Raw genomic sequence first — 57,671 nt, forward strand, 5'->3', positions numbered from 1 at the left:
ACTTTTACTTTTATAACTATCTTTTTAATGTAGCCTGGCTCTTTAGCGCAATAAACAGGCGCGTGCGCATCCTCGGGGTAAAAAACGGCGAATATATCGTTGCCGATAATTACCTCTCCCTGCGGATCGATCATATCATAAAATGTGGCATCCTTAACCTCGTTATATTCGGTATGCGGGGTAAGGCGCTTAACGTTCGACCATGGAATACGCTCCTCATTTTTGATGCAATACTGTACATCAATTACATGGCGATGCGCCTCGTAGCCAAAGTGGTTTTTTATCTGCGTTTCGTACTCCATTACCACTGCCTTCGCATTATCGGTAATCGGGTATTCGCCTAACGGGATCTCAGGGTCGGCATTCTTGATAAACAGCAAGCCCTGATAAATATCTTCATTTATCGATTTATAGAACTCAATATTGGTGAGTGAATCAATAATCATTTACTATCAAATTAAATTTTGCCATTGCTGGCATATACATTAAGATACAGGGGGCCTTTACCCTCCTCGGCGGTGAAGCTACCACCGGCGGCTTTTAGTATCGCCAGGCCCGCGGCAACATCCCACAGGGCAATATTATTTTCGGTATAAGCTTCGGCACTGCCTTTGGCCACATGCACCAGTGACATAGCCGCCGAACCGAACAACCGCACCTTTTTAAATTCCTGAACGTTGGTGATAAAGGCGTTCATGTTACTTTGGTCGAGCGTTGAGTAAACAGGGAAGCCGGTAGTAAGTATGCTATCCTTTTTCTGTTCAACCGCGCTTACGGTAATTGGTTTATCATTAATAAAAGCACCTGTGCCAACCAAGCCTTTGTACATGCGCTCGTGCAAAAAATCGTACACAACGCCAAGTACCGGCTCATTATTTTTCCATAGGCCGATAGATACACAGTAGATATCAATATCGCGCGAGTAGTTCAAACTACCATCCAGCGGATCAACTATCCAGCGGTAGCCTTCGGCATCAGCATTTTTTACAAAGCCCGATTCCTCGCTTAAAATATCAAAGTCAGATTCCTCGCTAAGTATCTTAACAATAAGCTGTTCTGATTCAACATCGGCGGCAAGCTTTATATCTTTACCAATGCTGCTATTTATTACAACCTCGGCGTCCTCGGTTTTTAGCAGCAATTTACCAGCCTCAATAGCCGCTTTAACGGCCAGCTCAAGCTGTGGTAATAAATTGGTTTCGCTCATGTAATTTGTTAGGGTTATAATGGCTATAAGTATAGCTATATTTTATGAAACCAACCGGGACGGCTTTGGGACAATCCCGGTTGGTAATGTATTAATTAGCCAGGGCTAAAAATTCATCGTCTTTTGACAGGTAATTTACAATGATGTGGTTCAATATCATGTGCACATCCTCTATAGGGCCGTAATCACCTTTAGGGTTTGGCGTGTATAATGGCACGGTTGATATCTCGTTAAGTTTACCACCCAGAAAACCTACGAACGCGATGGTTTTACCACCCAGCTCATTAGCATATTCGGCAGCTTTTACCAGGTTTGGCGAGTTACCGCTTGCCGAGATTGCGATCAATACGTCGCCTGCAACAAACTGACCGCGCATTTGCTCAACAAATACATCGTCAAAGTTATTATCGTTACCTACCGCGGTGATCATAGGCACGTTATCGGTAAGGGCTACAATCTTCGGGCGGAATTTTGAGAAATAGCGCACAAAGAAACGGAAATCAGCCTGCATGTGCGATGCTGTAGCCGCGCTGCCGCCGTTACCTACAACATAAATAGTGTTACCGCTTTTAAAAGCTTCGATAAAAGTTGTAACTACTTCGCCTAATTGCTTAGGATCAATTTTGTTAAGGATGTCGGTTAAACGGCCAACGTAATCTTGTAGATAATCTTTCAGCAGATCCGTTCTGTCTACTTTCAGTAAGTCAATCTTTTCCATTTAATTATAGTATTTTGTAGTGAGTGTGTACTTTGCTTAAAAATCCTTTTGCTCGTAAACTTTATCAATAATGGTCATCAGTTTCAGCGCGTCATCAGAGTTACCGTAAACTATAGGTTGGTTATTGTCGATAGCATCAAAAAAGTGATCCATCTCGTAACGCCAGCTGTTGTTGTTAACATATTTGGTAACTACCTCATCCTTCCAGGTAGCGGCAGGCGCGGTTGAACGGTTTTTAGCTACCGACAGGGTTTCTTCGCCGTATGACATGGATGAGGTGATCAAACCATTTAATACCATATAACCTTTTTCAAGGAATATCTCTAACGAGAACAAGTGCCTCCACTGCGACATGGTTGAGTGCAATGATGCTACCTTACCTGTTTTTGAATCTTTCAGGATAACGAAGGCATTATCTTCTACATCCATATGCCAGTACAGGTTTGATACTTCGGCCTTAACTACATCATAATCACCCGAAAGGAACAGGAACAGATCGAGCATGTGTATACCCTGGTCCATCAGGATACCACCACCTGAAAGTTCTTTTTTAGCACGCCACTGGTTAAAGTAATCCTTAGTAACACTTTTACCATAACGACCGCGTAACCAAAGTACTTTACCGTACTCACCACTGTCTATCAGGCGTTTCATGTGCAATACGCTATCGTGGTGGCGGTGGTTAAAGCCGTACATCAGCGTTTTGCCGCTGCGTTGCTCCACCTCTTTTATCTCCAATATATCGGCAGCGGTAAATGCAGGTGGCTTTTCGCAGAATACGTGTTTGCCGGCATTAAGCGCGCGTATGGTAAGTTCCTTATTTAAAAAATTGGGAGTACAAACAATAACCACATCCAGGTCGGGGTGATTGATGATCTCGTCGTGGCTTACATTTGGTATACCATCAACCTCGGCCCCCACATTGGGCTCTGATATGGCAAGGACAGTGCCTTTCTTGATCTCCTCAATAGCTGTACGGCGGGTTTTACCCATAACACCGTAACCTATTATACCAATTTTATAACTCATAAAGTAGTTTAGTTTAAATAGTTTTTAATTGTATTGATAATGTTTAGTTCAAATATCTCGTTGTTTTAGTACCTGAGCTGTATGCCCACCTACTGTTGTATTCGCAGGCACATCCTTAACCACTAAGCTACCCGCGCCTATGGCGTTATCGCCTAATATTTATGATAACGATGCGATCAGGTTATTAACCGCGTCGATCTCCATCAATAACTTACCTTCTTCGGCGTATGAGCCGATGTGCGGAGTAAGCACCACATTATCTAACTCCGTTAACGGACCGGTATATGGCTCCTGCACAAACACATCAATAGCTGCCGAACCTAATTTACCTATGGTTAATGCTGTGTATAGCGCATCCTCGTCAACAATACCACCGCGTGATATATTGATCAGCATGGCAGTCGGTTTAACCAGCTCTAACTGTGCCGCGCCTATAACCGGCGATTTATCGGCATTACCCGGTACGTGCAGTGTTATTATGTCGGCTGTTTTTAATACGGTATCAAAATCAGCAAGTTGCACATTATTCGCGGCGGCCCATTCAGCATCGGCATACGGATCAAAACCAATAACCGGGTTACCAATACCTCTGAATAACTGCGATACCAGCTTACCAATACGTCCTAAACCTATAACACCTATCTTTTTATCGAGGATGAGATTACCGGTCTGCTTTTTCCAAACTTTGTTTTTTAATGAGGCATCGGCTTGTGGAATACGGCGCAGTAACGATAAGGTCATGCCCAGGGTAAGCTCGGCCACCGCACGGGTTGGGCCATCGGGTGTATTTTTAACAATGATGCCTTTTTTGGCGGCATATTCCAGATCAACACTATCCATGCCGATACCTACCCGGCTGATTACTTTCAGATCAGGCAGATTATCCATAACCCTGGCGGTAAGCGGTTCAACACCGGCAACTATCCCCACGCAATCCTTAGCTAATTCAATTACTTCATCCTCGGTAAGCTTACGCCCGTATGGATTATTTATAACGGCGTATCCGTTTTGTTCAAGTAAACTGAAGGGTTCGTTGCCAACCTGGCCAAAAGATGATGGAGATGTTAATACCTTTTTCATATTATATTTTTACAATGTTATACGGCACTTAGTATACCATAAAATCGAGTACACGAATTACACAAATTTATTTCTCACAATTGCGCAAATATTACACGTTACACAAACTCACAGTTATTACTTTTTAACGCATGAGCATTGAACCAATAAACTTAGATTTTTAAAGAGTTGACAAATTTTTGGAAAATTTGTCAACGAATCGAGGTTTAATTTTTCAAATTGAGCATAAAAATATCACTTTTTTTAAAGATTTTATAAATTATTTGAAATAAAAGTAAAAATTAAATAAAAAGCAAACACTGCGATAATATTCGAAAAAGGAATACAGCCAAACAAGTACAATGTTTTAACATTGAGTAAAAAATGTGAAATGTTTATACAGTGGATTTTTGAGAATAATTGACTTCTAACTCAATCGAAACTTGCGTAAAAACTTACGTGAATGAGCCAGCAAACTACATGTAAAGAATGTTAGGAACTGGATAGGATTATCAGCGACTATTTTAGTGTAATAGTAACGGTATTTGATATATGTTGATGACCTGAAATCCCAAAAGAAGGGCTTGATATCCTTAAATGTATACTTGGTTTTGATATCAATGCCATGTGTTTTATCAGGCATATCATATATCAGCGGTTTGAATGATACGATCAGTTTAAAACCTGCCTTTTTTGCACGCAATGGCAACTCAGTATCGCCACGATGTTTAAAATGCTTGGCATCAAATATACCTATTTGCTTAAATACTTTAACAGGGATCAAAATACCACGACCAATTAGATCGAAAGGATAGATAGGCTCATCAGGGTTGATCTCACTTATCTTTTTACCTTTGTGGATAAAGGTATTATAGGCAAACCACTTATGAGTATACTTACCGGCATAAGTTATAGTTTCCTTATCCCGATAATCTACAGCGGCTGAACCTACCAATGAATCAGGATTTTCTACGCCTACTGATATTAGTTTTTCCAACCAATCATCAGCAATAATAACATCATCATTTTGCAGTACTATGTAATCGAACTCTGAATGATTATCAAGCACGTGCTGTATACCCAAATTTACCGCGCCTGTCCACCACAAATTACCATCACCTTTCAGTTCAGTAACTTCTGGGTGTTGAGCAAGCAGTTGTGAAGTATTATCAGTTGAACCATCATTAACAACTACCAACAGGTCGGGTTTACGGGTCTGCTTACTCATGGCCTCAACAAACTCAATAAGCAATTTGCTGCGATTAAATGTGGGGACTACTAATGCTACTTTCATAAATATGTTTGATAATTTTTTTAGGTTATAATCAATGCGCCATACTTAACTGGGGCTTTTTTATATGCACCACATTTTTCTGTTTAGTAAGGATGTATAGAAACGCTATACTTATAAAAAAAGGCAATGAATAGTAAACTTCTGAAAAGCTGATCAACATGTACACTAAGTAAATTAGCATAATTCTTTTTTTCAAATAAACTTTACCTAATTGTTTAAAGGAATATAATATCAAAAATGAATAATATGCAAAATATATTATCCCCATACTTGCAAGGCAAGTAGTTACTCCATTGGTTGCTATACCCTCTGTAATAGCCTTACCATAATCAGTATTACTATTTCGCCCATATCCAATAATTGGCCTCTCAAAAAAGTAAGACAAATCGCGAACTGCAGCACCAAACCTTGATTTATCGTCTTCTCGCTTAGATTCATAAGCAATTTTATTACTCAAGAACTCTAATCCAAAAAAAGAGAAATAGATCATGATGATAAACATTGGCACAATAACAACACGATATTTAATAAATTCTTTATGAAGTAATATTGGTAAACATGCAAAAAAGGCAATATATCCGGTAGTACTAAACGTTGTTATTATTGCTATTACAAAAACTGCACCTTTTCGATTTTTAATCGTCCCTTCATTTAGATATAGAAAAAAAAGTGCGAATATCAAGAATCCAATAAAAGCGCCCGGCTCCCAAAACGGCCCGCAATTACGTATCATGGCTCGTTCTTCGTGCAATTGTTTAGTGTAATAATACCCGTGAAAATTATAAATTATAACATGGAAATTTTGTGGGTTTTCTGTATCGGGTTTAAAGATAAAACTGCCGAATGGTGCCGAAATTGTTTGAAATAATGCTTCAGAGTTAGGTACAATAGCCATTGCGGCAAAAAAGAACAAGCTTACACGAGCGAAGAAATACAGTATCTTTACATATGTTTTAATAAATATCGCCTTGGTAGTTTTTATAGCCAGATAAGCCCACAGCATCCTTATTGCAAAACCAAAATACGTTGGCCAATAGAGCTGCCCATCATATAATCCCTGAAATATTTGAATAACTATAGCTGCCGCAATAAACGCCAAAGCCTTACCATCAAGCTTACGATCAGTATAAAGCAGAAAACTTACTACTGATATCATAAAGCCAACAAGCACCCATGGCAATTGCCACATAAAAAAGGGTATGCCTGATACTGCTATCAGCAAAAAAACAGAAATTGAGTTAAGTACCCGCTTTAATATCATCCTTTATATCTCTATTCGCTCCCGTTATTGTAATAAATCAGGTTATGTTGCTTGTTTACGTAAAAACGATGGCGATACTATGCCTACCATCACCTTTATAAATCTTTTTATTGAATCGGCATTTGCTATTGCAGGGTTAAAAAGCCTGAATGAATAGGTAAATGCCTTTGATCGCTTATTGGTTAATACCAGATCGCAAGCATAAAAGTAGTAAGTTCTGCGAAGAAATTTCTTTTCAAACTCACTTATATCAACTTTACCTTTCCATTTTGCGACTATCTGGCTTAAACCTTTCAATCGTTTTTCAATTGATTTTGAGGTACGCAAACCATAGTGCTGTCTGAATTTCACTAACGATTGAGGCACATGCGCAAAGCTTGATAGCTCAGCTATACGGAACCACATATCCCAATCCTGAAACGAAACCAAATCTTCGTCAAACAAGCCACACGCTTTAATTGCTGATGCCGTAACACTTACCGAGGTTGACGTTATGGGGCAAAAATCCCCCTTGCGCATAGCCTCCTTTAAATTTTGAGGCAACGGACGCTTGGCTTCTTTTTCATTGGCTTTTTCACTATCAAAAAATATGATGCAATCTGAATATACCAAGCCTATGGCCGTATCGACTGCATGAGCTTTGGCATGAGCCTCTAACTTATTGGGCAGCCACAGATCGTCATCATCCAAAAAAGCGATCAATTCGCCCGTTGCCTGTTTTATACCATTATTACGGGCGGCATTTCCGCCTAACGATTTGGGGTGATGTATTACTGTAACCTTTTCAAAACCTGCTACTATCTCATTAACAATATCTTCATCCGGCTTATAGTCATTCACCACAATTACTTCGTAATCGGTGTAGGTTTGCGCAGCAACACTGTTTAGCGCTTCCCTTAAAAAGTCAGGTCGGTTATATGTTGGTATAATTACGGAGAACTTCATTATTTACGATCTGCTGGCTTTTTTTCCTGTTAGTACTTTATAACGTTCGGACGACCGTACTGCTTTCAAATAATATCGCACATAAAACACATCCCATTTTTGGCGTAACGATAATTTTTTGCCTTTCCTGAATATGTATCTGATATCTCCACCTGTAGGGCGAACCTCTTTAATGAACTGAATGATATATCCCAGCTTACTGGTTTTAGTATCAGTAAGAAAACCCGCTTGTCCGCCACCCACACGACGTGCCTTATCGGCAATTTCTTTCAGATCGTGTCTGGCAGGGTGTTTTATAATGAGTTCAGGCACATAATCAATACCGAAACCGGCTTTCAAAGCCCTCACTCCCCACTCATAATCTCCGCCCGAAAGCAGTTCATCATTAAAATCACCTATGCTATCAAATATATCGCGACGGGAGAACATGTTAGCCGTAATACTGGTACCCTCAACCTTAACATATTGTTCCTGGTTGAATGCGAAAACACTCTCGTAAAGTTCGGCCGCTGTAAGTTTTGCCGATTGGTAAAACAACTCCACCCTGCCACCTATACGGTAACATTGCTGGTGGGTAATAAAATATTCTACTGCTGTGCTTATCCAGTTAACATAAGGAATACAATCAGAATCTGTAAAACCTAAAATCTCACCCTTCGCTATCTTTAATGCAGCATTGCGTGCCGCATACGATCCTGATTTACCTTCGCTGATCACTGTACAATTCGTAGGTAAGGTGTAGCCATCCGGTACATTATCGTTAGGATCATTATTAGCTACTATTATCTCGAATCTATCAGCCGGATATGTTTGATCGGCTAACGCTCCCAAACACAAAGCCAGCCTATCCCAATCCTTAAAGGTGGGGATAATGATGGTTACGTAAGGGGTAGATGTTAGCATGGGTTAGTTGGCTTGCAGGTATTTCTTTTTGTTGTTTTGGCGACTTTGTATGATCTCAGCCTTTTTACTTTTCAGAAATTTATATAGCTCCGAATGGTAGGCGTACTCTTTGCTTTTACCTTTTAATTTTGTTTTTATTAAATTATAAAGATGCCTTGATACCAGCTTGCTGTAAGCCTTTTCAAAGGTATCATCATTTATGTCAGCCAGTTTTACCAGATATATGCGTATCCTTTCCTTCACTCCCAAAAAAGCTTCGGTAACGCCTTTACGCTCCTCCCTGTCATGCACCACGGTCAAGCCCGGGCAAACGCCTATTCTTAACTTATGAAATAACAAACGCTGGCAGTAGTTACGATCCTCTCCGTAATGAAAAAATACCTTATCAAACAACCCAACCGTTTGTAAACATTCCTTTGATATCAGCCACGCCGCGGCATTTACAAAATCGCATTCGTAAACATCACGTAGTTTATTGAAATACAGATCAGAGTACAGATCAGGACAGTGACGAGGCACTATATAGCTCGAAAAATTATGATCAATAGCCGTATGCGATGCATTTACATGCACAGGGCTCAATATGCCATAGCCAGTATTTTGCTGATGTATAGTTATTAAGTTTTCTATTGTATCCGCCTCAACCCAAGCATCCTGATTTAATAACAAAACATAATCAGCATCCCTATCCAGCGCGGCCAGCATTCCTTTATTATTGGCTTGGCCAAAGCCTAAATTGTCAGGCGATAGGTTTAGCTCAACCTGTGGATACTCCTGCTGAATTATGCTAACTGTATTGTCAGTTGAACCATTATCAACAACATAAATATGCGGCAATAAACTACTGTTCACTAATGATGACAAGCATTTTCGAATCCATTGCTCACCATTGTAAGTTACAATTACGCAATATACTGTTGCCTTAGTCATTACTTAAAACTTCCTTTGTTGCTTCTAAATAACCACGTCCCCATTTACGGCATGGCTCAAGGTGATTACCCTCGGCCCATTCATTCCACGCGTTTATGAATACCAGGTTCTCGTCTTTACTGTAAGGCTTAAACCTATCCAGTATCTTTTTAAACCAGTATTTATATATTGATGGCGATGAATTATGAAAAACGATATAATTTTTTTGCTTACGTGCCGAATTATCCCACATGGGGGTAATACCCGGAAATATCTTATAATCTTTTTTTGGTTGACCTAAGCTATATTCAACGTACTCTTTATAATCGATCACTGTTCCGTAATCATGGGCATTCCGAACCAAATGCGATAGCTTAGGAAACTCCTTTACTAACTTCATTCGCACTCGTCTTCTGAATTTTGCTAATGAGGTTTCCTTTTTCAACAAGGTTTCAAAGGTACGGCGGGCCTTACCCATAGGCTGAAACTCGACAGCCGCATCAAAACCACCATTCTTGATCAGGTCGCTCCCCTCCTCTCCAAAGCTTTCAAAACGACATATATAAAGCTCCATACCTTTTTTAGCAGCTTCTTCTCGCCATATATCGGTTGTGGTTTTCGGGTCAGGGATCATTGTTGATCGATAGATAGCTACTACCGGTTTGCCATCCACCCGTATGTAGCGCGGATCTTCAAATAGGGTTATCAGATACTGAATATGCTCCCGGTCATCCTCGGGCGAATAATCCTGCTTCAATAAAACATCCTTATCGCTACCATTCCAAACGCGTGTCCAATTTTCATTCGCCCAGCATACCATGAATGGAAAATCAGGCTCGCCTGATGCCAATATTTCTTGCAGAGGACGCTCTAATACCCTACGACCATTAAACCAATAATGATAGTAGCAAAAGCCATAAATACCATATTCCTTGGCCAGCTTAGCTTGCTCAGCCCTTGCATCAGCTAAACGTAGATCATAAAAACCCATATCAGCAGGTAAATGCGGCTGATAATGATCCTTAAAAAGTGGCTGAGCCTTTGAAACATTGGTCCATTCGGTGAAACCTTTTCCCCACCATTCATCATTTTCTTTGATGGGATGAAATTGTGGCAAGTGGATGGCAATAGTTCTAACCTTCATAATTTACGCTATTGTTATACAGCATCGGCAAGTATTTGCCTTATACTTTGTTTATACGAAAAACCCGATTCACCAAAATGACGAATCAATATTTGCTCTATTTTTTCAATCTGTTTATCTCCTGATACACTATTTACCTTTTTCAACAACCCTTCCCCATCGCTAAAAATATCATCCAAACCACCATAATCCACAAACACTTCATCTTTGAAACGGAAACAAGGCTTGTGCTTTAGCATCACGGTGAAGTAAACGGTTGTGTTGTGACATATACAAAAGTCTGAACTGTTGATCAGCATTGATATATGGGCTGAACCTTTTAGTGCTTCGGCCAAACCTGTACATTGGTCGAAACTATAATCCTCGGGCTTGTTTGATGGGTGCATCAGCACTTTATATTTAAAGCCCTTCTTATTGGCTACTTCCTCGGCAATGGCCAGCATTTTCATGTTTGACATGCGCAGCGTTTGCCCGCTAAAAAACACACTGAAACAGCCATGATCTGCCTTCACATCGTTTTCCTGCTGGTAGAACTTGTCAATGCTGTAAGTAGCATCAGATGTTCCTGACAATAAAACCTGCTGCCTCGGGTTGGCAACATTATCCTGATATACAGGCAGCACGCTTTCACCCCAGCCCAGCACGTAATCAGCTTGCGAATTAAGGTAGTTGATAACCGAGTGCGAAAACTCATTATCCTTACGCTTAAGGTAGATGGCATGTTGTAGCGTAGCCGTCTTGATGTTAAGCTTTCGGGCGGCTTGTACCATCATACTGCCACACTCCTTCATGTCAGCAAATACTATCAGCAGTTTTGCATCTACCAATAATTTATTTTGCTCAACATATGTTAAAATATCATGGTAATGCAAACACTTAGTGAGCACAAACAGGTTCTTTTTCCGGGTATCATGCTCAAAAGCATTTGAAAGCTTTACCGCACGCGCTATGTTTAACAGCAGTCTGCACTTTGACAGGAACGATGCTACGTTGAACTGTTTCGCTCCTTTACCGAATTTATTTACTGTGTAAACTTTAACACGATAATCACTCAACTGATCAAGCACAAAGCGACATTGCCTTTTATAATCATCCCTGCCATCGTCCTCCATTAAAAAGTGTATGGTTTGGGTATTCTGTGCATCAGCATTAATCAGCTCGTTATCAAAGTGATTTTTAGTTTGTTTGAATAATAAAGCGATCAAAAAATCCTTTATACCGTGTTTCAGATATTTACTACGTAAATGGCTTACAGATTTTTCATCGTAATGATAAAGTCCGGCAAGCTCATTAGCCATTATGTTACCATAATTGTAACCATGCAAAGTAACCTTAAGCCACTGTCGCCAGTTGCTCAAAAACTTTTGCTTATATGGTTTGCCAATTATCATAAATCAAATTATGGGCTGTATATATCGGTCCTGATCAGCTCAGGCTTTCATTTTCTGTTTATAAGCAGCAATGGTTTGCTGTTTCATTTGCTGCAAGTTTGGCGATGTTGTTTTCTCTGCCAGATTTTGCTGCATTTTGGTAATAAGTTCTTCGTAAAAAGGTTTGTCGACCGTAACGGCGTTATCACTCAAACCCATGCTTTGGTACAAGCCAGAAACACGGTCGAGCGCGCCTAAACCTATACTGGGTATATCCATAGCTATACTGCAAACATTTGCATGGAAACGCATACCTAACACCAATTCGCTATTGCGGTAAGCCGAAAATATTTGGTTACAGCCGGCATTACCTTGTGCATATGGGGTAATAGCTATACGTGTACGTATATAAAAATCATTAACACCCTTCAGCAAATTATCAATGGCCTTGTAATCACTATATATGTGCGGAGCGAAAACTATATCGTAATCGGTTTCGGCAATTATGTAGTTGATAACCTTACCCATTTCAGTAATATAACCTTCTTCACTTACCTCGCCAATGTTACGGTTCTTCATGTGCACCTGGTCTGATGTGGTATTGATCAGGATGTATTTTTTAGGTGTTGGCTTGTAGAATGATCCATCGTTCTCGTAAAAGAAGCCATGATCAAGCACTTCTGGTATGGCATCATGATATTTTTGGCCTATTATATCACGCAATACCTGTTTTGACCCATCGTTTCTAACCGCTAAAAAGTTCTTTTCGGCACTTAAAAACGCATCTAAGAATGCGCGGTATTTATCAATATTCCCTTCGGGGATATCGTTACGCGGGTTTGAGCCAATGCTCGAAATTATTATGGGCGACTTGATCAGGTCAAGTACCTCGGGCGACAAAGCTATGGTTGTACCCGTAACGCTGCCTTTAATGTCAAAGTCCAGAAAACCACCGCCACCAATAAACAGGTAATCGTATTTGTTGGCTAAGGCTGCCAAATCGGCATCAAAGCGCTGCTTATCGGGCAGACTGTAATTATTGTAAAACTTGCGTATCTCTAGCTGATCAACAGCTACATCCCCATCCACAACCTGCGCAAGTATATTATCAAAGCCTATGTGGCTCGCGTTATCGCCAATATTGCCATCAAAGGATGCTATGTGTAATATTTTCATTAGGGTAGATGTTATTATCAGATCAGGATGACCATTTATCCTGAGTTAATTTTTCGGCCATTGGTTTGGCGCAATAACCATTGTCAAACAACCATTCAACATACTCGCGTACCGCGCCATCGCCACCGCGTGTTTCAAGGTGTAAAATACCGGGTATCGCCTTAACCTTACGTGTAGCATTAGCCGGGCAGGCTTTTATTCCGGCTGCCGATAGCAGATCGACACAGTTAATGTCATCGCCAATATAGGCCAGCTCCTGTAACGATATATTTTCGGCCTTACATATCTCACGGGCTATTTCCAGCTTTGAGCCGAAGCCCTTACCCTGATGGATATGATCGAGCTTAAGCTTGCTCGCCCTACGGGCTACCATCTGTGTATTTTCGGTAGTGATGATGGCTGTTTTTATACCCGCCTCGCGCAATAGCTGGAATGCCATACCATCGTGCGTGTTGAATTTCTTGATCTCATCGCCGCTTTCGGTATAATACATACCGGCATCGGTCATTACGCCATCAACGTCAGATATAAATAGCTTTATCGGCGTTACCTGTTGCTCATCGCTTGTGCCAATGTATTTTTGGAAGAGTTTTTCCATGATCATCCAATCATCCGGCTCATCAATCTCAAAAGCTGTGAACTCCGGCATCTCATACACCGTTATTTTACCTGATAAGCGATTTTGATCGGCCAGCACATTACCAACGGTTGATATGTAAAAGGCGCCATTTTCCATCAAGTCACCTTTAAAATCCTGCCTGCGTGGGCGGGCTTTATAGTCGTAATTGGTGGGTTTGCCGTCCTCTGTCCAAAAAAACCGTTTATAACGCACACAGGTTAATAAGGAGTCGGCATTCTCGTCAGCAAGTTGCTTAAAGGCGTCGTCAATATCCTGGCGGGTTATAAACGGATTGGTAGCCTGCACCAACACAAAATGCTCATGGGCAGGCAGCGATGTTTTATTTAAATATTCGAGCATAACCGCCTCTGTTGATGAGGTGTCAGCAGCATTTGCCGCGTCGCGGTCATATACTTCAAGCTTTGAAAAACCGAAGCTCTGTACAGTTTGCCTTATATCGTCAGAGTCTGTCGCGATAATGATACTATCAATGGCATCACTCTCCTGCAAAGCTTTTGCAGCCCAGTAAACCAATGGCTTACCACAAAACAATTTGATGTTTTTTAAAGGGATAGATTTACTCCCCCCTCTGACAGGTATAAAGGCAACAGACATATTTTTGGCAGATTAGGCTTTACGATATTTCAGTTTATCACGTTGTACACGCTCAATATCAAGTATCTCAGTATTTTTGAACTGCAGCGCGTCATGTGCGTTGTGCAAGTCGCGAACCAGTTTTTGCATACCTGACACCTCTAATGAAGCGGCATGATCAGTACCTTTCCAGGTGCGGTTCTTGGTAAAGTGTCTTTCGATCCAGTGCGCGCCCAAGGTATAAGCAGCAATATCAGCCATAATACCCAGGTGATGACCAGAGAAACCTATGGCTTTAACACGGCTTTCGTAACGATCGTACAGGTTGTTGATCTCCAGCAAGCACAGATCATTAAATGGTACCGGGTAACCTGAAGTACAGCTGTAAATAACCAAACGATCTTTAGCCTGGCCATTTTCTTCAAAGAATTTTACAGCTTCTTCAATTTCATCCTTAGTGGTCATACCGGTTGACAGGTGTATCTCACCTTTATAGCTATCGCGAAGTAGCGTAAGCATTTCGGTATGGTTGTTACAGGCCGAAGGTACTTTTATCAAAACCGGATCAAGCTCAATGATCTCGCGGGCTGAGGTAGCATCCCATACAGAGGTAGCGTAACCTAAACCTATCGACTCAGCATATTTTTTCAGTTCAGCATGCTGATCCTGAGAAAACTCTAAATACTCGCGGTGAGCACCATAGGTATCACCATATGAGTTGTATGGATTTGGATGCGGAGCGTTGTATTGCTCAGGAGTTAGTAACTCCTTGTTGGTTCTTTTTTGAAACTTACCAAAATCAGCACCACATGTTTTTGACAGGGACAGCAATTCCTTAGCTATCTCAAAATCACCCATGTGATTACAACCAATCTCAGAGATTACTTTTGGTTTTTGATAATTGAAATTGAACATCGCTTTTTATTCTTTTAAAATTTATAATTTGTTTTCAGATCAAACTTCCTGTAGCTCAACCATGCGCTTAAACCTTTCTGAGCTTTCAACCATTTCACTAAATGTGCCGGTAGCCGCCACCTTACCTTTTTCGAGCAGGTAAATGGCATCAGCATTTTTAATGGTTGATAAGCGGTGCGCTATGATCAACATGGTATAACTGCCATGCAGCTTTTCAATATTTTCCTGTATAACACGCTCAGTTTCGGTATCGAGTGCGGATGTAGCCTCGTCCAGTATCAATATCTCGGCATCCTTATAAAGCTCACGCGCTATAGATATACGCTGTTTTTGTCCGCCGGATACCAGGGTACCGCCATCGCCAAGTTCTGTCTGCTCTTTATCAGGCAGTGTATCAATAAACTTGGTAAGTGATGCCAGTTCAATAGCTTTATTGAATTTGGCAATATTTTCGGGAGTGCGCTCGGCCCAAAAAGTTACGTTGTTAAAAATGGTGTCGTTAAACACCACAGCCTCCTGCGATATGTAGCCTATCTTATCCCTAAAGCTATTTATGTTGAAATCTTTTAGCTTGCGGCCATCAACCTCAAGTGCGCCGCTATCCGGGTAAAGCAGCCCTACCAAAATATTGGCAAGCGTTGTTTTGCCCGATCCGCTTTCGCCCACAAAGGCAACCGTTTTGTTTTTAGGGATAACGATGTTCACCTCATCCAATATAGGCGTAACACCATTGTATGAGAATGAGCTGTTATTAATGGTAATATTTTGCCCGAATGTTTTGAAGCTCTCGCCTTCGCCATCTTCCTGCATCTGGCTCATTTCGGTATATAAGGTGGCTATTGAATCCATACCACCACTATTTTGCATGAAGCTTTGCCAATAGTTTTGTACCAATACCAACGCGTTAAGGGCACGATAAAACAGCAGCAAGCTTACAAATATGTTACCCAGGCTGGCGTTCAATACATTTACCTGGAAATATATCACACCGGTAACGATCAAAATTATCATGGGCTCCTTAGCGGCACCTGTAACAGCCCCGTTAAAGCCCATACGTTTGTTATGCTCTTCGGATTCGGTGATCACGTTCTTGATATGATCAGAGAATATATGGAAGTAGTTGGTTGACTTAAGGTACTTGAAGTAATGTATCGACTGGTTGATCAGCTTATTAAAAAAGTTACCCTTTGCCGATACGCTTAACGAGGCACTTTTGGTTGACTTATAAATACGACGATAGATCAAGTTTGATGCCATCGCGCCTACCGATACTATAAGTGCGAATTGCGGATTGGCTAAAAATGCCAGTGCCACATAGGTAAGCAACATTACCATGGCCTGTATAGCGTTCGAATAAAACTTTACCGTTTGATTAAGCCTGCTCACCTCAACAGTCAGCGTGTTTTGTATACGGCCGGTATCAAGCTTTAAAAAGCCGCGGTAGTTCATGTTCTGTAGCTTGGCCAGCATCTCAAAACGTATGCGGCGCATAAACAGGTGCCATAAGTTTACCTGCGAATTCATCTGGATAAACTTCATCGCTCCCTTAAACACAAATACAATAATCAGCACTACCAGTACACTGTTCAGGTTCACCTCAAAGCCCAAAACAGTTATAGCATCTGTTAAAAAGCTAAGTTTACCCATTGACTCTTGTGAAGCCGTATCACTACCACCCACCGATGTTAATAGGGGCATGAACATGGCCAAGCCCATACCATCTAAAAAGCTAACCAATATACCTAATGAGGTTATGTAAATAAGCTTATTACCCAATACATTGTAGTAGAATTTAAAATAGCCTATAAAATTATTTTTGAAATCTAATCTCATTTGTAAGGGTATGTGATGTTTAAAAGCTATTCAAATATTTTGTGTTTACTTTTCCCAGATCAACAAGGCCTGGTTACTGGTAATATATACTTTCGCCTCCTCCTCGGTCATGATAAGCAGCCTGATCTTTCGTTTTATAACCTTTTCAGCCTTCTCAACCAAATTGGCTACGTAAGCTCGGTTTAAAGCTCCTCCAACTAATAGCAAGTCGATAACCTGACTATCGCTGCCACGGGCAAAATCACCGGTAATGTAGGCCGAATGCAGATCACCTATTTTGCGTAAAACCTTTTCAATGATTTCGTCGATGCCAACAAACTTGAACAGGATGTTGTTAAGCTCACCAAAAAACGGGTGAGTGCGATTTGCCTGGTAAAGCTTTTTGTTACCTGCTGCTGATGACACCAGTAAACCGGCATCCTCAAAACGGTTTAACTCTAGGCGTATGGCATTACTCGATTCGCCAAACTCCGATTCAAGGCTGCGTAAATAAGCCTTGGTATCGCTGTTCAGAAAAAACTTCAACAGCAGTTTGATACGGGTTTTTGATGTTATAAGCGTTTCGAGCATATTAGTTTTTCAGGACAAGATACGCAGATGTATAATGCGCTCCAATCAATACCTTAAAACGAGTAGTATTATTACTCGTTTTTTATATTAGCACAAATTACGAGAAAAAAAATGAGTAAATGCAATAAAAAGTGTGAAATTTTTGCATTTACTCATTATAAGGTGAGTTTTATTAAGAAATTATTTAATTACTGATAACCAGCAGTTAAAACATCAGGTTTTAAAACCGACTAAAGAATTTACTTATTTTTTTACGGAACGACATATTTGTACGGCTGGCATCATCCGAGTAATAACCGTACCCATAGCCGTAACCGTACCCATAACCGTAACCATAGCCATAACCATAGCTACCTGATGATTGGATGGCATTCATTACTATACCCAGCTTTGGCAGTTTACGATCCTGATAAAGCTGATCAAGTATTTGCAGCTGGTTTTTTTGCGTATAGCCATGCCTTACTATGTATAAACTTAAATCGGCAAGGCGGCTTAGTATCAATGTATCAGTAACCAAACCAACAGGTGGCGAGTCAATAATTATTTCATCGTAGTTTTCGCGCAGGTAAGTTATCAGGTCATCCATCAATTGCTGCTCAAGTAATTCGGCCGGATTTGGTGGCACAGGCCCTGAGCTGATGATGTACAGGTTAGGATGAACATTACTTTGCTTAACAATTTCTTCTTTTGTTGCCTTACCAATCAGGTAATTACTTAAACCAAAAGAGTTATCGATACCTAAACTACTTGATATTTTAGGTTTACGTAAATCAAGCTCTAAAACAACTGTTTTACGGTTTGAGATCGCAAAAGCGGCACCCAGATTCAGCGCCACAAAGCTCTTACCCTCTCCCGACATGCTTGATGTGAACAGGGTAACATGCGAATTTTGCTTGGCGCCAAAAACAAATTGCAGGTTTGTACGGAAGGCCCTAAACTGTTCGGCAATGGCCTGCCTGCTTTTAGGCTTAACCACAATAGGCTCAAAACCATCATTAAACATAATTTGTCCCAGTATTGGCGCTTTGGTTTTATCCATTACATCCTGCTGGCTGGCTATCTTGTTGTTTAGCTGATCTTTTACGTAAACGTAGAAGGTTGATAAACCTAAACCTGCAAACAGCGCGAACGCGTAAATAACAGGTATTTTAGGTTTAATTGGCGAATCGTTTACATAGGGCTCATCAATTACACGGCTATCGGCAATTGTTGAGGCGTACGATAGTGCGGCTTCTTCCCTTTTTTGCAACAAGTAGGTTACCAGGTTATCCTTAATGGTCTGCTGGCGTTGCAGATCTATAAACTGGCGTTCCTGCTTAGGTATCTGGCGTATAGCACCCTCCATTTTACTGGTAGTTGATGAAAGATCACGCTTGGTAAGCACCATCGCGTTCTTCATCACCTGTATACTTTCGCTTATAGCACGTCTGGCCGACTCTATTTGCGCTTGCAAAGGCGGCAATAACGGGTTGCTTGCCGTACCATTGGTTAACAAACTGGTTTTCTTGGCTTCCAAATCGGTAAGGGTTGCTATCAGGCTTAACAAAACCGGATCATTTAAGCCGAGCGTTGTTGGCACACTGGTAGCCTGATCCGGATTGGCAACATATTTTTCAATACCTTGTATAACACTTAGCTGAATGTTTACCTCATTCAATTTAGCATCCACCGTTTGGATATTCCTCAACACCATATCGGCTTCTGACGATATATTGGTCAGGCCTTTGCTGCTTTTAAATTCTTCTACCCTTTTTTCAGCAATATTAAGTTCGCTTCCTAATGAATCCAGACGATCCTGAACAAACTTCAGTGTACTTTCGGTAACCAGGTTCTTATCTTCAATAGCAGCCTTGTTGTATTCAAATATCAACCGGTTCAGAACATCAGTACCGCGTTTTGGAATAACATCTTCCAGGCTAATTTGCAATACAGTAACGTTTTTACTTGGCAAGGTTATCAGTAAACTCCCTAATAAAGAATTAGCCGTTATATACGGGCGCAATATTTTTATCTTGATATCCTGACCCTTGAATGCTTTAAGATTCTCTGTATTATCTATCTTCCACGATCCAAAGAACTTGTTATAGATCTTGCCGAATTCACCTGTAAACTTTTCGCCTTCCTTATTTTGAACAACATATTTGTTGCCTCCCTGGTAGGTGAACAAAAACTCATAAGCCTTAGCATTCGGGTTAAATTCAATGGCATACATATTTATAGGCCCGTTTTTATACAGCGGCCTGTCAATAATATCCTTAGTCGAAAAGTATTCAATGTTAAGGTTAAGGTTGGTTACAACCTTTTCCATCAGCGCTTTTGATTTTAATATCTCGATCTCATTTTCAACAACCTTACTGTTCGAGAAAAGGTCGATCTCGCTTAATGCCATTTGCGCGCTTGAGCCCGACTTTGAATCGTTCTTGATCAATAACGAGGTTTGCATTTGGTACACAGGCGGCGTATACCTGATATAAATAAAAGCGCCAAGCATGGCAACAAGGCCGGCCACTAAATACAACGGCCAATGATAAAGGTATCTGAATAAAATTAACTTAAAATCTACCGTTTCCTCTTCTGTACTTTGCACGTTTTGGGCGGTTATTGGTCCGTCTTGCATAATTTAGATGATGTGGCTTAATTACCTAAACCGGTAAATTAATAATGAAATTGTGGTTAACACAGTTAAAATTATCGTGGTGTTTTGATATAAGTTTTCGTTACGTTCCAAACGCTTGATATTTGGTTCAACATATACTACATCGTTATTATTCAAATAAAAATAAGGTGATTCAAATACCTTTTTTGAGCGAAGATCTAACCGTGCAAATTGCATTTCATCACCATGCTGGCGTATAACCAAAACATTTTCGCGGCGCGCGGTTACACGCAAGTCGCCTGCTAAAGCTATAGCCTCAAGTATGCTTATCTTTTCATTACTAACCGGGAAGGTTCCGGCACGTGCAACATCACCGGTAACAGATACCTTAAAGCTTAAAATACGTATGGTAACCGTTGGATTTTTAACATACTGCGATGCCAGCGTTGCTAAAGTATCTTTAATTTGAGCAGTTGTAAGCCCCAATACTTTGATCTTTCCCAGGGTTGGGAGTGTAATATCGCCGGTTTCACTAACCAGGAAACCGCCATACTGCATGGCATTGGTGTTATTATTATTATTATTATTTCCTCCGCCGCCGCTCACGCGCGACTCCGTCATGTTATCGCCAAACAGCACATTACTTTCTGTACTTAATGATGTTATCTTGATACTCAATACATCATTGGGCTGAACTATCTGCGGCTGAACCTGAGCAAGCGCTATTTTTACTTGTGCTGAATCAAGATCCTGAAAATAAGGGACATTTTTATATGACACACAGGATGAGAAACAATAGCCCATCAACATAAATGCAAACAGGAATTTGCATCTGCTAAAAATTTTATACATAAAGTTAATGTTCGGGTGCAATACTAACACTTTTTTATTATAGCGAATTTACTACATGTTAATCAGCTAAGTAAAAAAATGCTCGCAGTAAATATAAAGAGCCTGAAAACAAGCTCTTTATATTTTGTTCATTTATACGTAAAACGAATAAAAAAGTTACTCAATTTCATCTGCTAATAATGAAATTACAACTCTAATATTCATGGTAAATATCAATTATTTACCTATAGTGTAAACTTTGAAACCTATCTCGGTTAACGAGGCAGAATCAATTATACTACGGCCATCAAATACAAAGGCCGGCTTTTTCATGTTATCGAAAATACGCTTCCAGTCGTAAGCCTTAAACTCATCCCACTCGGTAAGTATGGCAATGGCGTGCGCATCTTTACAAGCTTCGTAAGGGTCGGTAAATACAGTAACCTGGGTTTTATTTTTATCAGCATCACGGCTACCCAAATAGTTCAAGTCAAAATATACTTGTGATTCCGGAACTTTTGGATCGTATACTGCGATACCAGCTTCCTCGTTCAGTAAAGCATCAGCTACATAAATAGCGGCCGACTCGCGGGTATCATTGGTATCCTTTTTAAAGGCCCAACCCAAAAAGGCGATCTTTTTGCCAGATACGGTATTGTAAAGGGTTTTAACAATATTATTGGCAAAACGGCTTTTTTGGTGATCGTTCATGATGATAACCTGCTCCCAGTAATCGGCAACTTCCTGCAAACCGTATGAGCGGGCAATGTAAACCAGGTTCAATATATCTTTTTGGAAACATGAACCACCAAAGCCAACTGATGCTTTCAGGAATTTTGAGCCTATGCGGCTATCCGTACCAATTGAACGTGCAACCTCAGTTACATCGGCACCGGTACGCTCACAAAGTTCAGACAAAGCGTTGATAGATGATACACGCTGTGCCAGAAACGCGTTAGCGGTAAGTTTGGATAACTCTGATGACCATAAGTTGGTAGTCAGGATGCGCTCGCGCGGAACCCAGTTGTTATATACCTCAACCAATGAAGCCAAAGCTGATTGACCTTCAGGAGTGGTATCACCACCGATCAATACACGGTCAGGCGCATGCAAATCCTCAACGGCTGTGCCTTCGGCCAAGAACTCAGGGTTTGAAAGTATTTGGTAATTAACGCCGTTACCGGTGTTTTGCAATATATTTTTCACAGCCTCGGCAGTACGTACCGGCAGTGTTGATTTTTCAACTACAATTTTATCATCCTTAGCAACACGGGCTATCTGGCGGGCACATAGCTCAATGTATTTAAGATCGGCAGCCATACCTTTACCGCTACCATAAGTTTTGGTAGGTGTATTTACCGATATGAAAATCATTTCGGCCTCATCAATGGCTTTATCAACTTCTGTCGAAAAAAACAGGTTACGGCCACGGGCTTCGGCTACTACTGCCGATAGACCTGGTTCATAAACCGGGATATTTTCTGTATCAGGATCATTCCAGGCGGCAATACGTGCCTCGTTCAAATCCACAACAGTAACTTTTATGTGCGGGCATTTTTGTGCTATAACAGCCATTGTCGGGCCCCCAACATATCCGGCACCGATACAGCAAATTTTAGTGATTTTCTTGTTCATATATAGATTGAAGTGATTTATAAAGCTTAAGGTATATAACTGTTTAAAAATTAATTATTATCAATTTATTAAGCAATGTAAAAAGCATGGTACGCCTTTGCTAAGATAGATAATAAATTAAATTTTATTACTGAAATATAAAAAAAACCAAAAAATATTTATTTATTACTGCGATTTATTGTCAAAATTGTAAATCTTAATTCCAAAATCTGTTTCAATAATACAACTTATTGGTTGATTTACTATCGGTGCGAAGGTTTTTGTATAACATTACACACCAAACAACTCACGGTTACGAAACTCGTAATTCTTCACCTGGTCGTAAACATCCTTCCATAACCGGGCATCCTGAAAACCTTTTAAGTGCTTATCGTGATGAAAATCGGTACCGGCAAGTGAGTATACGCCATCCTTTAGCAACCGCAGCGCAGTGTGTTTTACTTCACGGCCATAATAACCGGTAACTGATAGCAGGTTGAGTTGCAGCAGGCAGCCCATATCTTTAAAACGGTGAATTTTCTCAGGCTTACCGTGGTAAAAATTGTAGCGCTCGGGGTGGGCAAGTATTGGTTTATAGCCTTGAACATTCAGTTCAAAAACATAATTTTCGATATCAGGAGTTTCAGACAGGTATGACATTTCTATCAGTACATATTTGCCCGGCATCTCCATCAGGCCTCCCTCCTCTTTGGTTAACGGACCGAAATCACTGTCAACCATATACTCAGCCGCGGCCGATACGTTTACGCCTAACTTCTTTATCGTATCGGCAGCAAGTACTTTATTAAGCGCGGTGGTTATGGTATCACGGTTATTGGGATGCACATCCATAAAGATATGGGGCGTGCAAATGAATTTATTAAAGCCAAGGTTATGCAGCGAGGTTATGTATGATATGCTTGATTCCAGATCGGGCGATCCATCATCTATACCCGGCAGCAGATGCGAATGTATATCTGTACCTAACCAATCAAACCGCACATCAGGCAACGATTTTTTAAAAAAACTGAACATAGTATAGATTAATGAACGTAAAATGCAAGATTAGGTTTTGTAGATCGCCTAAAAATAACAAAGCCTTCCGTATAAACGGAAGGCTTTGAAAAATATTTGCGCTTTGAAGCTTTTTATGCTTCTACGTCTTCAGTTTTTGAAGCCATCAGGCGGTCAAACTCCTCCTGAGAACCTACGCGGATATTTTCGTACTCGCGTAAACCGGTACCTGAAGGGATCAGGTGACCTACAATAACGTTCTCTTTCAGGCCTAACATCTTATCGCGTTTACCTGCTATAGCAGCCTCGTTCAGTACCTTGGTAGTTTCCTGGAACGATGCAGCCGAGATGAACGACTTAGTACCTAATGATGCACGGGTGATACCTTGCAGTATCGGGCTTGAAGTTGCCGCGATGGCATCTCTAACCTCAACCAGTTTCAAGTCACGACGTTTAAGGGCCGAGTTCTCGTCGCGCAGTTTACGCATCGAGATGATCTGACCTGCTTTAAGCGTGGTTGAATCGCCCGGCTCAACAACAACTTTCTTGTCGAATATGTCGTCGTTCTCCAGCATGAAGTCCCAGCTGTCAACAGCTTCTCTCTCCAGGAAGCGGGTATCACCTGCATCCTCGATAGATACTTTCTGCATCATCTGGTGTACGATAACCTCAAAGTGTTTATCGTTGATCTTCACACCTTGTAAACGGTAAACCTCTTGTATACCATTCACCAGGTACTCTTGCACTGCCGCAGGGCCTTTAATAGCCAGGATATCGGCAGGAGAGATTGAACCGTCAGACAGTGGCATACCGGCTTTTATAAAGTCATTATCCTGTACAAGGATGTGCTTAGAAAGTGGTACCAGGTATTTTTTAACCTGACCGTCTTTTGATTCGATGCTGATTTCGCGGTTACCACGTTTAACACCACCTAAAGTTACCACACCGTCAATTTCAGTAACAACGGCCGGGTTTGATGGGTTACGAGCCTCAAATAACTCCGTTACACGTGGTAAACCACCGGTAATATCTCGGGTTTTACCTGTTGAACGAGGTATTTTAGCAATAACCTGTCCGGTTTTAAGTTTATCACCTTCGTCAACAGCAATGTGCGCGCCTACCGGGATGTTGTATCCTTTAATGATCTCGCCTTTGTTGTCAGCCACCTGGATAACCGGGTTCTTGGTTTTATCCCTGGTGTCGATGATAACTTTTTCGCGGTGACCGGTTTGCTCGTCAGACTCCTCGCGGAAGGTGATACCTTCTAATACCGCCTCAAACCTTGCAGTACCTGCAAACTCAGAGATGATAACCGCGTTATATGGATCCCATGAACAGATACGGTCGCCTTTGGTGATCTTGCTGCCATCCTTAATATACAGGTATGAACCGTATGGGATGTTGTTAGTCATGATCACTTTATTGCTGCCGGCTTCAATGATACGGAACTCGCCTGAACGGCCTAATACCACATCAACCGAACCTTCTTCTGTTTCGTACTCTACTGTACGTACGTTCTCAAATTCAATGATACCATCAAACTTAGCGTTGATCTGTGATTCAGCCGCGATGTTTGACGCGGTACCACCCACGTGGAAGGTACGAAGTGTAAGCTGTGTACCCGGCTCACCGATTGATTGCGCCGCGATAACACCCACAGCCTCGCCTTTTTGCACGCGTTTACCGCTTGCAAGGTTACGGCCATAGCAAAGGGCACATACACCACGTTTGCTTTCGCAGGTTAATACCGAACGTATTTCGATACCCTCCAGCGGAGAGTTCTCTATATTTTTACCGATCTCCTCGGTAATGTCCTGACCTGCTGATACCAAAAGTTCATTGGTAATAGGGTCGTGAACATCATGTAGTGAGGTACGGCCTAAAATACGATCGTACAATGGCTCAACAATATCCTCATTGTCTTTAAGCGCAGTAGTATAAATACCTCTTAAGGTACCGCAATCCACTTCACCTACAATCATATCCTGTGCAACGTCATGTAAACGACGGGTTAGGTAACCAGCATCCGCTGTTTTCAACGCCGTATCCGCCAAACCTTTACGGGCACCGTGGGTAGAGATAAAGTACTCTAATACCGAAAGGCCTTCTTTAAAGTTTGAAAGGATCGGGTTTTCGATGATCTCGCCACCTGAACCTGATTTTTGAGGCTTAGCCATCAAACCACGCATACCTGCAAGCTGACGGATCTGCTCTTTAGAACCACGTGCACCTGAATCAAGCATCATGTATACTGAGTTGAAGCCTTGATTGTCGGTAGACAGGATGTTCATTACATTCGCAGTTAAGCGATTGTTGATACGTGTCCAGATATCAATGATCTGGTTGTAACGCTCGTTATTGGTAATGAAACCCATGTTGTAGTTACCCATAACCTCTTCCACTTCTTTTGAAGCTTGAGCGATCAGCGTAACCTTTTCTTCAGGGATGTTGATATCTTTCAGGTTGAACGACAAGCCACCCTGGAATGCCATTTTGAAACCTAACTCCTTAATATCATCAAGGAATTGAGCCGCGCGGGCCATACCAGTATTTTTAACAACATCACCAATAATATCACGTAATGATTTTTTGGTAAGCAACTCGTTGATGTAACCTACTTCTTCAGGTACGTGCTGGTTAAACAGTACGCGGCCTACAGTAGTTTCAATCAATTTATTCACGATGCTGCCATCGCGCTCTTTAACGTTAGCTTTAACTTTAATAAAGGCGTGCAGGTCAATTTTCTTCTCGTTGTAGGCGATAATTACCTCCTCGGCAGAGTAGAAAGATAAGCCTTGACCTTTTACCACACGTGTTTCATCAGTTTTACGGCCTTTGGTTATGTAGTACAAACCAAGCACCATGTCCTGAGATGGTACGGTGATAGGCGTACCGTTTGCAGGGTTCAGGATGTTGTGTGATGCAAGCATCAATACCTGAGCCTCCAAAATAGCCGCATTACCCAGTGGTACGTGAACCGCCATCTGGTCACCGTCAAAGTCGGCGTTGAACGCGGTACAGGTTAATGGGTGCAACTGGATAGCTTTACCCTCAACCAAACGTGGCTGGAACGCCTGTATACCCAGCCTGTGCAGCGTAGGCGCACGGTTTAGTAACACAGGGTGACCTTTAAGTACGTTCTCTAATATATCCCAAACTAATGGGTCTTTACGGTCAACTATCTTTTTGGCTGATTTTACTGTTTTAACCACACCACGCTCAATCATCTTGCGAATGATGAATGGTTTAAACAGCTCGGCTGCCATATCTTTAGGTAAACCACACTCGTGTAATTTAAGGTTAGGACCTACAACAATTACCGAACGTGCAGAGTAATCGACACGTTTACCTAATAAGTTTTGACGGAAACGGCCTTGTTTACCTTTCAGAATGTCTGAAAGTGATTTAAGGGCACGGTTACCTTCAGTTTTTACAGCGTTAACTTTACGTGAGTTATCAAATAACGAATCCACAGCTTCCTGTAGCATACGTTTTTCGTTACGTAAAATTACTTCCGGTGCTTTAATCTCGATCAAACGTTTTAAACGGTTGTTACGGATGATAACACGACGGTAAAGGTCATTCAAGTCAGATGTAGCGAAACGGCCACCCTCTAACGGCACCAACGGACGTAACTCAGGCGGGATAACCGGAACGATCTTAACGATCATCCACTCAGGGTTATTCTCGATACGGTTTTTAGCATCACGGAAAGCCTCAACAACCTGTAAGCGTTTTAACGCCTCGTTTTTACGTTGTTGTGAAGTTTCGTTAGCTGCCTGGTGGCGCAGGTTGTATGAAAGTGAATCCAGATCAAGGCGTTTCAGTAATTCTTCAAGCGCCTCGGCACCCATCTTGGCCACAAATTTCTGTGGGTCCTTATCGTCAAGGTACTGGTTCTCTTTTGGTAAAGTATCTAATACATCAAGGTATTCTTCTTCAGTAAGGAAATCCATTTTCTGGATGCCATCACCTTCTTTAATACCCGGCTGTATAACTACATATCTTTCGTAGTAAATAATAAGGTCGAGCTTTTTGGTTGGTAAACCTAAAAGGTAACCTATTTTGTTTGGTAATGAACGGAAGTACCAGATGTGCGCAACCGGAACCACTAAGTTAATGTGGCCCATACGTTCACGGCGTACTTTCTTTTCAGTTACTTCAACACCACAACGGTCACACACGATGCCTTTGTAACGTATACGTTTGTATTTACCGCAATGGCACTCATAATCTTTAACCGGACCGAAGATACGTTCGCAAAACAAACCATCGCGCTCAGGCTTGTAAGTCCTGTAGTTGATGGTTTCCGGCTTCAAAACTTCACCGCTTGAACGCTCAAGTATAGACTCCGGAGAGGCCAGACTGATTGTAATGCTGGTGAAATTACTTTTGATTTTATTATCCTTTTTGTAAGACATAGTCCCCTTTGATTTTAATTATTGAAGGATTTAATTATTGAACTATTGAATATTTTTAAAGGACTGAATTAAATAAACAATTCAGTCCTTCAATAACTCTATAATTATTCCAGCGTGATATCTAAACCTAAGCCGCGAAGCTCATGAACCAATACGTTGAATGATTCAGGAACTGATGGTGTAGGCAGGTTTTCACCTTTAACAATGGCTTCGTAAGTTTTGGCACGGCCGATAACATCATCCGATTTAACGGTAAGTATCTCCTGCAGGATGTTAGCTGCACCAAATGCTTCCAGTGCCCAAACCTCCATCTCACCAAAACGCTGACCACCAAATTGTGCCTTACCACCCAATGGCTGTTGTGTGATAAGCGAGTACGGACCGATTGAACGGGCGTGCATCTTATCATCAACCATGTGGCCCAGTTTAAGCATATAGATGATACCTACCGTAGTTGGCTGATCAAAACGCTCACCGGTTAAGCCGTTGTGCAGGTACGTTTGACCTGACTCCGGTACGCCTGCTTTTTCGATCCATTGCTCTACCTCTTCGTGGGTTGCACCATCAAAAATAGGAGTAGCGAATTTTACGCCAAGCTCTTTACCGGCCCAACCTAAAACGGTTTCATATATCTGCCCAAGGTTCATACGCGAAGGTACACCCAGTGGGTTAAGTACAATATCAACAGGTGTTCCGTCATTCAGGAAAGGCATATCCTCGTCACGTACAATACGTGCAACAATACCTTTGTTACCGTGGCGGCCCGCCATTTTATCACCCACTTTAAGCTTACGCTTTTTAGCGATGTAAACTTTAGCCATTTGCACGATACCAGATGGCAGCTCATCACCTACGCTGATCGCGAATTTATCACGACGGTAAGCACCCAATTCCTCATTTATCTTGATGTTGTAGTTATGAAGTAGAATTTTGATCTGATCATTCTTATCATCATCAGTTGTCCATTTAGTTGGGTTGATGTTTTCGTAGTTAAGCTCAGCAAGAATTTTTTGCGTGAACTTAACGCCTTTAGCTACAAAAAGCTCTTTATAAACGTTGAATACACCTTGCGAAGTTTTACCATTAACTATTTCAAACAGTTTTTCGATCAGGGTATTTTTCAGCTCTTTTAAAGCTTTATCATGCTTGGTATCCAGTTTCTCTAACTGTGCTTTTTCTTCAGCTTTTGAAGTCTTTTTAGCACGAGAGAACAACTTGGTATCAATAACCACACCGCTTATTGATGGCGGAGTTTTTAATGAAGCATCCTTAACGTCGCCTGCTTTATCACCAAATATGGCGCGTAACAGTTTCTCCTCCGGTGAAGGATCAGACTCACCTTTAGGGGTGATCTTACCGATCAGGATGTCGCCTTCCTTAACCTCAGCACCAACACGGATGATACCGTCTTCGTCAAGGTCTTTGGTAGCTTCTTCAGATACGTTAGGGATATCAGCGGTCAGCTCCTCCTCACCACGTTTAGTATCACGAACTTCAAGCTCGAACTCCTCAACGTGTAATGAAGTGAATATATCCTGCGATACAACACGCTCAGATATTACGATCGCATCCTCAAAGTTGTAACCTTGCCAAGGCATGAATGCCACTTTAAGGTTACGGCCTAATGCCAATTCACCATCTTGTGTAGCGTAACCCTCACAAAGCACCTGGCCTTTTTCAACCCTCTCGCCTTTTTTAACAATCGGCTTAAGGTTCATGGTAGTGCTCTGGTTAGTTTTCTTGAACTTGGTCAGTCGGTATGATTTTGAATCACCATCGAATGATACCAAACGGTCAAGCTCGTTACGGTCATATTTAATACGGATCTCGTTAGCATCAACATACTCAACCACACCATTGCCTTCGGCATTGATCAGGGTACGAGAGTCTTTTGCTACACGTCCTTCCAAACCGGTACCTACAATTGGTGCCTCTGGGCGTAAAAGTGGTACGGCCTGGCGTTGCATGTTCGAACCCATCAACGCACGGTTAGCATCATCATGCTCCAGGAATGGGATCAATGATGCTGCGATTGATGTAATCTGGTTTGGCGCAACGTCCATGTAATCTAACCTTTCAGGCTCAATTACCGGGAAGTCACCCTCAAAACGTGCCTTAACACGTGGGGTATCAAAATTACCTTTATCATCGTACATGGCGTTTGCCTGTGCGATAGTTTTGCCGTCCTCATCCTCTGCTGACAAGTATACTACAGGCTCATCAACTGCTACTTTACCTTCAACCACACGTTTGTACGGAGTTTCGATAAAGCCCAGGTTATTGATCTTGGCGTGTACACAAAGAGAAGATATCAGACCAATGTTCGGGCCTTCAGGAGTTTCGATAGTACACAAACGACCGTAGTGGGTGTAGTGAACGTCACGAACCTCGAAACCTGCACGCTCACGTGACAGACCACCGGGACCTAAAGCTGAAAGACGACGCTTGTGCGTGATCTCCGCCAATGGGTTGGTTTGGTCCATGAACTGTGACAGCTGGTTGGTGCCAAAGAAAGAGTTGATCACTGACGATAGTGTACGCGCGTTGATCAGGTCGGTTGGCGTGAACACCTCGTTGTCACGAATATTCATACGCTCGCGGATGGTACGGGCCATACGCGCTAAACCTACACCGAATTGAGCATAAAGCTGCTCACCCACGGTACGTACACGACGGTTTGACAAGTGATCGATATCATCCACCTCAGCTTTTGAGTTGATCAGTTTGATCAAATATTTAACAATGGCGATGATATCCTGCTTAGTTAATACCTTGATCTCGTCAGAAGTATCTAACTTAAGCTTACGGTTGATGCGGTAACGACCCACATCACCCAAATCATATCTTTTATCAGAGAAGAATAAACGATCGATGATACCACGTGCGGTTTCCTCATCAGGTGGTTCAGCGTTACGTAACTGGCGGTAGATGTGCTCAACCGCTTCTTTCTCTGAGTTTGAAGTATCTTTTTGTAGAGTATTATATATAATGGTATAATCGCCACTGGTTGATGCATCTTCCTTGTTCAGGATGATGGTTTTTACACCAGCGTCAATTATCATATCAATATGATCATCTTCCAGTATAGTTTCACGCTCAAGGATGATCTCATTACGGTCGATAGACACTACCTCACCGGTATCTTCGTCAACAAAGTCTTCAACCCATTTTTTAAGTACCCTTGCAGCAAGCTTACGGCCGATGTATTTTTTCAAGCCTGATTTGCTCACCTTAACCTCGTCGGCCAGTTCAAACAGCTCAAGGATGTCCTTGTCTGAATCGTAACCGATGGCGCGAAGCAGCGTAGTAACCGGGAATTTCTTTTTACGGTCAATGTAAGCGTACATAACGTTGTTAACGTCAGTAGCGAACTCGATCCATGATCCCTTGAACGGAATTACACGGGCTGAGTAAAGTTTGGTACCATTAGTGTGGCGGCTTTGGCCGAAGAACACACCTGGTGAACGGTGCAGCTGCGATACAATAACGCGCTCGGCACCATTTATAACAAAAGTACCTTTCGGTGTCATGTATGGGATAGTACCCAGGTACACGTCCTGTACTATTGTTTCAAAATCTTCATGCTCCTCGTCATTACATGATAACTTAAGCTTAGCCTTTAACGGCACGCTGTAAGTTAATCCGCGCTCAATACACTCTTGTATATCGTAACGTGGCGGATCAATAAAATAATCAAGAAATTCAAGAACGAAGATGTTTCTTGAATCTGAGATAGGAAAGTTTTCGGCAAATACTTTGAACAACCCTTCTTTATAACGGTTGTCTGAAGTTGTTTCCAATTGAAAAAATTCCCGGAAAGATTGTAACTGAACATCCAGGAAATCCGGGTATTCCAATACCTTACGGCTGGTTGCAAAGTTTACTCTTTGATTTTTTGTGTTTGCCAAGGGATTAAAATTTTAGTTTACTTATACTATCAGATATGATCTTGTGTCTGATTATAAGGATGTGAGCGTTGCCTGTGCGGCCATATCTGATGCCTCAAATCCAAAACCTGTATAAACAGCAATAGACCCCGACCTAAAACGGTCGGAGTCTGATGCTATTGTGTGTTGGGTTAACTTATTTAACCTCAACTACCGCTCCGGCTTCTTCTAATTGTTTTTTAAGAGCTTCAGCTTCTTCTTTAGATACACCAGCTTTTAATTCTTTTGGTGCACCGTCAACAAGATCTTTTGCTTCTTTCAAACCAAGACCGGTTAAGTCTTTAACTAATTTTACTACAGCTAATTTCTGACCACCAGCTTCTTTCAAGATAACGTCAAATGAAGTTTTCTCAGCAGCAGCTGGAGCAGCGTCATCGCCACCAGCAGCAGGAGCAGCAACAGCAACAGCTGCAGCAGCAGGCTCGATGCCGTACTCGTCTTTTAAGATTTGAGCTAATTCGTTTACTTCTTTTACTGTTAAGTTTACTAACTGCTCAGCAAACGCTTTTAAATCTGCCATTTTATTTAAATTTTTACTTTAATACTTTGTGTTTGTTAATTGCGAACTTTAATAAGGTGTTCGTTAACCTTCTCTCTCTTGTAATGTTTTTACAATACCTGCCAGTTTGTTTCCGCCTGATTGAAGCGCTGAAACAACGTTCTTTGCTGGTGATTGCAGTAATCCGATGATCTCGCCGATCAACTCTTCTTTTGACTTCAATTTGGTCAAAGTATCGAGTTGGTTATCGCCAATAAATACAGCCGAATCAATATATGCTGCTTTTAAAACCGGTTTGTCACCTTTTCTTCTCAGTTTCTTGATCAACTTAGCCGGAGCTGTTGCTGATTTTGAGAATAATATAGATGATGAACCTTTTAATACATCATAAATCGGATCGAAATCGCCGCCTACAGCTTCCATAGCTTTTTTGATCAAGCTATTTTTTGCTACCTGTATTTTGATGTCATTTTCAAAACACTGACGACGGATATCATTGATTTTTGCAACCGTTAAATCAGCAGTATCAGTAATATAAAAGTTACCGTACTCTTTGATTTGCTCAGTAAGGGCAAGAACAAGTTCGTATTTTTCTTCTTTATTCATGATTAGATCCCCGCTACTGTTTTGGTTTCAATTTCAATTCCTGGCGACATAGTTGCTGAGAGATGGATACTCTTGAAATATGTTCCTTTTGCTGCTGATGGTTTTAATTTTGAGATGGTCTGTAAAATTTCCAGAGCGTTCTCATAAATTTTCTCAGCAGGGAAAGATGACTTTCCTATTGAGGCATGGATGATACCGGTTTTGTCAACCTTAAAGTCGATCTTACCAGCCTTAACCTCAGTTACAGCTTTACCGATATCGGTAGTTACTGTGCCTGATTTAGGGTTAGGCATAAGGTTACGCGGGCCTAATATACGACCTAAACGACCTACCTTAGCCATAACACTTGGCATAGTGATGATAATATCAACATCAGTCCATCCGCCTTCAATTTTGGCAATATAATCATCCAAACCTACGTAATCCGCACCTGCGTCCTTTGCTTCCTGCTCTTTGTCAGGAGTACAAAGTACCAGTACACGTACAGTTTTACCGGTTCCATGAGGTAATGTTGCAATACCACGCACCATTTGATTGGCTTTACGCGGGTCAACACCTAAACGTACATCTATATCTACTGATGCGTCAAACTTGGTTAAAGAAATTTCTTTTACCAAAGCAGATGCATCCTGTAATGAGTATGCTTTATTGGCCTCAATTTTGGATAGTGCCGCTTTTTGATTTTTTGTTAATCTTGCCACTGTCTTAAACTGATTATTATAAATTAATTGTTCCAGGGAGCCGTACCTGATACGTTGATCCCCATGCTGCGTGCAGTACCTGCAACCATTTTCATGGCTGATTCAACTGTGAACGCATTTAAGTCAGTCATTTTATCTTTAGCGATGGTTTCAACCTGATCCCAGCTTACAGTTGCAACTTTTTTACGGTTGGGTTCTGCTGAGCCGCTTTTCAAACCTGATACCTCAAGTAACTGGATAGCTACAGGAGGGGTTTTAATGATAAAATCAAAAGACTTGTCTACGTAAACAGTAATAACCACAGGTAACACTTTACCAGGTTTATCCTGGGTACGTGCATTAAACTGCTTGCAAAACTCCATAATGTTCACACCTTTTGCACCCAATGCAGGGCCAATTGGAGGAGATGGATTTGCAGCGCCGCCTTTAACTTGTAGTTTTACTAACGCACCGACTTCTTTTGCCATTTTAGTTTTACTTTAATTAATTACTCAATGTTAGTAAGTGGAAGCTATGTAACATTTTGTTTGTGAGCGGTGGTTTATGAATAGTAAGTTGTAAAACCCTCTACCTCTAACCCATTCACTCAACTTCTTTTATTAACAAGTTAGCGGTAAAGACAAACAGCTGTCGCTGCTCACTAATTACCGCTTACTATAATCATTCTTTTTCTACCTGCATGTAATTCAATTCAAGCGGCGTACGGCGCCCGAATATCTTTACCATTACCTTCAGTTTCTTCTTCTCTTCGTTCACTTCTTCGATCACTCCGCTGAAACCGTTGAAAGGTCCGTCCATTACCTTTACATTTTCGCCCACATAATATGGTACGTTAATGGTTTCGGTTTGGGCGGTCATTTCGTCAACCTTACCTAAAATACGGTTAACTTCTGATTGGCGTAACGGTATGGCATTTCCGGCTTTATCACCTAAAAAGCCTATTACGCTATTTATATTTTTTATGATGTGCTCAAGCTCACCATCCAGAGCGGCTTCCATTAAAACGTAGCCCGGAAAGTAGTTACGCTCTTTGGCTATCTTTTTGCCATCGCGCATCTGGTAATACTTTTCAGTAGGTATAAGCACCTGAGGTATCAGGTTTGAGATACCTAAGCGGCTAACCTCGGCATCTATATATTGCTTTACCTTTTTTTCTTTACCACTGATGGCTCTAACTACGTACCATTTTAACTGATCACTCATCCTATTCAAAAATTAAGCCAGTGAACTATAGAATTGTTTAAGCACGAAACCAATTAATTGATCCATACCAAAAATTAACGCGGCAATGATGATAGCTGCTATCAACACTAAAATAGCGCTGTTTAGCAACTCTCTCCATGTTGGCCAGGTTACCTTCTCGGTCAACTCTATGTACGACTCTTTTATATACTCAGTTACGTTAGCCATTTTAGTGTTTGCTCTCTCTGTATAAGCACGGGAACAAGGATTCGAACCCTGATCAAAGGTTTTGGAGACCTCTATTCTACCGTTGAACTATTCCCGTGTGTTAGTTTTGTTATATTAAACAAAGTACTCAGAATTGCTTCCGAGTACTTTGTTTTATAATTAACCTAACCTTTACTGCTATTGCAGGATAAGGAGAGATTAGTTTAAGATCTCAGTTACCTGACCAGCACCTACTGTTCTGCCACCTTCACGGATAGCGAAACGTAAGCCTTTTTCCATTGCGATAGCGTTGATCAATTTTACAGTGATCGTTACATTATCACCTGGCATAACCATTTCTACACCTTCAGCAAGTGAAATTTCACCTGTTACGTCAGTTGTACGGAAATAGAATTGCGGACGGTATTTGTTGAAGAATGGAGTGTGACGGCCACCTTCAGCTTTTGAAAGTACGTAAACTTCTGCTTTGAAATCTGTGTGAGGAGTTACTGAACCTGGTTTACAGATAACCATACCACGACGGATATCAGTTTTCTCAATACCACGTAACAATAAACCTACGTTGTCACCAGCTTCACCACGGTCAAGGATCTTGCGGAACATCTCAACACCAGTAACGGTTGATTTTAAGTTCTCAGCACCCATACCCAGGATGTCAACTTGCTCACCAGAGTTGATCACACCACGCTCGATACGGCCAGTAGCAACTGTACCACGACCAGTGATTGAGAACACGTCCTCAACTGGCATCAAGAATGGAAGATCAGTTAAACGTGGAGGGATTGGAATGTAATTATCTACAGCTTCCATTAGCTCCATGATTTTACCAACCCATTTAGGGTCAGCGTTCAAGCCACCAAGAGCAGAACCTTGGATAACTGGAATATCATCACCTGGATATTCGTAGAATGATAATAATTCACGAATTTCCATTTCTACTAATTCTAATAATTCCGGATCATCAACCATGTCAACTTTGTTCATGAAAACAACAAGTGCAGGTACACCTACCTGACGAGCTAACAGGATGTGCTCACGGGTTTGTGGCATCGGACCATCAGTAGCAGCAACTACGATGATAGCACCGTCCATCTGAGCCGCACCGGTAACCATGTTTTTCACATAATCCGCGTGACCTGGACAGTCAACGTGTGCGTAGTGACGGTTAGCAGTTGAGTACTCAACGTGTGCTGTATTAATTGTTATACCACGCTCTTTTTCTTCAGGAGCAGAGTCGATTGAATCGAAAGAACGAGCTTCAGATAAACCCGCATCAGCTAATACTTTTGTAATTGCAGCTGTAAGGGTGGTTTTGCCGTGGTCAACGTGACCAATAGTACCGATGTTTAAGTGCGGCTTACTACGGTCAAACTTTTCTTTTGCCATGATTTATATTAATTTGTAGGTTAATTTAACTTTTATAATTCTCTTACCTGAGCCAACAATGGGATTTGAACCCATGACCTCTTCCTTACCAAGGAAGTGCTCTACCCCTGAGCTACGTCGGCTTATATTTTTTAGTTCCAGTTTACAGTTACCAGTTTTTAGTTTGCAGTTAAACTGCTTACCGCGAACCGCCTTCTGCATACTGTTAACTGAGCGGAAGACGAGGTTCGAACTCGCGACCTATAGCTTGGAAGGCTATCGCTCTACCAACTGAGCTACTTCCGCTTTTTTTTAAAACTCTAAAATCTAAATCCCAAACCCTGAGTGTTACCTTTTGGATTTAGTATTTAGATTTTTAGAATTTACTAATGTGGGGAGAGAAGGATTCGAACCTTCGTAGCCGAAGCAACGGATTTACAGTCCGTCCCATTTGACCGCTCTGGTACCTCCCCAACTTTGTTATTCTCAAATACTCTTGAAACTAACAAGAGCCTCCTATCGGGATCGAACCAATGACCTACTGATTACAAGTCAGTTGCTCTACCAGCTGAGCTAAGGAGGCTTATATCTTTCAACCTTTATCTCTCTGCACTTCCCTTATTTGTGGGTGCAAAGATATCAATGGTTTATTAATTACAAACTTTATTTTTTTATTTTAAAGAACGTCCCTTTTCGTAGTTACAGTGCACTCAAAGCACCCTCCCGAAACGGACTGCAAATCTACAAAATTTTAATGCGCCTCCAAATTTTTTAATAAAAAAAATCGGCGGGTAAAATACCCGCCGATTGGCTATTTGATTTACAGTATTTTACAATTTATATTTCGTACTCAGCATCAGTTAAAATTGATTTTTTAGCCGCTGCTTCGTTGGCATTTTTCTTCTGTTTATGTTTTTCAATTTGTTTACGTAAGCCTTCAATGGCAAGGTCGGTTGCTTCTTCAAACGTCTTGCACTGCTCCTTGGCGAACAATTGGCTGCCCGGAAGCTGCAATTTTATCTCAGTTATTTTGTTTGCTTCGTCTTCAACATTCTCCAGTTTCAGGTAAACTTGGCCACTTACAATATGATCATAAAACGTGTCGAGCTTATCGGCTTTCTTCTGGATAAAGTCTAACAATTTTTTGTCTGCGGTGAAATGGATTGATTGCACTGTGATTTTCATGTTTCCTCCTTTTTAAGCCTTGGGATGGGCGAGTTTATAAATAGACTTTAATCGTTCAACAGAGTTGTGTGTATACACCTGGGTTGCACTGAGATTGGCATGGCCCAAAAGTTCTTTAATAGAATTCAAGTCAGCTCCGTTGTTTAACAAAGCGGTAGCAAAGGTATGCCGCAGCACATGCGGGCTTCGCTTTTTATGGGTTGATATGTAGGAGAGGTATTTTTGCACTATTAAATAAATTAGTTTCGGATACGCGTTTGCTCCTTTATTTGTAACGATCAGCGTTAACAATTTGTTATCAAAATTTTGATTTTTCTTTAACACCACATAATCAGCAAGTAACAAGGCCAATTCGCGGTTAACGGGTATAATACGTTCCTTATTTCTTTTACCTAAAACCTTAATTGTGCCCTCGTATGGGTTAAAATCGTTTTCCTTTAGTCCTAATAGCTCTGCTAAACGGATGCCTGTACCAAATAATAGCTCGATCACCAGCTTATCGCGCTGGCCTTCAAAGCCGCTGTCAAAAACGGTATCGCTATCAAGCATTTTAGCCAGTTTGGCATCCTCAACCACAACGGGCAGGCTTTTCGGAATTTTTGGGGTGTTTACCTTTGCGGCAGGGTTAGCGATTATCACTTGCTCCTGCAATAAAAATTTAAAGTATTTGCGCAGGGTGGCTACTTTACGGTTTATGCTGCGCACGGTGCGCTTATCCTCGTCCATCAGGGTTACCATCCAGCCGCGAATGTCATGATGGGTAATATCGGCCGGGGTTACAGGCGGGTGCCCGTTCGCTGTTAAATGAGCGAAGAATTGTTCCAGATCTGAGCGGTAAGCGGCAATGGTATGCGGCGAGTATCGCTTCTCAAACTGTAGATAATTTATAAAACGCTCTAAAAACATAAAAACTATTTGCGCATCCGTAAATTTGAATGTACAAATAGTTTTTAATATGTTTTATAGAAAAACTGAAATTCTTATCGACTGAAAGAATTACGCAGTAGTATCTAAGTTTAAACCTTGCTTGTAGATAGCGTTTTTAACTGTCGTACGACGAGTAACTGATTTTTTCTCGAAAGCCTGACGACTACGAAGTTCTCTAAGAACACCAGTTTTTTCAAATTTCTTCTTAAAGCGCTTTAACGCCTTGTCTAATGATTCGCCTTCTTTAACGTTGATTATGATCATATGCTCCTTAAATACCTCCTTTCAGGGACGACAAAGGTAGGTATTATGTTTCTATTTTTAAAATACTAATTTGGTTTTATTTTAGTGGCTTATAAGCACTTGTAATTTTAGTACTCGGCCAGTACTATTATGGTATCGCTAAGGGGCTCAATACGCTCCCTTCCGTTTAAAAAACCAAGGCCTACTACAAAGGTAAAACCGGCTACTTCGCCACCCATTTCCTTTATCAGTTCACTGGCCGCGGTAACGGTACCGCCTGTAGCCAGCAAATCATCATGGATCAGCACACGGCTGCCCGGTTCAAAGGCATCGGTATGCAGCTCAATAGTGGCGCTGCCATACTCCAACTCATAAACCTTTTGGGTAACCGCGTGCGGCAGCTTGCCTGCCTTGCGTACCGGCACAAATGGTACACCTAATTTATTAGCGAGCGTAAGGCCGAATAAAAAGCCCCGGCTTTCAATACCCGCTACTACATCTATATGTTGTCCTTTTAGTTTGGCTACAAACTCGTCGGTAATGCTGCCGCATAAACCGGCATCCTTTAATATAGGTGTAATATCCTTGAATATAATTCCAGGTTTCGGGAAATCCGGAATATCACGTATGGCTTGTTTTATTTGCTGCTCTATCATTTATATACGAGGTATGGCTTTATCTTTTGAATTATTTGCGGGTCTAATATCGCAATATCTGCCAAATCATCCGCCGATAAATATTCACCGTGCTGCAAACGGTATTGCACAATGGCATTCGCCTGCTTATAATTAAGGTATGGCAGGCGGTTCAATTCATCTGTTTCGGCAGTGTTAACATTTATTTTTTTAATAGCATTCGGGTTTACCCGAATCTGACCGCTTATCTCTGCGTACTTTTCAGCATCGATGCCATAAACTTCCCTCAGCTGTTGCTTGCTATTGTAACCACCCAACAACTCCCTGTATTTTATTATGCGCGATGCGAATGATTCGCCTATACCATACACTGCTTTTAATTTAGCCACATCGGCACTATTAAGTTCGATGGGTACGGTAAGTTTAGATTTATGCGAGTAAGTGGTTCCCCTATCCGGCAGATCAATAAAGGATTCAATCTGCTTATACTTTTGTGGCGATATACTGTAAAGTTTGGCAACATCGGCTTTGCTGTAAAATTTGCCGCCTTTTTCTTTATAGTGCATAATTACCGTTACCTGCCGCTCGCTCAACCCGAGTTTTTTCCAGCCAGAGAATGACAATGTATCGGGATTGAATTTTGATAGGGTGATTTTGAGTTTAGCGGACTCCCCTCCTACTCCATTGAGCCGTTTTGCTAATATTAGAATTTGTTTTTTATCGATGTGGGGCTCATCATCCGCGTAAAATATATTCCTGATAAATGGCACTGCCGCTACAATGATGAATAATACCACCAATCCGTTCCATGTTTTCTTGCTTATTGCCAGCTGATTTGTAAGATATGCCACTATAGCGAATGTTCAACAACCAATATTTGGATAAAATTGCGGATATTTAGTTTTTTTGTAGACAAAATACCTGATCATAAAAGACAGATGAAGATAATAACTACCGACGAATTTGCAAAAGCCACCAAGCTGGATAAGCTGAAGATGCCCGGTTTGGCTTCGTTGCTGATGGAGTTGATGAAGATAAACCAGGTGAACGATCTGTTTGCCCAGGCCCAACCCAAACAGGGACCTGATTTTGTAGATGCCATTTTAGAAGGTTGCGGCGTAAGTATTGAATATGACGAAGCCGACCTGAAAAACATCCCTAAAGAGGGCGGCTTTATAGCCATTGCCAATCACCCTTATGGTGGTATTGAGGGCATGGTATTATTAAAGATGCTTTGCACTGTTAGGCCCGATGCCAAAATAATGGCCAACTTTCTGTTAAAGAAGATACCTAACCTGGCTGATTATTTTATCGCGGTTAACCCGTTTGAGAATGTTGAACACTCATCAAGCATCAGCGGATTAAAAAGCACGCTCGAACTATTAAACAATGGCACACCGCTGGGCATATTCCCGGCAGGTGAGGTTTCAACCTTTAAGTTTGATAAGCGCGAAATAACCGACAGATTATGGCACCCGGTTGTGGGCAAGATCATTGCTAAGGCTAAATTGCCTGTTGTGCCTATTTATTTTCATGGCAATAATGGCTTGCTGTTTAACCTGCTCAGCATTATTCACCCAACGTTGCGTACGGCCAAGCTACCTTCGGAACTGTTTAACAAGCAAGGCCAAACCATTAAGCTGCGTATAGGCAAGCCTATTCAGTATGCCGATATACCTGATAATAACAATGGCCCTAAACTATTAAACTTTTTACGCGCCAAAACCTACGCCCTGGGTGCAGGTTTGGCTGAAGAAAAAAAACTGTTTAGCCCAAGTAACCTGTTCAAGATACGCAAAACTCCGGAGGAGATAGTCGCCGAAACAGATGCTGCCGTTATTGAAAAGGAAGTAGAAACCCTGCGCGAAAATCATCGTTATGTTGCCGAGGGTGTTTATGAATTGTTCATCGCGCCGCCATCAACTATACCTTGTATTATACGTGAATTAGGTCGCTTGCGCGAGATCACCTTTCGTGAGGTTGGCGAGGGTACCAATAAGCAGATAGACCTGGATGAGTATGATATTTACTACCACCACCTGTTTATTTGGGATACTGATGCCAAAAAGATAGTAGGCGCCTACCGCATAGGCCTGGGCGACGAAATATTTTACAGCATGGGCAAAAAGGGCTTCTATGTTGCCGAGCTGTTTAAAATTAAATCGCAGTTGATGCCGGTATTGAGGAAAAGCCTTGAGCTGGGTCGCTCATTCATCCGTAAGGAATATCAGCAAAAACCTATCCCGCTTTTCCTAATGTGGAAGGGAATCTTCCGCTATTTGATGGAGAACCCGCGCTACCAGTACCTGATCGGCCCGGTGAGCATCAGCAATTCATTCTCTAAGCTGTCCAAATCATTAATAGTTGATTACATTAACCGTAATCACTTTGACCATGAGATGGCACAGTATGTAAAGCCTCACAAAAAATTCAAGGTTGATTTTTCGAGTGTAGATACCGATATACTTAAGGCCGGCGAGGATAACTTTAAGATGCTGGACAGCATAATATCTGACATTGAAGTACGCAGCATGAAAGTGCCCGTGTTGCTTCGCCAATACATCGGCCTTAACGCCAAGATCATCTGCTTTAATATCGACCCTAAGTTTGCCGACTCTTTAGACGGTTTCCTGGTGCTCGACCTGGAAAAGGTACCGCAGGAAATGCTGGAAAAATTGGCTAAAGGTTCATAATTAAATTAATAATAAAGCGGATGGTCATCAACCCAAAGATCATTCGCTTTAAAAAACTCATTTAAACAAGAAAGGCCCCTGCAAGCAGGGGCCTTTTGTATGTGTAAGCAATTTTTAATTAGTTGCTTGTTACTTTACCTGGAGTAGTGTAATCTAACGAGTTAGGATTGTAATGAGCCCAACCAGTTGACCAGTCTTCAGTACCGAAAGCACCTTTGTAAGCTACTTTATCAAAGAAAGCAACGTTTGCTTTAGCATGAGTAAAGGCAGCACCGGTTAAAGCGGCTGAAGTTGAAAGCTGAGTGAAGTTTGGAGTACCTGCTCTTGTACCACCAGCAATATCTGAAGCGAATTTGTACGGATCAGTATAGAAAGCTGAAGCGTATGAAGCCGGTAAGAAGCTGTTTTCAGCAGTTAATTTCTCAGTAATAGTAGTTAAAGTAGCAGGGCTTGAAGCTTTGATCTGGTTACCTTTACCGTTACAGCCAGCTACGATGTTATTAGAGAATACTGATACACCATCTATCAAAGCTTTTGAAGAATTAACAGTACTGTTAGCCGGACGAGCATCATCATAGAATATACCTTCAGTGTAACCAACAAACACAGAGTTAAATGTGCTGATAGCTGAGTTACGACGTATTTGAGCAGCGTGCTGGAAGTTAGCATTGATGTTACTCATATCTGATTTTTCAACCGGACCTAAAACTGTTACGTTTGAGAACACAGCTGATGTTTGAGGTAAATCATTTGTACCGTTTGAGTTATTGTCTGACTCGAAACCGTTTGAGCCTGATACGTCGGCAGTAGCAGCTAAACGCTGAGCTAAAGCGAATTGGATATGACCTGAGAAACCGTTATCAGTATCAAAGTCATCATCCCAGGTATCAATAGCTAATAAGTGTTTAGCGTTTACAGCACCACCAAACCACTCGTAAGCGTCGTCACCTGAACGGTAAACTTCTACAAAATCAACTGTAGTACCTGAACCAACGCTACCAAAAGTGATACCGTTAATTTCGTTATCAGGGCTTAAAGCGATACCTGCAAACTCAACACGTACATATTTTAATGTACCTGAGTTGTCAGCATCATTATCACCACCGTGCTTACCTTTATCGGTAGCATCTGATATACCTTCGATAGATACTGAAGTACCACCGTTGTTTTTAGCGCGACCTAAAAGGATCAAACCACCCCAGTCACCTTCTTTACGTGCACCGGCGGCAACGCTTGAAGTGAAAACGATAGGTGCAGTAGCAGTACCTGTTGCATTTATTTGTGAACCACGGGTAATGATCAAAGCACCTTTAGTTGCTTTATCACCTTTAATAATAGTACCCGGCTCAATAGTTAAAGTTACGTTGTTAGTTACGAATACGTTACCTTTTAAAAGATAGATCTTGTCAGCGGTCCAGGTAGTGTTAGCAGTGATGTCACCTGTTACAGTAACCGCGTTGTCTGTTTCACCGCCAGTAATCGGAGGGATAACTAAATCACCATCTGAATCACTTTTAGAGCAGCTTGTGATAACAACCAGCGCACTCATTAAAACAAGTAATAGTTTTCTTTTCATTTTTTTGTTTCTGTTTCTTTCCTCAAAGGTGTAAACACAAGATAAATTCATCATTACTACACCTTAAAATGTATGTTAATTGAATCGCTCCTGTGTTTACATTAACTTAATGTTAGAAGTTGTATGTGAATGTTAATGAGTAGTTGCTACCCATACGGTATGAGCGTAGTGTTTCATCAGCACCCGGCTCGTACTTTTTGCTTGTGTTATTATCGAAGTAATAGTTGTAACGAGCGTTCAATATGTCGTTAGCGTTGAATTTCAGCTCACCTTTATCCTTAAGTAATTTGGTGCTCAATTGTAAATCGACAACGTTACGTGGGGCTTCCCATACGCTTGGTACATAAGTACCCGCGGCCAGGTATAACCTGCGGCCAACACGGTTGTACAAAGCGTTAAAGTTCATCTTGTTATTCAGGAAGCTGTGCTGTAAACCGGCATTGATAACGTAAGGTGCCTGGCCTACCATTGGTCTGCCATCTTCAAGGAAGTTGATATCGCCGTTTGACGGATTGTTTACCCTTGATTTAATAACCGCGAAGTTGGTATAAACGGTAGTGTTTTTTAACAACGCCGCTGATGACAGGAATTCAAGGCTTTTACGTACTTCTAACTCAGCACCATACAGGTAAGCCTTTTCAGGGTTAAAGTATGATATCATACGGGTTGAGGTAACGTCGTTATTATAAGCCTCGATAGCGTGGTTAAAGTTTTTGTAGAACGCCGATACTGATATGATTTGGCCGGCTGAAGGGTACAACTCGTAACGAAGATCGAAGTTATCGATCAAGGTACGTTGCAGGTTAGGATCACCCTGACGGATCAACAGCAACTCATAATCATAAACTTGTGATTGAGCCAACTCTCTAAACTCCGGACGGGCAAGCGTGCGGTAGTATGAAGCCCTTAAATTAGTTTTTTCGTTTACGCTGTAAGTTAAGTTAGCTGATGGTAATACATCAGTATAATCTTTCTTAATGGTTTCAGCATTTAAACCTTTAGGATCAAGTTCCAGGTTGAATTTCTCTACACGTGCACCCCAAACTATACGCAATTTCTCGCCTATCTTGTTATCTAACATAGCATAAGCGGCGTTGGTAAATGAGTTAGCAGAGTACGAATCGGTAGTACCAAATGGTTCACGTACTTCGTAGTAATTGTTGTTCAGCAAAGCGCGGTCAAAAAGTTGGCTTGGTGGCAATGTTCTGATCCAATCGTTAATAGCCTCACCATTGCTTGAACGTATCTGCATACCAATGAAACGCAGGTCGAAATTCCTGTCGCGGTAGTAGCTATTCAAACCGGCCTTAAATGTTGCCGATTGGCCGAACATTTTTAATGGCAACGAGTAGTTAACCGAAGCATTGTAGTTATTCTCGTTCAGGTTTGAGAACAAAGTAGTATTGTCCTTACCTACCGTAGTTACGTCGGCCATGTATTGCGCGTCAGGATTATTTCTGTCGCTAATGTTACGGGCATAACCTACTTTACGCTGATCGGGCTGATCATTGATCACGTTGGCATAGCTAACTGCCCAGTTGATCTTTGAACCACGCTCACCCAGTGGGTTAGTACCTTCTAAAGTTGATTTGAATAAGGCTTTTTGTAACAGATCATAAGCGAAGTATCTGATATCGGCACCACGGGCGGTGTTCTCACCGGTACGGGCAAGGTACTGATCATCATATACACGGTTATAAATGTTCTTTAAAGTGATCTTGCTCTTACCATAAGTATAACCAAAGTTGGCAATAGCACCTACGCTTGATGAGAACTTGCTGATGTTATCAGTATAGTTACGGTAATCAAGGTAATTGATCTGCAAATCGTTGATCAGATTTTGTGAGTTACGGTAAGTTAAACCTACAATGGCGCCAAACCGATTGCCATTCTCAAAATCCTTAACACGACCGATCGAGAACTGGTGATTTTGGGTTGGCAGCGCGGTGTTAGTGTAAGTACGCAGATTTAATGGAACATTACGCGCTACAGCTATGTTTTGCTGTGCGGTTAATCCACTTTCTATTTGGTTAGCAGTGGGGAAATTTGATACCAATGATTTATTACCGTTATCAAAAGCAAAGTAATCGGTAGCGTTACGCTGACCTGATTTAAAATCTTTAAATGTTGATGCTGTGTTATAACCTTCACTTACCGACGCGCTGATGAAGTTTTGATCAGGAATATCTTTTGTTGAGATATTGATGGCACCACCGGCAAAGTCGGCAGGCAGATCAGGCGTAGCAGTTTTGGTGATGGTTAAGTTCTCCACTAATGATGATGGAACAATATCAAAAGAGAAAGCCCTGGTGTTGATCTCGGTACTTGGCAGTACGGTGTTATCTAACAAAGCCAGGTTATAACGATCGCTCAAACCACGGATAACCACAAATTTGTTATCCTGCACTGTAGCACCGCTTACACGTTTTAAAACATCAGCAGTGTTTCTGTCTGGTGATTTTTTAATGATCTCTGATGAGATACCGTCAGATATTGACGCGTTATTTTTTTGAGCAGCGTATAACGATGCAACTGAAGCCTGGCGATATGTAGCTTTAATAACTACCTCACCAAGGGCATTGTTTGCTGATTCGCTAAGGCTTACATCCAGGTTAGTGGTTGCACCTGCCTTTACCACTACATCAGATATTGATTTGGCCTGGTAGCCTACATATTTTACCTCAACAGTGTAACGACCCGGAGCAACACCCGCAAGGGCATAACGGCCTTCAACATTGGCCGCGGCACCTTTTGTGCTGCCTTGCAACATAACTGTTGCGCCAATAAGGGTTTCGCCTGTTTTTTGATCGATGATCTTACCGGCGATCTTACCGGTTGTTTGGGCAAATAGATTTCCTGCCGATATGCTTAGTATAAGCAGGGTGAATAATAATTGTATTAGTTTTTTCACTTGATTTGATTTTAATCAAGGGCAAAACTATTAACCCAATGTTAGCTACATGTTACAGACACATTACGTTAACTTGGTATTAATGTTAATTAAATATTAACAAGTTTAAAATTGGAGGGATAAGCGCTTTAGTATCAGATACCATAAATATATAGGCGCAATAAGCAGATTTTTGAGTTGGGCTAACACACTCAACTTAACTTTTTCAAGCTGCTGAACAGTGAATACAGCCACTAAACTGAGTATAAATAATACTAAAGGGATAACGAACAGTGCGGGGCCACCTGCTTTTTCAAGCTGCTCCAGTTGAATGATGAGATAACTGAAACCAAAATAGGTGAACAATATAAAGTACGATAATACCGGCGATATACGATAATAGCCAAATACGCTAACCGCCAACAGAAATGATGCCCAGTTAACATAGCCATTATACTGACCTAAAAAAGCAAGGTGCGGAAAAGGCAATGACCATACCAGCGCGAACACCGCGAAAAACAATAGCGGGGTAGCTATACGGCTAACCAATATATTAACAGGATGCTGATGCGCGGCCTCGTAAGCGGCAAAAAGTTTATCAGCCTGGCGCTGGGGCTGCGCAGAGGGTTTGGTATTTGTTGATCTGTTATTTTGAGCCACCTTAGTAAAGCGAAAACCCTCCGCTTACGCGGAGGGTTTGTTATTATTTTGCGTATGATACCGAGCGGGTTTCCCTGATCACGGTTACCTTGATCTGGCCCGGATAGGTCATTTCGGTTTGTATTCGGTTTGAAATATCGGCAGCCAGTACTTCTGATTGCGCATCGGTTATCTTTTCACTTTCAACAACCACACGCAGCTCACGGCCGGCCTGTATAGCGAATGTTTTTTCAACACCAGGATATGAAAGCGCCAGGTCTTCCAGCTCCTTCAAACGTTTGATGTAGCTTTCAACCACCTCACGGCGTGCACCCGGGCGTGCGCCCGATATAGCATCACACACCTGGATGATAGGTGATAACATCGAAGTCATCTCTATCTCATCGTGGTGAGCGCCAATGGCGTTGCATACTTCAGGGTGCTCCTTATATTTTTCAGCAAGCTGCATACCCAAAATAGCGTGTGGCAGTTCAGGGTTATCATCAGGTACCTTACCAATATCGTGCAGTAAGCCTGCACGCTTGGCCAGTTTTACGTTAAGACCTAACTCGGCAGCCATAGTAGCACAGAAGTTAGCAACCTCACGCGAGTGTTGTAACAAGTTTTGCCCGTATGATGAACGGTAACGCATACGACCAACCATACGGATCAGCTCCGGATGCAGGCCATTGATACCCAGATCGATCACGGTACGTTCACCTATTTCTACAATTTCTTCTTCTATCTGCTTTTTGGTTTTGGCAACCACCTCCTCAATACGGGCAGGGTGTATACGGCCATCTGTAACCAAACGGTGCATAGCCAAACGGGCAATCTCACGCCTTACCGGGTCAAAACCCGAAAGGATGATGGCCTCCGGCGTATCATCAACAATGATCTCGATACCGGTAGCAGCCTCCAGCGCACGTATGTTACGCCCTTCACGACCAATGATACGGCCTTTGATCTCGTCATTCTCGATATTGAAAATAGATACCGTATTCTCGATAGCGGCCTCAGTAGCGGTACGCTGTATAGTTTGGATAACTATCTTCTTAGCCTCTTTGGTAGCGGTAAGCTTGGCCTCGTCAACAATATCCTTTATTTGCGCCATGGCCTTGCTGCGTGCTTCTTCTCGCAGGTTATCAACCAACTGGTTTTTGGCATCCTCGGCAGATAGGCCTGCAATGCTTTCCAGTTGCTTAACATGCTCGTGCTTTAAAGCATCAACTTCTTCCTGCTTTTTAACGGCAACCTCGGTTTGTTTTTCAAGGTTTTTGCGCACGTTATCCAGCTCCTGCTCCTTACGGTTTGCATTCTCCAGCTTTGAGTTAAGCGATTGCTCTTTTTGCTTGATACCGTTTTCGCGCTGAGAAAGGTTGTTATTTTTTTGGTTTACTTCCTGCTCATGCTCGGCTTTCATCACTAAAAATTTCTCTTTAGCTTCAAGCAGCTTGTTCTTTTTTAATATCTCCGCGTTGTTCTCAGCATCCTTCAATATCTTTTTAACCTTATTTTGTGCTGATATCTCCTGATCTTTAAACAGTTTGCGTAACAGGAAGCGGCCGACAACGATGCCTACTCCGACACCGAGCAGCAGCCCGATAATTACATATAAAAAATCCATTCTTTAAGTTTATAAAATAAAAAAACCGCAACTAAATTTTAAGTGTCATGTATTGAAAAACCTCGTATCAGAATTGTTTGGCCGGTGCTATCGTTAAATACACGAAGTAACGTATGCTTCCATTGGCACGCTGATATTGAAGCGTTAAGTTTTTAATAGTGAAACTCAAAATTTAACCGCGGCTAAATCTTAATTCGCTCATATTATGTAAAGAACATTTATTACTACTTCGAGAAAAAGTCAGTCAGTAACTGATCAAGCTGATAAACTTTATCGGCCACTTCGGTATCCTCCGCCGTGACTTTTTTCTCTGCTTTTAACGTAGATGTTGCATAATGCAGCACACACATCGACAGCAGATCTTGTTTATCCCTTACCGCATAATTTTCCTGGTATTCTTTTATACGGTCGTTAATCAATTTCGCTGCCCGCCTTATAATTTCCTCTTCCTCCATGTTTACCTTTAAGGGGTAAACTCTGTCAGCAATATTTATTTTTATGGAGATCTCTCCCATTTGAGCTATTCACGTTTTTATATTACTTTTTCAGCAATACAATACACTTGTCAATTTCCTGCACAAAGTCGTTAATTTTTTGCTTAATGTCAAGGCTTTTTTCATTTGTTTCTGAAAACGACTTGGCCACTTTCAATACACGAAGCTTCTCCTCAAGCTCCGCGGTTTTGTTTTTGCTGGTTGTTAACGCCACACTCAACGACTGATTTTCAAGCCGCATCAGGTCATTTTCCTCCTGCAAGGCAGCGCAAAGCTCCATTAACCTTTCGGTTTTATCAATTATAGCATTTAACTGTTCGCCTAACTGTGGCATGCGTTTTTTTAATTATTGAATTAGTGAGTTATTGATTTAGAGAATTAGTGAAGGGTGAATTATCGGGTTATTGAATTATTGAATTACTTTCCAAATCAATAATTCAATAACTCACTAAATCAATAACTCCTCCTTACTTCCTTATCTCGGCTCCGGCCTCTTTGCCTAAATTAAGTATTAATTTCTGCATTATGGCATCAATGGCTTTGTCGGTAAGGGTTTTCTCGGCATCCTGCAAAATAAAGCTTACCGCATACGATTTTTTGCCCGCCGGTAGTTTATCGCCCTCATACACGTCAAACACATTCACCTCTTTCAGCAACTTGCGCTCTGTTTTTTGGGCTACCTGTTTTATCTGCTCAAAGGTAACAACCTTATCAACCAGCATAGAAAGATCGCGCCTTACCGCCGGGAATTTTGATACTTCCTGGTAAACAATAGTGTTTTTACGCGCCAGGGTCAGTATCATATCAAAGTTAAAATCGGCGTAAAAAACTTCCTTGTCAACATCAGCCTTTTTTAATGCCGATGCGGCTACCGCGCCAAATTTAACCAGGGTTTTGTTACCACGATTGTATTGCAAACCGTAAGCGAATTCGCTACCCTCGGCATCAGCCACAGCCAGATCTTTAACATTCAGTTTTTCAACTATACCATCAACTACAGCTTTCAAATTATAGAATGATACCGCCGATTGTTTTCCATTCCACTGCTCGGCGGTTTTAGCGCCGGTAATGAATACCGAGAAGCGTTGCACCTCGTTATATTTATCCTCGGTTATGCTGTACACCTTACCGAACTCGTACACTTTCAGATCGGCATTTTTGCGGTTTTGGTTGTAAGCGATAGCCTCCAAACCTGAGTACAACAGGCTTTGGCGCATCACATCCAAGTCGCTGCTTAATGGGTTCAATATCTTAACCGCGCTGTCCAAATCGTCAGAGTATGATGATTTGGTTAGCGAGTTTGATAATATCTCGTTAAAACCATTAGCGGTCAATAAATCCGACAGCAGGTTTTGCACGGTATCGCGCTCAGGGCGTTGCGATGTGTTAAGCGATGCCCTGATCTGTGTAGGTATCTCGATATTATTATAACCGTAGATACGGAGCACCTCCTCAATCACGTCAACCTCACGGGTAACATCCACACGGTAAGGTGGCACTTTTAGTGAAAGATCTTCGGCTGTTTCGGCAACTACCACAATATCCAGCGCCTCGATGATGCTTTTTATCTCGCTATGCGGAATGTCCTTACCAATTAACCTTGTAGTATTATGGTATGATAGTTCCACGGCGAATGGTTCAACCGGCGCAGGGTAGATATCCACCACATCCGATGAAATTTTACCACCCGCTATTTCCTGTATCAACAAAGCAGCACGCTTAAGGGCGTACACTGTATTGTCGGGATCAGTACCACGCTCAAAACGGAATGATGAATCAGTTTTAAGGCCGTGCCTTTTAGCCGTTTTGCGTACCCATACCGGGTTAAAGTAAGCGCTCTCTAAAAATATATTGGTTGTGCCCTCGGTAACGCCCGAATCAATACCACCAAACACACCGGCAATACACATCGGCTCGGTTTCGCTGCATATCATCAGATCATTGGCTGATAGTTTGCGCTCAACACCATCAAGGGTTTTGAATGCAGTGCCCTCCGGTGTGGTATTCACGATAACCTTACCTCCCGCTATCTTATCAGCATCAAAGGCATGCAATGGCTGACCAAGATCGTGCAGTACGTAGTTGGTGATATCAACAATGTTATTTATCGCGCGGATGCCAATAACAGCCAGCTTTTCCTTTAACCATTTTGGTGATTCCTTAACCTCAACACCGGTAATGCTAACGCCGCTGTAGCGTGGCGCTGCCTCGCTGTTTTCAACGCTTACATTAATGGCCAGGCTGTTATCATCAACCTTAAATACCGATACATCTGGCTTTTGTAAACCGATTTTGAGGAAAGCGGCAATATCGCGCGCTGTACCCAGGTGCGATGCCGCATCGGCACGGTTAGGGGTTAAGCCTATTTCGTACAGGTAATCATCATTCAGGTTAAAATATTCTTTTGCGGGAGTACCTACCACGGCATCATCAGCCAGTATCATGATACCCTCGTGCGAGCTACCCAGGCCGATCTCGTCCTCAGCGCAGATCATACCTTCAGACAGTTCGCCTCTTATTTTTGATTTTTTGATAGTGAACGGCTCACCTGCTGATGGGTAAACGGTGGTGCCTACGGTAGCAACCACTACTTTTTGCCCGGCAGCTACGTTTGCCGCGCCACAAACAATATGCAGATCTTCGGCACCGCCAACATCAACGGTAGTTACATGCAGGTGATCAGAGTTGGTATGGTCGCCACAGGTTTTTACGTAACCTATTACCAAACCCTCTAAGCCACCCGGAACGGCCTGCACCTTTTCAAGGCTTTCCACCTCGAGGCCAATGCCGGTTAGTATCCGCGATATTTCTTCGGGAGTTTTATCTGTATCTATGAAATTCTTAAGCCAATTATATGATATCTTCATTATGCCTGAAAATGATAATCGGCAAAGATATAAAGATTTCGGTAGCGCAAAGGTGTAGCTTTGCCCTCAAAGGAAAAATTTGAATTTAAGATTAGCGGGTGTTACTGCTTTTGGTAACGGCTCAATTTGGTGTATAGTGTTTTAGGCTCGAATGGTTTTAATATATAATCATTCATACCGGCCTCATTTATGCGCTCAATCTCGGAGTTAAGCATCGAGGCAGTTAACGCTATAATAGGCAGTTGCTGGAAATAGCTTTCGGTTTTTGAGCGGATAACCTGCGTAGCCTCAAGCCCGCCCATTATAGGCATGTGGATATCCATCAAAACAGCATCGTATTTAATGTCTGATTCTACCTTTTCGACGGCCTCCTGGCCATTCTCAGCAAAATCAGCAGTAGCGCCCCATTTTTTAAGCACCTTGTTAACCAATAACCTGTTTATCTGGTTATCGTCAACCACTAATACGTTAATATTCAGGCCTGCTTCTGCTGCGTTATCCATAGTATTTTTTTCGCTCTCAGCTTTATCAAAGGTAATAGTAAACCAAAATGTTGATCCCTGCCCCAGCGTACTATCCACGTTAATGCGCGAGTCGTGCAGTTCTATCAATCTTTTGGTGATCGGCAAGCCCAAACCTGTACCGCCGTATTTACGGGTAGTATCGGCCTCGGCCTGTTTAAAGGATTCAAAAATAGTGCTTATTTTATTGCTTGCAATACCTATACCCGTATCAATTACAGCAAAACGTATGCGTACCGTTTTAGCGGTTTGCTCAATTATCTTAAGGTCAATGGTTACGCCGCCTTCATCAGTAAATTTAACTGAATTACTGGCCAGATTAAGCAAAATCTGGCTCAGGCGGGTGGCATCGCCTAATATACACTCAGGTATATCATCATCAACCCGCGATTTTATGTAGATATTTTTCTCGTTAGCCTTGTATTGTACCGAACTGGTTACGCTCTTTAACAATTCGCGCACCTTAACGCTGGCTTTTTCAAGCTCAACGTTACCGGTTTCTATCTTGGTAAAGTCAAGTACATCATTGATCAGCCTCAGCAGGTTCTCGGCCGAGAATTTCAGGATGTTAAGGTTCTCTTTTTGCGACTCGGACGGGTTATCCTCGATCAGTAAATGCGACATGCCGATAACCGCGTTAAGCGGTGTACGCATCTCGTGGCTTAGTACGGATATGAACATATCCTTAGCCCGGTTAAGCTGTATAGCTTCCTCTTTAGCCGCTATCAGTTCAAGCTCAACCTTTTTCTTTAGGGTGATATCAATTATTACCTCGATGTATTTATCAACCCGGCCCTGGTCGTCTAATATTACAGAATTGATCACCGATATCCAAAGCGGCTGCCCATCCTTGCGATAGATCAGCAGATCGACCTCGAATGATTGTTTATTTTTTGACAGTTCGCGGCTGCGCTCAATAATGCCAATGTCGGTAAGTTCGCCCTTCAGCCTATCGCCCAGGTGGCGGCCGCGAACATCATTAATGGTATAGCCGGTAATTTTTTCAAAGCCGGTGTTTATCCATTCCACATTACCTTCGCTATCATTAATAATAACGCCGCTGGTAATATTGCTGGCCACCAGCGATAGTAATTTTAATTGCTGCTCGGTTTTTTTGCGCTCGCTAATGTCAACCATTACGCCTACGTGCCTGTCAACCTCGCCGGTTTCGCTAAATAACGGACTGTTGGATATCCACACCCAAAGCGGTGTGCCATCCTTACGGTATATCTTTAATTCAACCTCATAAGGTCGATTTTCATCAATAGCTTGTTTAGCCGCTTTAAAAACCGACATATCGGTATCAGCGCCTAACAATATGGTACCAAACTGCTTGCCTTCCATTTCGGCAAAGGTGTAGCCGGTAAGGTTCTCCATGGTTTCGTTCATCCACATTACATGGCCATCGGCATCACGTATCAAAATGCCACCCGGCGATTTACGCGCCGCGAATGATAGTATCTCCAGATCGTGCTCGGCACGTTTGCGGGTATTAATGTTGATGATTACACGGATGTACTTTTCGATGTTTCCATCAGCATCGTACACCATAGAGTTGGCTACCTTAACCCAAAGGTCTTCACCATCTTTTTTGGTCATCAGCAGGTCGATCTCATACGACTGCTTGTTGCCCATCAGCTCATCTAACTGCGCTATTGAAGGGTGCTGCTCGCCGCCTTTTAAAAGCATAGTGCGCAGGCGTTTGCCTTCAACATCGGCAAGGCTAAAGCCGGTTATTTTTTCAAAGGCAGTGTTTGTCCACATCACCTTATCATTGGCATCGCTTATCACTACGCCGTTGCTTACCTTGCTGGCTACCAGTGATAGTTCTTCCAGTTCGCGGCTTGCCTGTTTATTAAAGGTAATATCGCGACCGCTGGCATACCATTTATCATCCTTAAAGGTGAGCGACCAGCTTAGCCACTTAATTTCACCTGTTTTGGTACTTATCTCTGTTTCAACCTCAACCGATCGCTTTTGGCGAGCCAGTGCGTTTTTAACTACCTTAAGCGATTGCTGCTTGCTATCATCAACAAAGAAATCCCATATCGGGCGGCCTATGGCTTCTTCGGGCTTGTAACCCATTACGGGGTCAATGGCCTTATTAACCAGTTGCAGCCTGAATTCTTTGTCCATTATGCAATGAACCTCAGACGATGTATTGAATAGAATGAAAAATTCCTGGTGGGTTTTTAAGCTTTCTTCAAGCTCCTTTTTTTGCTTGCGCAGAATGAGGTGCGACATTACCTCACCTGCCAGTGTTTTAAGTGCCTCCTTTTGCTCATCAGTTAGCTGATGTGGCACACTATCAATAACACAAAGCGACCCTAAACGGTAACCGTCAGGATCAATAAGCGGTGCGCCTGCGTAAAATTTCACGTTTGGCGCACCGGTTACAAATATGTTCTCTTTAAAACGATCGTCGGCTGTGGCGTCATTGATCTCGAGGATCTCGTCGCCCATGATGGTATGATTGCAAAATGCATCCGAACGTAGTGTTTCGGTGCCATCAATACCTACCTTTGATTTAAACCATTGCCTGTCCTCGTCGATCAGGGTGATCAACGCGATAGGCGCATTACATATATAGGATGCAAGGCGGGTAATGGCATCAAACTCCTTCTCCGGTAGTGTATCCAGTATCTGGTATGATGCTAATGCTGCCTGCCGCCCTGCTTCGTTATCTGTAATTGGTTTATTATCTATCACTTATTAATTATTCTGCTCCCTTTTCGCTGTACAGCGGGAAGTCCGCCATTAATTTATGTACTTTTTTACGAACTTTCTTCAAAGAATGTTCGTTTTCAGGATCAACAATTACAGCGTCAATAAGCTCAACAATTTCTTCCATTTGCTTTTCTTTTAAGCCACGGGTGGTGATGGCAGCAGTACCAACACGTATGCCCGAAGTTACAAACGGCGACTTATCATCAAACGGAACCATGTTTTTGTTCACGGTGATATCGGCAGCAACCAAAGCGTTCTCGGCAGCTTTACCGGTGATGTTCTTGTTACGCAGATCGATCAGCATCAGGTGATTATCAGTACCGCCCGAAATGATCTGGTAGCCGCGGTCAACAAAAGCTTTGGCCATAGCCTGGGCATTCTTTTTAACCTGAACAATGTATTTCATGTAGCTTTCGCTCAATGCCTCGCCAAAAGCAACGGCCTTGGCAGCGATGATGTGCTCCAATGGGCCACCTTGCGTACCCGGGAAAACGGCCATATCCAATAACGATGACATGGTACGAACTTCACCTTTAGGAGTTTTGTGACCCCAAGGGTTCTCAAAATCCTTACCCATCAATATCAAACCGCCACGTGGGCCGCGTAATGTTTTGTGGGTAGTAGTGGTAACAATATGGCAATGCGGCAGCGGATCGGTCAGTAAACCTCGTGCTATCAGGCCTGATGGGTGCGAGATATCAGCCAATACCAATGCGCCAACCTTATCGGCCACGGCACGGATAAATTCGTAATCCCAATCACGTGAGTATGCCGAAGCACCGCAGATGATCATTTTTGGTTTTTGCTCTAACGCTACTTTTTCAAGCTGGGCGTAATCAATTAAACCGGTTTCTTTATCAACACCGTAAAAGTGCGACTCATATAATTTACCCGAGAAGTTTACCGGCGAACCATGTGTTAAGTGACCACCATGCGATAGGTCAAAACCCAAAATTTTATCGCCCGGTTGCAGGCAGGCCAGCATAACGGCAGCATTGGCTTGCGCGCCTGAGTGTGGTTGTACGTTTGCCCACTCGGCGTTAAACAATTGCTTTGCACGCTCAATAGCTATTGTTTCAATTTCATCAACTATCTGGCAGCCGCCATAATAACGTTTGCCGGGTAAGCCCTCGGCATATTTATTGGTAGCTACTGAACCTGCTGCCTCCATTACCTGGCGGCTCACAAAGTTTTCTGACGCGATTAGTTCAATGCCTTCTTCCTGGCGTTGCTGCTCTTCATCCAGCAGTTTAAAAATTACTTTATCTCTTTTCATGTGTTAAATAAAAACGCCCCTAAGTTATGCATAAGATGTTAGATATGAGCTTTCAGTTTTGATAATATGCCTTATCATGGCAATATTCAACTATGAAGGCTCCGCCTGATCAGCGCCACTTTTGGGCGATATCCAAAAATTATTATAGCCCAGGCCTATCTGTATATCTATCAGCTCCTGCTGCAACATCTCCAGCATGGCTAAAAAGTTGTAAACAAAATGCACCTTATTTTCTGAGCTGGCGGCCATTGCCTTAAAATCCAACCTTTGATTGATACGCAGCAGATCATCAATAGCCTTTTTTTGCTGCTCAATAGAGTATGGGTATTGCACTACCGTATGCTTTACCTCCTCGCTGCGGCTCAGGTAGTTTTTTATTACCCGCTCGTAAACCATCATCAGGCGATAGAGCGTCAATTCTGATAACTCCTCGCCCGGTAATACCGCTTTTTCCATGCCCTCTACATCGGCTTTTATATTGCCGCGCCTTTCCTGCTTAAAGCGCTCATCTTCCAGCGGGCGCAGTTCTTCGCACAGGTCTTTAAAACGTTTGTATTCTATCAGCTTTCGTATCAGCTCCTCTTTGGTATCTATCTCGTTGCCCTGCTCATCCGTTTCGTAACGGGGCAGCAGCATTTTGGCTTTGATACGCATCAGGGTGGCAGCCACAAAAATAAATTCGCTGGCCACCTCCATGTTCAGGCTGGTGAGGTGGTGTATATATTGTAAAAAATCGTTGGTGATGCGGGCAATGGGTATGTCGTGAATATTCAGTTCATCCCGCTCAATAAAAAACAAAAGCAGATCGAACGGACCTTCAA

46 protein-coding genes and 5 tRNA genes (2 of these 51 cut by a window edge) are annotated in these 57,671 nt (G+C 42.0%); 1 reads left to right on the forward strand and 50 read right to left on the reverse strand.

Annotation, left to right across the window (positions count from 1 at the left end; translation table 11 throughout):
• The 40 genes from IM792_RS12910 to IM792_RS13105 all read right to left on the reverse strand — a co-directional run.
• On the reverse strand, positions 1–446 hold the 5' portion of the coding sequence (locus tag IM792_RS12910) for a YhcH/YjgK/YiaL family protein (protein ID WP_194102289.1). It extends 4 nt beyond the left edge of the window; 446 of the gene's 450 nt are visible here — the first part of the coding sequence; its start codon is at positions 444–446; the stop codon falls past the left edge of the window.
• Between the two features lie 11 nt (positions 447–457).
• Positions 458–1,207, reverse strand: coding sequence for an inositol monophosphatase (locus tag IM792_RS12915; RefSeq protein WP_194102290.1), 750 nt, complete (start codon positions 1,205–1,207; stop codon positions 458–460).
• 91 nt (positions 1,208–1,298) lie between these two features.
• Entirely contained in the window at positions 1,299–1,925 is a 627-nt protein-coding gene (locus IM792_RS12920) for an SIS domain-containing protein (protein WP_194102291.1), read from the reverse strand.
• A 36-nt stretch (positions 1,926–1,961) separates the two neighbouring features.
• Positions 1,962–2,954 (reverse strand): Gfo/Idh/MocA family oxidoreductase, encoded by a 993-nt coding sequence (locus tag IM792_RS12925; RefSeq protein ID WP_194102292.1) that lies wholly within the window; start codon positions 2,952–2,954, stop codon positions 1,962–1,964.
• 159 nt (positions 2,955–3,113) lie between these two features.
• A complete protein-coding gene (locus IM792_RS12930) occupies positions 3,114–4,034 on the reverse strand; it encodes a phosphoglycerate dehydrogenase (RefSeq protein WP_194102293.1) in 921 nt (306 codons plus the stop codon).
• A 406-nt stretch (positions 4,035–4,440) separates the two neighbouring features.
• On the reverse strand, positions 4,441–5,307 hold the full coding sequence (locus IM792_RS12935) for a glycosyltransferase family 2 protein (RefSeq protein WP_194102294.1): 867 nt from the start codon (positions 5,305–5,307) through the stop codon (positions 4,441–4,443).
• A 31-nt stretch (positions 5,308–5,338) separates the two neighbouring features.
• Positions 5,339–6,529 carry a hypothetical protein gene (locus IM792_RS12940; RefSeq protein ID WP_194102295.1) on the reverse strand — a complete coding sequence of 397 codons (1,191 nt, stop codon included), beginning with the start codon at positions 6,527–6,529 and terminating at the stop codon, positions 5,339–5,341.
• A gap of 81 nt (positions 6,530–6,610) precedes the next feature.
• Positions 6,611–7,513: a glycosyltransferase family 2 protein gene (locus IM792_RS12945; protein ID WP_194102296.1), complete on the reverse strand. Its 903-nt coding sequence runs from the start codon at positions 7,511–7,513 to the stop codon at positions 6,611–6,613.
• A gap of 3 nt (positions 7,514–7,516) precedes the next feature.
• Complete coding sequence (locus tag IM792_RS12950; RefSeq protein ID WP_194102297.1) at positions 7,517–8,416, reverse strand: glycosyltransferase; 900 nt, start codon at positions 8,414–8,416, stop codon at positions 7,517–7,519.
• Between the two features lie 3 nt (positions 8,417–8,419).
• Positions 8,420–9,346, reverse strand: coding sequence for a glycosyltransferase family 2 protein (locus tag IM792_RS12955; protein WP_194102298.1), 927 nt, complete (start codon positions 9,344–9,346; stop codon positions 8,420–8,422).
• Positions 9,339–10,469 carry a glycoside hydrolase family 99-like domain-containing protein gene (locus IM792_RS12960; RefSeq protein WP_194102299.1) on the reverse strand — a complete coding sequence of 377 codons (1,131 nt, stop codon included), beginning with the start codon at positions 10,467–10,469 and terminating at the stop codon, positions 9,339–9,341. The genes IM792_RS12955 and IM792_RS12960 overlap by 8 nt, the downstream gene beginning before the upstream one ends.
• A 14-nt stretch (positions 10,470–10,483) precedes the next feature.
• The gene (locus tag IM792_RS12965; protein WP_194102300.1) at positions 10,484–11,860 is read right to left on the reverse strand and encodes a hypothetical protein; all 1,377 of its coding nucleotides are present in this window, start codon (positions 11,858–11,860) and stop codon (positions 10,484–10,486) included.
• 39 nt (positions 11,861–11,899) lie between these two features.
• Positions 11,900–13,015, reverse strand: a complete 1,116-nt coding sequence (locus IM792_RS12970) for a polysaccharide pyruvyl transferase family protein (protein WP_194102301.1) — start codon at positions 13,013–13,015, stop codon at positions 11,900–11,902.
• 22 nt (positions 13,016–13,037) lie between these two features.
• The gene (locus tag IM792_RS12975; protein WP_194102302.1) at positions 13,038–14,249 is read right to left on the reverse strand and encodes an acylneuraminate cytidylyltransferase; all 1,212 of its coding nucleotides are present in this window, start codon (positions 14,247–14,249) and stop codon (positions 13,038–13,040) included.
• 12 nt (positions 14,250–14,261) lie between these two features.
• Positions 14,262–15,086: an N-acetylneuraminate synthase family protein gene (locus IM792_RS12980; protein WP_228085072.1), complete on the reverse strand. Its 825-nt coding sequence runs from the start codon at positions 15,084–15,086 to the stop codon at positions 14,262–14,264.
• Between the two features lie 96 nt (positions 15,087–15,182).
• Positions 15,183–16,976 carry an ABC transporter ATP-binding protein gene (locus IM792_RS12985; RefSeq protein ID WP_194102304.1) on the reverse strand — a complete coding sequence of 598 codons (1,794 nt, stop codon included), beginning with the start codon at positions 16,974–16,976 and terminating at the stop codon, positions 15,183–15,185.
• 45 nt (positions 16,977–17,021) lie between these two features.
• Positions 17,022–17,546, reverse strand: coding sequence for an ArsR family transcriptional regulator (locus tag IM792_RS12990; protein ID WP_194102305.1), 525 nt, complete (start codon positions 17,544–17,546; stop codon positions 17,022–17,024).
• A 220-nt stretch (positions 17,547–17,766) separates the two neighbouring features.
• On the reverse strand, positions 17,767–20,163 hold the full coding sequence (locus IM792_RS12995; RefSeq protein WP_194102306.1) for a tyrosine-protein kinase: 2,397 nt from the start codon (positions 20,161–20,163) through the stop codon (positions 17,767–17,769).
• Positions 20,164–20,184: 21 nt separating this feature from the next.
• Complete coding sequence (locus tag IM792_RS13000; protein WP_194102307.1) at positions 20,185–20,922, reverse strand: polysaccharide biosynthesis/export family protein; 738 nt, start codon at positions 20,920–20,922, stop codon at positions 20,185–20,187.
• Positions 20,923–21,210: 288 nt separating this feature from the next.
• Positions 21,211–22,608, reverse strand: coding sequence for a UDP-glucose 6-dehydrogenase (locus IM792_RS13005; protein WP_194102308.1), 1,398 nt, complete (start codon positions 22,606–22,608; stop codon positions 21,211–21,213).
• Positions 22,609–22,878: 270 nt separating this feature from the next.
• Complete coding sequence (locus tag IM792_RS13010; RefSeq protein WP_194102309.1) at positions 22,879–23,622, reverse strand: CpsB/CapC family capsule biosynthesis tyrosine phosphatase; 744 nt, start codon at positions 23,620–23,622, stop codon at positions 22,879–22,881.
• 113 nt (positions 23,623–23,735) lie between these two features.
• Positions 23,736–28,022, reverse strand: coding sequence for a DNA-directed RNA polymerase subunit beta' (gene rpoC, locus IM792_RS13015; RefSeq protein WP_194102310.1), 4,287 nt, complete (start codon positions 28,020–28,022; stop codon positions 23,736–23,738).
• A gap of 104 nt (positions 28,023–28,126) precedes the next feature.
• A complete protein-coding gene (rpoB, locus tag IM792_RS13020) occupies positions 28,127–31,930 on the reverse strand; it encodes a DNA-directed RNA polymerase subunit beta (RefSeq protein ID WP_194102311.1) in 3,804 nt (1,267 codons plus the stop codon).
• Between the two features lie 175 nt (positions 31,931–32,105).
• Entirely contained in the window at positions 32,106–32,489 is a 384-nt protein-coding gene (gene rplL / locus IM792_RS13025) for a 50S ribosomal protein L7/L12 (RefSeq protein WP_194102312.1), read from the reverse strand.
• 63 nt (positions 32,490–32,552) lie between these two features.
• Positions 32,553–33,074, reverse strand: coding sequence for a 50S ribosomal protein L10 (gene rplJ / locus IM792_RS13030; RefSeq protein ID WP_194102313.1), 522 nt, complete (start codon positions 33,072–33,074; stop codon positions 32,553–32,555).
• Between the two features lie 2 nt (positions 33,075–33,076).
• Entirely contained in the window at positions 33,077–33,775 is a 699-nt protein-coding gene (rplA, locus tag IM792_RS13035) for a 50S ribosomal protein L1 (RefSeq protein WP_194102314.1), read from the reverse strand.
• Positions 33,776–33,798: 23 nt separating this feature from the next.
• The gene (rplK, locus tag IM792_RS13040; protein ID WP_194102315.1) at positions 33,799–34,242 is read right to left on the reverse strand and encodes a 50S ribosomal protein L11; all 444 of its coding nucleotides are present in this window, start codon (positions 34,240–34,242) and stop codon (positions 33,799–33,801) included.
• A gap of 193 nt (positions 34,243–34,435) precedes the next feature.
• Positions 34,436–34,978 carry a transcription termination/antitermination protein NusG gene (gene nusG / locus IM792_RS13045; RefSeq protein ID WP_194102316.1) on the reverse strand — a complete coding sequence of 181 codons (543 nt, stop codon included), beginning with the start codon at positions 34,976–34,978 and terminating at the stop codon, positions 34,436–34,438.
• 12 nt (positions 34,979–34,990) lie between these two features.
• A complete protein-coding gene (gene secE / locus IM792_RS13050; RefSeq protein WP_194102317.1) occupies positions 34,991–35,185 on the reverse strand; it encodes a preprotein translocase subunit SecE in 195 nt (64 codons plus the stop codon).
• A gap of 26 nt (positions 35,186–35,211) precedes the next feature.
• A tRNA-Trp gene (locus tag IM792_RS13055) sits at positions 35,212–35,282 on the reverse strand.
• Between the two features lie 101 nt (positions 35,283–35,383).
• Complete coding sequence (gene tuf, locus IM792_RS13060; protein ID WP_194102318.1) at positions 35,384–36,571, reverse strand: elongation factor Tu; 1,188 nt, start codon at positions 36,569–36,571, stop codon at positions 35,384–35,386.
• A gap of 50 nt (positions 36,572–36,621) precedes the next feature.
• Positions 36,622–36,693, reverse strand: a tRNA-Thr gene (locus IM792_RS13065).
• Positions 36,694–36,783: 90 nt separating this feature from the next.
• A tRNA-Gly gene (locus IM792_RS13070) sits at positions 36,784–36,856 on the reverse strand.
• A gap of 86 nt (positions 36,857–36,942) precedes the next feature.
• Positions 36,943–37,023, reverse strand: a tRNA-Tyr gene (locus tag IM792_RS13075).
• Positions 37,024–37,060: 37 nt separating this feature from the next.
• Positions 37,061–37,133: transfer RNA gene (locus IM792_RS13080), tRNA-Thr, on the reverse strand.
• A gap of 254 nt (positions 37,134–37,387) precedes the next feature.
• Positions 37,388–37,735: a ribosome-associated translation inhibitor RaiA gene (raiA, locus tag IM792_RS13085; RefSeq protein WP_194102319.1), complete on the reverse strand. Its 348-nt coding sequence runs from the start codon at positions 37,733–37,735 to the stop codon at positions 37,388–37,390.
• A 12-nt stretch (positions 37,736–37,747) separates the two neighbouring features.
• Positions 37,748–38,641 carry a tyrosine-type recombinase/integrase gene (locus IM792_RS13090; protein ID WP_194102320.1) on the reverse strand — a complete coding sequence of 298 codons (894 nt, stop codon included), beginning with the start codon at positions 38,639–38,641 and terminating at the stop codon, positions 37,748–37,750.
• A 90-nt stretch (positions 38,642–38,731) separates the two neighbouring features.
• Positions 38,732–38,926 carry a 30S ribosomal protein S21 gene (gene rpsU / locus IM792_RS13095; RefSeq protein WP_194102321.1) on the reverse strand — a complete coding sequence of 65 codons (195 nt, stop codon included), beginning with the start codon at positions 38,924–38,926 and terminating at the stop codon, positions 38,732–38,734.
• A 107-nt stretch (positions 38,927–39,033) separates the two neighbouring features.
• Complete coding sequence (locus tag IM792_RS13100) at positions 39,034–39,561, reverse strand: adenine phosphoribosyltransferase (protein ID WP_194102322.1); 528 nt, start codon at positions 39,559–39,561, stop codon at positions 39,034–39,036.
• Positions 39,558–40,391: a helix-hairpin-helix domain-containing protein gene (locus IM792_RS13105; RefSeq protein WP_194102323.1), complete on the reverse strand. Its 834-nt coding sequence runs from the start codon at positions 40,389–40,391 to the stop codon at positions 39,558–39,560. Before IM792_RS13105 ends, IM792_RS13100 begins: the two co-directional genes overlap by 4 nt.
• Before the next feature lie 87 nt (positions 40,392–40,478).
• Between IM792_RS13105 and IM792_RS13110 the strand changes: the two genes are divergently transcribed.
• Positions 40,479–42,233: a GNAT family N-acyltransferase gene (locus IM792_RS13110; RefSeq protein ID WP_194102324.1), complete on the forward strand. Its 1,755-nt coding sequence runs from the start codon at positions 40,479–40,481 to the stop codon at positions 42,231–42,233.
• Between the two features lie 118 nt (positions 42,234–42,351).
• Here the strand turns inward: IM792_RS13110 and IM792_RS13115 are convergent, their stop codons facing one another.
• From IM792_RS13115 to IM792_RS13160, 10 genes are all read right to left on the reverse strand, one after another.
• Entirely contained in the window at positions 42,352–43,782 is a 1,431-nt protein-coding gene (locus IM792_RS13115) for a hypothetical protein (RefSeq protein WP_228085073.1), read from the reverse strand.
• A 139-nt stretch (positions 43,783–43,921) separates the two neighbouring features.
• On the reverse strand, positions 43,922–46,720 hold the full coding sequence (locus IM792_RS13120) for a TonB-dependent receptor (RefSeq protein ID WP_347343811.1): 2,799 nt from the start codon (positions 46,718–46,720) through the stop codon (positions 43,922–43,924).
• Positions 46,721–46,825: 105 nt separating this feature from the next.
• On the reverse strand, positions 46,826–47,359 hold the full coding sequence (locus IM792_RS13125; protein WP_194102326.1) for an Mpo1-like protein: 534 nt from the start codon (positions 47,357–47,359) through the stop codon (positions 46,826–46,828).
• 43 nt (positions 47,360–47,402) lie between these two features.
• Positions 47,403–48,965, reverse strand: a complete 1,563-nt coding sequence (gene rny / locus IM792_RS13130) for a ribonuclease Y (protein WP_194102327.1) — start codon at positions 48,963–48,965, stop codon at positions 47,403–47,405.
• Between the two features lie 224 nt (positions 48,966–49,189).
• A complete protein-coding gene (locus tag IM792_RS13135; RefSeq protein ID WP_194102328.1) occupies positions 49,190–49,480 on the reverse strand; it encodes a cell division protein ZapA in 291 nt (96 codons plus the stop codon).
• Between the two features lie 22 nt (positions 49,481–49,502).
• Positions 49,503–49,793, reverse strand: coding sequence for a hypothetical protein (locus IM792_RS13140; protein WP_194102329.1), 291 nt, complete (start codon positions 49,791–49,793; stop codon positions 49,503–49,505).
• Between the two features lie 133 nt (positions 49,794–49,926).
• Entirely contained in the window at positions 49,927–52,326 is a 2,400-nt protein-coding gene (pheT, locus tag IM792_RS13145; RefSeq protein WP_194102330.1) for a phenylalanine--tRNA ligase subunit beta, read from the reverse strand.
• A gap of 101 nt (positions 52,327–52,427) precedes the next feature.
• Positions 52,428–55,556, reverse strand: a complete 3,129-nt coding sequence (locus tag IM792_RS13150) for a PAS domain S-box protein (protein WP_194102331.1) — start codon at positions 55,554–55,556, stop codon at positions 52,428–52,430.
• Between the two features lie 7 nt (positions 55,557–55,563).
• A complete protein-coding gene (gene glyA / locus IM792_RS13155; RefSeq protein WP_194102332.1) occupies positions 55,564–56,850 on the reverse strand; it encodes a serine hydroxymethyltransferase in 1,287 nt (428 codons plus the stop codon).
• Positions 56,851–56,940: 90 nt separating this feature from the next.
• Positions 56,941–57,671, reverse strand: the 3' portion of a protein-coding gene (locus IM792_RS13160) for a segregation/condensation protein A (RefSeq protein ID WP_194102333.1). It continues 37 nt past the right edge of the window; only the last 731 of its 768 coding nucleotides appear in the window; the start codon falls outside the window, past its right edge — the gene reads right to left on this strand; it ends in the stop codon at positions 56,941–56,943.

This window comes from Mucilaginibacter sp. JRF, from assembly GCF_015223065.1.
Classification (GTDB): Bacteria; Bacteroidota; Bacteroidia; order Sphingobacteriales; family Sphingobacteriaceae; genus Mucilaginibacter.

Bases quoted from the DNA above. Each gene is read 5' to 3' on its own strand.
- rplJ (WP_194102313.1), bottom strand. From the start codon at position 33,074: ATGAATAAAGAAGAAAAATACGAACTTGTTCTTGCCCTTACTGAGCAA.
- IM792_RS12975 (WP_194102302.1), bottom strand. From the start codon at position 14,249: ATGTCTGTTGCCTTTATACCTGTCAGAGGGGGGAGTAAATCTATCCCT.
- pheT (WP_194102330.1), bottom strand. From the start codon at position 52,326: ATGAAGATATCATATAATTGGCTTAAGAATTTCATAGATACAGATAAA.
- IM792_RS13140 (WP_194102329.1), bottom strand. From the start codon at position 49,793: ATGCCACAGTTAGGCGAACAGTTAAATGCTATAATTGATAAAACCGAA.
- rplK (WP_194102315.1), bottom strand. From the start codon at position 34,242: ATGGCAAAAGAAGTCGGTGCGTTAGTAAAACTACAAGTTAAAGGCGGC.
- IM792_RS12915 (WP_194102290.1), bottom strand. From the start codon at position 1,207: ATGAGCGAAACCAATTTATTACCACAGCTTGAGCTGGCCGTTAAAGCG.
- IM792_RS12950 (WP_194102297.1), bottom strand. From the start codon at position 8,416: ATGCTAACATCTACCCCTTACGTAACCATCATTATCCCCACCTTTAAG.
- rny (WP_194102327.1), bottom strand. From the start codon at position 48,965: ATGGATTTTTTATATGTAATTATCGGGCTGCTGCTCGGTGTCGGAGTA.
- IM792_RS12985 (WP_194102304.1), bottom strand. From the start codon at position 16,976: ATGAGATTAGATTTCAAAAATAATTTTATAGGCTATTTTAAATTCTAC.
- secE (WP_194102317.1), bottom strand. From the start codon at position 35,185: ATGGCTAACGTAACTGAGTATATAAAAGAGTCGTACATAGAGTTGACC.
- IM792_RS12920 (WP_194102291.1), bottom strand. From the start codon at position 1,925: ATGGAAAAGATTGACTTACTGAAAGTAGACAGAACGGATCTGCTGAAA.
- IM792_RS12930 (WP_194102293.1), bottom strand. From the start codon at position 4,034: ATGAAAAAGGTATTAACATCTCCATCATCTTTTGGCCAGGTTGGCAAC.
- raiA (WP_194102319.1), bottom strand. From the start codon at position 37,735: ATGAAAATCACAGTGCAATCAATCCATTTCACCGCAGACAAAAAATTG.
- IM792_RS12990 (WP_194102305.1), bottom strand. From the start codon at position 17,546: ATGCTCGAAACGCTTATAACATCAAAAACCCGTATCAAACTGCTGTTG.
- IM792_RS12960 (WP_194102299.1), bottom strand. From the start codon at position 10,469: ATGAAGGTTAGAACTATTGCCATCCACTTGCCACAATTTCATCCCATC.
- IM792_RS13115 (WP_228085073.1), bottom strand. From the start codon at position 43,782: ATGAGTGCGCTGGTTGTTATCACAAGCTGCTCTAAAAGTGATTCAGAT.
- IM792_RS12965 (WP_194102300.1), bottom strand. From the start codon at position 11,860: ATGATAATTGGCAAACCATATAAGCAAAAGTTTTTGAGCAACTGGCGA.
- IM792_RS13010 (WP_194102309.1), bottom strand. From the start codon at position 23,622: ATGTTCAGTTTTTTTAAAAAATCGTTGCCTGATGTGCGGTTTGATTGG.
- nusG (WP_194102316.1), bottom strand. From the start codon at position 34,978: ATGAGTGATCAGTTAAAATGGTACGTAGTTAGAGCCATCAGTGGTAAA.
- IM792_RS13090 (WP_194102320.1), bottom strand. From the start codon at position 38,641: ATGTTTTTAGAGCGTTTTATAAATTATCTACAGTTTGAGAAGCGATAC.
- IM792_RS12925 (WP_194102292.1), bottom strand. From the start codon at position 2,954: ATGAGTTATAAAATTGGTATAATAGGTTACGGTGTTATGGGTAAAACC.
- IM792_RS12970 (WP_194102301.1), bottom strand. From the start codon at position 13,015: ATGAAAATATTACACATAGCATCCTTTGATGGCAATATTGGCGATAAC.
- rpoC (WP_194102310.1), bottom strand. From the start codon at position 28,022: ATGTCTTACAAAAAGGATAATAAAATCAAAAGTAATTTCACCAGCATT.
- rplL (WP_194102312.1), bottom strand. From the start codon at position 32,489: ATGGCAGATTTAAAAGCGTTTGCTGAGCAGTTAGTAAACTTAACAGTA.
- tuf (WP_194102318.1), bottom strand. From the start codon at position 36,571: ATGGCAAAAGAAAAGTTTGACCGTAGTAAGCCGCACTTAAACATCGGT.
- rpsU (WP_194102321.1), bottom strand. From the start codon at position 38,926: ATGATCATAATCAACGTTAAAGAAGGCGAATCATTAGACAAGGCGTTA.
- IM792_RS12995 (WP_194102306.1), bottom strand. From the start codon at position 20,163: ATGCAAGACGGACCAATAACCGCCCAAAACGTGCAAAGTACAGAAGAG.
- IM792_RS12955 (WP_194102298.1), bottom strand. From the start codon at position 9,346: ATGACTAAGGCAACAGTATATTGCGTAATTGTAACTTACAATGGTGAG.
- IM792_RS12935 (WP_194102294.1), bottom strand. From the start codon at position 5,307: ATGAAAGTAGCATTAGTAGTCCCCACATTTAATCGCAGCAAATTGCTT.
- IM792_RS13110 (WP_194102324.1), top strand. From the start codon at position 40,479: ATGAAGATAATAACTACCGACGAATTTGCAAAAGCCACCAAGCTGGAT.
- glyA (WP_194102332.1), bottom strand. From the start codon at position 56,850: ATGAAAAGAGATAAAGTAATTTTTAAACTGCTGGATGAAGAGCAGCAA.
- IM792_RS13005 (WP_194102308.1), bottom strand. From the start codon at position 22,608: ATGAACAAGAAAATCACTAAAATTTGCTGTATCGGTGCCGGATATGTT.
- IM792_RS12945 (WP_194102296.1), bottom strand. From the start codon at position 7,513: ATGAAGTTCTCCGTAATTATACCAACATATAACCGACCTGACTTTTTA.
- IM792_RS13135 (WP_194102328.1), bottom strand. From the start codon at position 49,480: ATGGGAGAGATCTCCATAAAAATAAATATTGCTGACAGAGTTTACCCC.
- IM792_RS12980 (WP_228085072.1), bottom strand. From the start codon at position 15,086: ATGGGTGATTTTGAGATAGCTAAGGAATTGCTGTCCCTGTCAAAAACA.
- IM792_RS13100 (WP_194102322.1), bottom strand. From the start codon at position 39,561: ATGATAGAGCAGCAAATAAAACAAGCCATACGTGATATTCCGGATTTC.